This window comes from Halobacillus salinus (assembly GCF_004684905.1).
GTDB lineage: Bacteria > Bacillota > Bacilli > Bacillales > Halobacillaceae > Halobacillus > Halobacillus salinus.
On sequence record NZ_SRJC01000009.1, the window covers coordinates 1 to 55,753 of the forward strand.

Sequence of the window (55,753 nt, forward strand, 5' to 3'; positions counted from 1 at the left end):
AGGGGATCAGCTCGCTTCCTGCGCTCGACTTGCATGTATTAGGCACGCCGCCAGCGTTCGTCCTGAGCCAGGATCAAACTCTCCATAAAAGTTAAGTTTGACTTGCTCATTTGCACACCGAATGTGCGTTGTTGTCTTTTCTTCACTAAGAAGAAAAAATATTGACGTACTGGTTGGTTCGTTCAGTTTTCAAAGATCAAATTGTGTCTGCTGCGTTAACAGCGACTTTAACATCTTAACATGTTGCCGTTTTTGTTGTCAACAACTTTTTTTAAAATGTTTTTTGTTTTTCGTTGCCGTCGTTTTGGCGACAAGAATAACTTTATCATCGTTCAAACAATAAGTCAACACTTTTTTTGGAGTGTTTTTTCTTTTGTTTTTTGTTGTCTTTGCTTTCCCGACAACGATTAATAATATAGCATATTATAAAAACAGAACGCAATAGTTTTCTCGTATTTTTTATAAATTCTCAGTTCATATAGAAGAAATAACACGTTAACACGCGATTGCATTCCCTTTTATTACAACAGTTAGCGTCCCAACTCTCCCTTCATAATAAAAGGAAAGTCCTGAGCAGATGGACTTTCCTCGGGTTCAGTTATATCTTTTTCTAGCGGGCATATACTGCAAACACTCTTCCCTCGTCGCAAACCTACGGAAAATGTGGTACAACACAACATACCTTTCTTCCATCGCCCGCTTCATCCCTACGTCTATTCTTTGGTCCCCTAAATCGAATGTGATCTCTTCCATTTCTCTTTTCAATAAGTATTGAACTTCCTGTCTTTCCTGGTCATTTATCATAAACCCATACATCACCTAAACCTCCCTCAAGTCCTCACTCTTTATTTTTACCCTTTTTCTATGGTTTTTAGCATAGGTTGTCCTCTTTTTCATATGTATAGAACATATTGGTAGGAAGGAGAGGGCTGTGGTGTTCTATTCTTTGAAGGCTGATCGTTGGAAACGCTATGGTGTTGTAGTTGTTTTATCTCTATTTTGTGCACTCTTTTTATGGATTGGCCGCTTCAACCAACAACCTGTATTCCAAAACAACGGAGAACTTCGGGCATTAAGTCAAGGTAGTGAAGATTTATCATTCGTCGCATTGACCTTTAATATCAGTTGGGGTAGTGATAAGGTCCAGGAGATCTTAAAGCAGCTGGAGGCTCATCAAGTTCAAGCGACCTTTTTCTTAAGTGGTTCTTGGGCGGAGCGTCACCCTGACATAGTGAAAGATATTCATGAAGGGAAACATGAGATCGGGATGATGGGATATGATTATGAAAGTTACTTGGAGATGAAACCTGAGCATGTTAGTCAAGACTTGAACAAAGCAAAGGAAGCATTCGAGAAGCTCGGATTTGAAGACGTCAAATGGATTCGACCTCCACATGGTCATATAGACAAAGAAGTGTTGAAGAGAATTGATGAAGCAGGTCTTCAGGCAGTGCAATGGAGTATCAACCCTAGGGATTGGGAAAACCCGGGAACAAACCAAATCATTGATCAAGTTATGAACAAAGGTTCCAAAGGGGATATTATCCTCATGCATGCTTCCGATTCGGTCAAGCAGACGCCTAAAGCATTGAAAGTAATCCTGCCAGGACTGAAACAGAAAGGACTTGAGTTTGTCAGTATTTCTGAGTTGGTCAGTGGAAGCGAGACGAAAACGACACAAGTAAATTAAAAAACAGGAGGCGATTCCCCTCCTGTTTTTACGCTTCTTGCTTATTAAGACGATGTAACAACAGTAATTGATACGCATTACACGCAAATAATGAAATTACCATTAACCATACGTAATCACTGCTGTCTGCACGCAATGCAGGCACCCATTCCACCGTTGTGACAACGACCATGAAAAACAGGGCAGGCACAAAGGCTTGTGGCTTGGTTTCTTTTGCTTTTACGTAAGCCACGATAAGCGAGAGGCCGAGTAACACGAGAGCCGTCAATATAAACGGCCAAATCGATGCATCGTCCGCTGCCTGGTACCGGAAGTAAATCAAATCAAAAATGGTGAATGCGATGAGAAACCATTGCACAGGAGTCCACAACGAACGGAACATCCCTTTACCGAACTGGTTTACTGTCAAATAAGCAAAGAACCCCATCTGACTGATCACACTGAAAATAAAACCCATTCCTGAGAAAAAAAGAATCAGACCAATTAATTCAACGAATTGAAAAGGCTGAAGAACATCAGCATAGGATTGCTGTTTGAAAACAAAACTAAGAACAAGTGTTAATCCACCACCGATTAACAGAGTGGATAAAAATAACCTCACCCATTTACGACTATTCACGAATGTTCCCCCCTAATAAAAAAACTTCACCATGGTATTTTATCATGAACCCTTGCTTTTTTCCCGCTTCCGCATAATATTTGTCGCCTACGCACATAGTAACGATAAGGAGAATGAAAGAAAGGGGACATGTGTTATGTCCAATTGGCTACGCATCATGTGCCTCCTCCTGTTCATTACCTTATTGACCGCTTGTAGCGGTGGATCAAGTTCAGGAGAGCAATCTGATTATGACGAAACAAAGAAAATGGTTGTCGATATATTAAAGACCGATGATGGTAAAAAAGCGATTACGGAAGTGCTTTCGAATGAAGAAATGCAACAGTCCATGGCTTTAGAGTCGGAGGTCGTTTCTCAGACAGTAAGTGATACCATCGTTTCTGATAAAGGGAAAGAATTTTGGACAAAGCTATTCTCCGATCCAAAATTCGTCCAAGGGTTCAATAAAGTTCTTCAAGATCAACAAAAAGAGTTAATGAAAGGACTTATGAAGGACGCTGAATATCAGAAGCTGATGATTGATTTGTATAGCAATCCAGAAATGATGGAACAAATGGTTACCGTCATGGAAGGACAAAAATTCCGCAAGTATTTAGAAACCACCATAAATGAGACCTTAAACAGTCCCGTATTCGAAGCGAAAATGACAGACACCTTGCTTAAAGCAGCCGAGAAAATGGGGCAAGAAGGAGGATCCAAATCCTCTGGTGAAGGTGGAAGTAGTGGCCAAAGTCAGAGTGGTGGAGGCAGTGGCAGCCAGGACTCTGAACAACAAGGCGGAGGTTCAGGTCAATAAATGTGAAAACGCGCCCCCATCAAATGGGGACGCGTTTTTCTTTTAATATTTATCGATTACTTTCGCCGCCATGTTGCGATAGATGACACCCGTTGGATGATCCGATTGATAAACAGAGGGTGCAAAGATCTCTTCTTCTTCGTATGGTTGTTCTAGAGGAATGTGTCCTAGCACATCCGTCTTCAACGTTTCAGCAAGCTTCACGCCACCGCCTCGGCCAAAGACGAACTCTTTGTTACCCGTTTCTTTACTCTGGAAGTATGCCATATTCTCGACTACACCAAGGATTTCATGTTCCGTCTTCAGTGCCATTTGCCCTGCACGAGACGCAACGAATGCAGCAGTCGGGTGTGGTGTCGTAACGATGATCTCTTTAGATGCAGGGAGCATCGAATGGACATCAAGTGCCACGTCCCCTGTTCCAGGTGGTAAGTCTAATAGTAGGTAGTCCAAGTCGCCCCACTCTACTTCTTTGAAGAAGCTCGTCAACATCTTCCCAAGCATTGGACCACGCCAGATGATTGGAGAGTTATCTTCCACGAAGAAGCCCATGGATACAACTTTTACACCAAAGCGTTCGACAGGAATGATTTTCTCCCCGCGGACTACAGGACGCTCTTCAACACCCATCATATCCGGAACACTGAAACCATAAATGTCTGCATCAATAATGCCGACTTTCTTCCCTAAGCGCGTGAGAGCTACAGCCAAGTTTACGGTTACGGTAGATTTTCCTACGCCACCTTTACCACTGGCAACGGAAATGAATTTGGTTCCTGAATTTCCGCTCAACAATGATTGATCTTGTTGCTCTTCAGCTGGTTGGAACTTCTGAACCACGTCGTCTGATAATTGATCGAAACGCAGTCCAACCGTCGCAGCACCTGCACTCTTCAGTGCGTTCACAATCGTTTGCTGCAATTCCATTTGCTCAGCTGTATTCGTTTTGGAAATGAGAATCTTAACACTTACGTGATTCTTCTCTTCTTTAATCTTTATCTCTTCAACCCCACCGGTCTCTTCTAGCGTTTTATGTAAAAACGGATCTTGGATTCCGTGCAGGATTTCTAGTACTTGTTCTTGTGTAAGCAAGCTAGGTCACCATCCTTAGAAATTGTTTCAACACGGCTAGTATAACATATATGAAACGCTTTCTAAGTGATTTGCTCAGGATCAATTACTGGAAGGATGTTCTCGCTCTGTCACATACCGTAAAACCCCTTGATAAATCGAAGCTGCCATTTTCCGTTGATAATCATCTGATTTCAATAATTCCCTCTCCTCACCGTTCGATAAGAAACCCGCTTCCACTAAAGCGCCAGGTGCATCTACATTTTTCAAAATATAAATATTCGTTAAGCCGAGTGCTTCTCTCGTGGTATTCTCTAAGTTAGATTTGATCTCGGATTGAATGAATTTCGCGAGGTTTTTACTTTCTTCCACATCCGGATTGTAAAACGTTTGTGCTCCTCTCCACTTGTCTGATGGGATCGCATTTAAATGAATACTTAAATAAAAGTCCGCTTCCTTTTCTTTAATGTACTGGACCCGGTTTCTGATATCTTCCGACTTGCGTCTAGACAAACTACCCGCATCTTCGGAGGAAAGGTCGGTATCTTCGTATCGGGTCAAGTAGACAAGTGCTCCCGCTTCTTGGAGATAGTCCTGCAAATAACGAGACATCTGCAACGTAATTTCTTTTTCCTGTGTTCCATCCGTTCCTTCCGCTCCACCATCGGGGCCTCCGTGACCTGGGTCTAGCACAATGACTTTACCTGATAGTGGGGACGACCATTCCGTCCAGGCATCCTTTGCTTCTTGAAGCGGATAAGACACTAGACATACGAGCACGACTACTCCCACTAACCACAAGAACGTTTTCATCTTACGAATCATGTCTCCACACTCCCTTATACTCCCTATAACACTCTATGGGACAAGGTGCGTAGATATGAATCGAAACAAAAAAAGACTCCCAACCGAAGTTGAGAGTCTTTGTATAAAGCGATAATTAACGCTTAGAGAATTGTGGTGCACGACGAGCACCTTTAAGACCGTATTTCTTACGTTCTTTCATACGTGCGTCACGAGTTAGGAGACCAGCACGCTTAAGTGGTGTGCGGTATTCAGGATCTGCTTGTAGAAGCGCACGAGCGATTCCGTGACGGATCGCACCTGCTTGTCCTGTGAATCCTCCACCATGAACGTTTACATGAACGTCATAGTTACCTTCTGTTTCTGTTACAGCAAGAGGCTGCTTCAGAATCATACGAAGAGTTTCATATGGGAAAAAGTCTTCAGCATCACGTTTGTTAATTACGACACGGCCTGTTCCAGGAACAAGACGTACACGAGCTGTTGAGCTCTTACGACGACCAGTGCCGATGTATTGTACTTGTGCCACTCTTAATTACCTCCTTTAATTATCCGCGAAGTTCGTAAACTTCTGGTTGTTGTGCTTCATGCTTGTGTTCAGATCCAGCGTAAACATGAAGTTTCTTGCCCATCTTACGTCCAAGACTTCCTTTTGGAAGCATACCTTTAACAGCAAGTTCTAGCATTTGCTCAGGGTATTTCGTACGCATTTCGTTCGCTGTACGAGACTTCAGTCCACCTACGTGGCTGGAGTGACGATAATAGATCTTATCGTTGATTTTGTTACCAGTTAGTTCGATTTCGCTTGCGTTGATGATAATTACGTGATCACCAGTGTCAACATGTGGTGTGTACGTTGGTTTATTTTTACCGCGAAGGATGGCAGCAACTTCGCTTGCTAAACGGCCAAGTGTCTGTCCTGCAGCGTCGACAACATACCATTTACGTTCCACGTTGTTTTCATTTGCCATGAAAGTTGTGCGCATGTCGGTTTCCCTCCTGAATTGTTAGTTTCTCAAAGCTTCGTTTCAATACTTTATCTCAATACGATTAGTTTCCGGGGCTAATCGTGGTATAGAAATAAAATGCCATAGAATATAATATAACACTCTCAGTCCTGGTGTCAAGAGTATGCACACCAGGAATCGTTGTTTTTTCTACTTTTTATATATAAAAGGCGCTACTCGCCTCGTTCTTCATAGTGAACTTTCCATAAAAACAGCCCGTGTGGGGGAGCTGTCCTGCCTGCGGCTTCGCGATCCACTGCTTCGATTATCGACGGGACTTCCCGGGGGCTTCTATCTCCTCTACCGACCTCTAATAAAGTGCCGACAAGGATACGTACCATGTTGTATAAAAAACCCGATCCTCGGAAGACAAAAGTGATCTCCTGACCATCTTCTGAAATTTCCGCCCGGTAGATCGTACGAACTTTGTCCCCTTTGATATCCGTTTTCGGTGAACAGAAAGAAGTGAAGTCATGCTCTCCTTCAATATAAGAGCAAGCTTCCCTCATCGCCTCGATATCCAGCTCCCCTCTCACATGGTGACGGTACAGCCGCTTAAAAATATCGGGTTCCTTCGCATTCCAAACGAAATAGCGGTACTCTTTACCTGTTGTATCATATCGTGCATGAAAATCAGAAGGGACAGATTCTACACTCTCTACCATGATATCGGCTGGCAACAGTGAAGAAAGGGCACGGCGCCAATTCGATAAAGGAATGGTAAGGTCCGTGTCAAAATGGATTACTTGTCCCTTAGCATGGACACCAGAATCTGTCCTACCTGAAGCAACGACCTTCACTCTCTGCCCTTTGTGCATTTTTCTCAACGCCTTTTCAAGTTCAGCTTGGACCGTGTTTCCATTAGGCTGAATTTGATAGCCGGCATAATGAGTGCCATCATATTGAATTACGCATCGCAAACGCTCCATCCGACTCTCTCCCTGATTAACTTCTTGTTAAAAACAAACCGATAACGACTAAAAGGAATAGAGCGTAGATCATAAAGTCTACTTTCCCTACTTTTAGTTCTCTTAATTTCGTGCGTCCCTCTCCTCCACGGTAACCACGTGCTTCCATGGCCATAGCCAGTTCCTCAGCCCTTTTGAAGGCACTGACGAACAACGGCACTAAGAGAGGCACAATTGCCTTCAGCCGGTCTTTAAATGACCCTGTGCGGAAATCCACACCTCTCGAAGCTTGGGCTTTTGAGATTTTCTCCGTTTCCTGCATCAATGTCGGGATAAACCGAAGCGAGATCGACATCATCAATGCAAGTTCATGAACGGGGAAGCGAATCTTCTTAAGTGGACCGAGCAATTCTTCAATAGCATCTGTAATTTCAATCGGCGTCGTCGTCAACGTCAGCAAAGAGGTTACGAGAATGAGTAAGAAGAAGCGGAGGGAAATAGCTGCCCCTTGTACGACCCCTTCTTCATATATCTTCCATCCTAATAGATTATAAAGGACATCTCCCTCTTTCGTTACGATGAGGTGCAAGAGGAAGGTGAAAATGATAAGGAACCATACAGGCGTAAGTCCCTTCATAATAAAACGGAGGGGGACCTTTGAGCTAGCAGCTGCTGTCACACCAAAAACGGTGAGCAGGCCATAACTCATAACAGAATTAGCAAAAAATACGATCAGAACAAAGAAAAATATGATGGCAATTTTAGACCTTGGATCCATTTTGTGAATAACGGATTCAGCCGGCACATATTGGCCAATGATCATCGAGTTATTCAAGATCGCGGCCCCCTTTCACCATACGGGCCAAGTCCTTTGCTAACTCTGCTACACTCTGCCCTTCATAAGGAAGTCTGATATTCATCTTCTCTTCCACTTTTGCTAAGAATTCTATAACCTCCGGTACGTCTAGCTGCACAGCCTCTAGTGCTTCTTTCTGCTTGAATATTTCAAGAGGCGTGCCTTCCCGGTACATTTCTCCATTGTTCAGGATAATAATGTGGTCGGCATACTTCAGCGCATCTTCCATGCTGTGCGTCACTAGCACGGTTGTGAGTTGTTTCTCTTTATGCAAGTTATGGAACATATCCATAATCTCACGCTGCCCGCTAGGATCAAGACCTGCTGTCGGCTCATCAAGCACTAATACCTCAGGATTCATCGCGAGGACTCCTGAAATGGCCACTCGGCGCATCTGCCCTCCACTCAAATCAAAAGGAGATCGTTCCAACAACTCTTCGCTTAGTCCCGTCGCCCTCACGGCCTCAGTTATTCTTGTTTGAATCTCCTGCTCCTCTACACCGAAATTCTCAGGACCGAAAGCGATATCCTTTGATACGGTCTCTTCGAATAGTTGGTGCTCTGGATATTGGAATACGACTCCGACTTTTTCACGGAGCTCACGAAGACGTTTATTCTTCTTTCCTGCTTCCATATCGTAAGGGCCAACACTCACTCTTCCGCTGGTTGGTTGCATAAGGCCATTCAAATGCTGCAGTAAGGTTGATTTCCCTGATCCTGTATGACCTATAATAGCAACAAATGACCCGGATTGTATCGAGAACGATATATCTTGGAGTGCGCGATGTTCGAATGGACTGCCAGGTTGATATACGTAACTTACTTGGTCGAATGTAATGTCCATAATTCCTCCAACAACTCCTGGTGATTCAATGGCTCACGGGAAATGGTTAAACCAGCATTCATCAATTCATCTGCCAGCTTACTAATAAACGGAGTATCCAAGCCAATATCGATTAACCGATCCTTTTCAGAGAAAATGTCTCTAGGGGTACCTTCCATCCACACTTCTCCATTATTCATGACAATGACTCGGTCTGCCTGTGTCACTTCTTGAAGATCGTGCGTAATGGTAATCAAAGATAGGTTCCTGGCCCCCTGCACGTCACGGATCGTCTGCATGATTTCTTTACGACCTTTCGGGTCAAGCATAGCGGTCGCTTCATCTAAGATGATGTATTTAGGTGAGACGGCCAGCACACTAGCAATCGCTACCCTCTGCTTCTGTCCACCAGATAGCCGGTGAGGCTCTTGGCGTTCATAGTCTGTCATCGATACTGCCTGTAAGCTCTCTCGAATTCGTTCGACCATCAATTCACGAGGCATACCATGGTTCTCCATTCCGAAGGCAACATCGTCTCGTACTGTTGTTCCAACAAACTGATTGTCCGGATTTTGAAAGACCATTCCAACTTGCTTTCGCACATCCCATATAGTATCAGGCTCTACTTTCTGTCCAGATACCAAGATCTCTCCCTCTTGAGGAAATAACAAACCGTTCATCAGTTTTGCGATGGTTGATTTCCCTGAACCGTTATGTCCGATAATCGCCACCCATTCATCAGCGTCGATTTTGAAGCTGACATCTCTCAACACCCAAGGGGCTTCATCATGGTATCGGAAGGAAACATTTCGGAATTCAATTTGGTTCTTTTCCAATTCTTCTCCCCCTCTGCTCAGCTGACTATTTCCCGGGAAATGCGACACCATTTCCCTCTCTCTATCTTATCTATCTACTCAATAACTGACAAAAGAAACCTTATGTTGCATCAAACGTCGAATCTCTATATTTTCATCAGGTATGAAGGGGCTGGCGCCTGGAATCAACCATTCCAAGCGCCCCCGTCTAGTGAGGATAAAATCATAAAAAAAAGGGCTGGATTCAACCTCTAAGAGAGATTCAGTCCTGCCCTTTTCCATCAATGGTATTCATTAAACTAATTCAATGATTGCCATTTTAGCTCCATCACCTTTACGCTCGCCTAGCTTAAGCACGCGAGTGTAACCACCTTGACGGTCTTCATAGCGTGGGCCGATGTCAGAGAATAGCTTTTGCAAAGCTGTCTGATTACCTTCCTCATCAGCGCTTGCGCTGTAAAGGAATGACTCAGCTTGACGACGAGCATGTAGGTCGCCGCGCTTACCAAGTGTGATCATTTTCTCTACAACAGAACGAAGCTCTTTTGCTTTAGCTTCTGTTGTTTCTAAACGTTCATGGATGATCAAGTCTGTCGCTAAGTTACGAAGTAGCGCCATACGCTGATCAGTTGTACGTCCTAGTTTTCTAGCCATTGATAATCCCTCCCTTTTCAGAAACTCTTAGATGTTATCTATCAATTAATCGTCTTTTCTTAAACCTAGTCCAAGTTCATCAAGCTTGTGCTTCACTTCTTCTAGAGACTTACGACCAAGGTTACGGACCTTCATCATGTCCTCTTCTGATTTGTTTGCAAGCTCTTGGACTGTGTTAATCCCCGCACGTTTTAAGCAATTATAAGAACGAACAGAAAGATCAAGCTCTTCGATCGTCATCTCAAGAACTTTTTCTTTTTGGTCCTCTTCTTTTTCGACCATGATTTCTGCTTTTTGAGCTTCATCTGTAAGGCCGACAAAGATGTTGAGGTGTTCCATATAAACTTTTGCTCCAAGAGAGATTGCTTCCTCGGGACGGATACTTCCGTCTGTCCAAACATCTAAAGTGAGTTTATCAAAGTTAGATGTTTGTCCGATTCTAGTGTTCTCGACTTGGTACGTTACACGAGATACAGGCGTAAAGATAGAATCCACTGGAATCACGCCGATTGGTAAATCTTCGTGGTTGTTTCCTTCTGCTGGACGATATCCTCTGCCACGCTCTGCAGTAATACGCATGCGTAAGTTAGCATTGCTATCTAGTGTAGCAATGTGAAGATCCGGATTTAGAACTTCTACATCACTATCGTGCGTAATGTCTGCTGCTGTTACTTTCCCTTGACCCTGAACATCGATTTCCAAAGTCTTTTCTTCTTCGGAGTAAACCTTCAAAGCTAGTTTCTTCAGGTTCAACACGACTGTCGTTACGTCCTCGACTACACCTTCGATGGTTGAGAACTCGTGTAGGACACCGTCGATTTGAACTGATGTTACAGCAGCGCCAGGAAGTGAGGATAAAAGGATACGACGCAAGGAGTTACCTAGAGTTGTACCATACCCACGCTCAAGCGGTTCTACGACGAACTTACCAAAAGTAGAATCATCGTTGATCTCAACCGTCTCAATTTTTGGCTTTTCAATTTCGATCATTACACTAAACCCTCCTTCAAAACGTCGAAACCCCGGTTAGACTCACATGTCTAACCGAAATTCCTCAGGTAGGCAGTTCCGATTAGAGACAACTGCACGTTTTCTCTGTCTAATGCGGTGCTGTTTGAATGCTATCATAACCCATTATAGACAGGGTGACAAATTCTATTCAGAACAATTATACGCGACGACGTTTTGGCGGACGGCAACCGTTGTGTGGTACTGGAGTTACGTCTACGATAGCAGTGATATCAAGACCAGCTGCTTGTAGAGAACGGATTGCTGCTTCACGACCAGCACCAGGGCCTTTTACAGTAACCTCTAGTGACTTCATGCCGTTGTCCATTGCATCTTTGGCAGCAGCTTCAGAGCACATTTGTGCGGCGAATGGAGTAGACTTACGAGAGCCTTTGAAACCAAGTGCACCAGCACTGCTCCAGCTGATTACGTTACCTTGTACATCGGTGATCGTTACGATCGTGTTGTTGAAAGTAGAACGGATGTGAGCCACACCAGTTTCTATATTCTTTTTCACGCGACGCTTACGACTGCGAGTGTTTCCTTTACGTGCCATAGATTAGCTTACCTCCTTTATTGTTTGATTATTTACGTTTGTTTGCAACCGTACGACGTGGTCCTTTACGTGTACGAGAGTTGTTTTTCGTCTTTTGACCGCGAAGTGGAAGACCACGACGGTGACGGATTCCACGGTAGGAACCAATTTCGATTAGACGTTTGATGTTAAGAGAGTTTTCACGGCGAAGGTCACCTTCAACGTTCAACTCGTTTACTACGCTACGGATCTTACCAAGTTCGTCTTCTGTAAGGTCGCGAACGCGAGTATTTCCAGAAACTCCAGCTTCTTCAAGAATATCAGCAGCTAGTGATTTTCCGATACCATATACATAAGTTAGAGAGATCACAACGCGCTTATCGCGTGGGATATCTACACCTGCTATACGTGCCATTGGGTTGCACCTCCTTCAGTTTAGCCTTGTTTTTGTTTATGCTTAGGGTTTTCACAGATAACCATGACTTTACCTTTACGTTTGATGACTTTGCATTTTTCGCAAATTGGTTTTACAGAAGGCCTTACCTTCATCATCCATACCTCCTTTGAGTCGGAGTTTTATTTGTAACGGTACGTAATACGACCCTTAGTTAAATCATAAGGAGAAAGTTCTACCGTTACTTTGTCTCCTGGCAAGATTCGAATAAAGTGCATACGAATTTTACCTGAAACGTGAGCTAAAACGGTATGACCGTTCTCGAGTTCTACCTTAAACTGTGCGTTCGGTAAGGTTTCAACGATCGTTCCTTCTACTTCAATTACATCGTCTTTCGCCATCGAGTTGATCTCCCTTCTTCAAATCAGTCACTAGTTCATTGACATATTTCGAAACAGCAAAGCGTAGTTTGCCGTTTGTGACTCGACCAGTTTCCAGAAGGCTGTTCTGGACCTCCGGAGAGATGAAGTCCATGAGCTCAACATGCTGCATGTTCTTTTTCTTTGGTCGATCATACTTCCTTTTCTCTCCGTCGGCAAGCAGCACAAAGCGGCCATCCAGCACATCGATTACTACAGCGTACTGTCCTGCCTCACGCCCCTGCACAATACGAACAATTTGACCTATTCGCGGACTCGACTCAGATTCGTTCAAATACGATCACCTTCATTTAGGATTTTGTTAATATCTCGTAACCCTCTTCCGTAATCGCAATGGTGTGTTCGAAATGCGCACACATTTTACCATCTCTCGTGACTACAGTCCAATCATCCCCCAGCGTCTTCACATGACGAGACCCTGCGTTCACCATTGGCTCAATAGCCAGAACCATACCGGGCTTCAAACGAGGACCTTTGTTCGGTGGACCATAATGAGGAATCTGAGGGGCCTCATGAAGTTCCTGACCTACGCCGTGTCCTACATACTCACGGACGATCGAATAACCTTCCGATTCAGCATATACTTGAATGGCATGGGATATATTTGAAAGGCGCTCACCAGGCTTTGCTTCATCAAGTCCTTTGAATAAGGAAGTCTCGGTGACTTTCAGCAAATCCATAGTTTCATCATCAACGTCCCCCACTGGATACGTCCAAGCGGAGTCCCCGTGATAGCCTTTATATTTAGCACCAATATCGATGCTTATAATATCTCCATCATTTAACACCCGGTCTCCCGGTATTCCATGGACAAGCTCTTCGTTAACAGAAGCGCAAATACTACCACGGAATCCATTATAACCTTTGAAAGATGGGATTGCATCCATACTGCGTATGAATTCATCAGCAATCTTATCCAATTCTCCAGTAGTTATACCTGGTCGAATCGCTTTCTCTAGTTTTTGGTGCGTTAAGGCCACGATGCGGCCAGCTTCACGCATTATTTCTAATTCCCGTGGTGTCTTACAAATAATCATTCTGATAACTCTCCGAGCTTTTTGTCGATGTCGTTAAATACATCATTGATATCTTTGTCACCTTCGAAAGATGCTAAATAGCCTTTTTCACGGTAGAAGTCTAGTAGAGGCTGAGCCTGTTCTACGTTGACTTCCAGTCGAGTTCTTACGGTTTCCGGCTGATCGTCTTCTCGTTGAATCAACTCAGCACCGTCATGGTCGCATTTCCCTTCTTCTTTAGGAGGGTTGAATACGACATGATAAGTTGCACCGCATGTTGGGCAAATGCGTCGTCCAGTCAGGCGCTCCACGAGTTTATCTTTTGGAACATCGATATGAAGGACATAATCTATTGATTCGTCCATATCTCCAAGAAGATTCTCTAGAGCCTCTGCTTGAGCGATTGTTCTCGGGAAACCATCAAGCAAGAAGCCTTTCTCAGTGTCTGGCTTACTTAGACGCTCTCGAACGATTCCGATCGTTACTTCGTCCGGAACCAATTCGCCTTTGTCCATATAAGATTTGGCCTCTTTGCCAAGTGCTGTTCCTTCTTTGATTGCTAGACGGAACATATCTCCAGTTGAGATATGAGGGATGTCGTATTTTTCGACTATCTTCTCTGCCTGAGTACCTTTCCCGGCACCAGGAAGACCCATCAGAATTAAATTCAATGCGTTCCCCTCGCTCTCATGTCATTAGTTTTCACTAATTATTTGATAAAGCCTTTGTAGTGGCGTTTTACTAACTGACTTTCCAGCTGTTTCATCATTTCAAGGGCAACCCCCACCACGATGAGTAAGCTCGTTCCTCCGATTTGAACGGAAGGTGGCAATCCAGCCACATTACCAAGGATCAATGGAAGAATTGCTACAGCTGCCAAGAATAGGGACCCTACGAACGTCAAACGATACATAACACGAGTTAGATACGTTTCTGTGTTCGCTCCTGGACGAATTCCAGGAATGTAGCCGCCTTGCTTCTTCAAGTTCTCTGCCATTTGCTCTGGATTAACCTGAACAAATGTATAGAAATACGTGAAGGCAATAATAAGAGCCACATAGATCACCATTCCAGGCCAGTTTTGATAGTTAAAGATATATTCAATAACAGAGGCTACTGGGCCTTCAAAGAATCCAGCTACAGTTCTCGGTGCGATAATGAATGAAATCGCAAAGATGACTGGAATAACCCCTGCTGCGTTCACTTTAAGCGGTAAGTGAGTAGAGTGCCCACCTACAGGCGAGCGGTTCACTAAACGCTTCGCATACTGGATAGGAATCTTACGAAGGGCTTGTTGGATGAAGATGACACCCACAACAACCGCAACGATTACAAGCAAGATCAGACCAATGATAACTAAGTTGATGAATAGTTGGTCTCCGGCGTCGGAGATATACTGATCATACAACTGGTTCACACCGTTCGGGATCGCTGCTACGATTCCTGCGAAAATGAGAATAGAAATTCCATTTCCGACACCGTGTGCAGTGATTTGCTCACCAAGCCACATTAGGAATGCTGTTCCACCCGTTAAGACAAGCGCAATAGCGGCGAACTTGGCAACGCCAGGGTTCTGGATCAATTGACCTTGCGCCATAGCGTTAAAACCAATGGACATTCCGATCGCTTGGATAAGAGCTAAAACAATCGTTCCATAGCGGGTAAACTGAGCTAATTTTCGACGGCCCACTTCCCCTTGCTTCTTCCATTCCGCAAACTTAGGAACTACATCCATCTGTAACAATTGCATGATGATGGAGGCAGTAATGTAGGGCATGATCCCCATAGCAAAGATGGAGAAGTTCTGTAATGCCCCGCCTCCAAACGTATTCAAGAAACCGAACGCATTCTGTTCATTCATGAATGTGATCGCATCTCGGTTTGTAAAGGGTACAGGGATAAATGTTCCTAAACGGAAAACGACAAGCATCAAAAGAGTGAAGATGATTTTCCGTCGAATATCACCCACGCGCATAAAATTGGAGATTGTCCGGAACATTAAATCACCTCAGTTTGACCGCCCGCTGCTTCGATTGCTTCTTTAGCTGAAGCAGAGAACTTGTGAGCTTTCACTGTAAGTTTCTTTTCGACAGAACCTTTAGCTAGTACTTTGATGCCAGCTTTCTCTTTGCTTACAACACCAGTTTCAAGTAGTAGCTCAGGTGTAACCTCAGTACCCTCTTCGAAACGGTTGAGAGCGTCAAGGTTAACAATCGCAAATTCCTTACGGTGAACGTTAGTGAAACCACGCTTCGGAAGGCGTTGGAATAGTGGCATTTGGCCACCCTCAAAACCTGGACGAGTCTTGCTGCCAGAACGTTGTCCTTGACCTTTGTGACCACGGCCAGATGTCTTACCGTTACCAGTAGCCATACCACGACCTACGCGATTACGCTCTTTACGAGTACCTTTAGCAGGTTTAAGTTCATGCAGTTTCATGCGAGCACCTCCTTATTTGTAATCTTAACTTATACTTCCTTAACCGATACAAGGTGAGATACCTTTTCAGCCATACCTCGGATCGCTGGGTTATCTTCAAGTACGACAGTTTGACGGATCTTCTTCAGACCTAGCGCCTTGACAGTAGAGCGCTGATCTTGCGGTCTACCAATAACACTGCGCGTGAGGGTAATTTCTAACTTTTTAGCCATTGTATTTCCCTCCTTATTTTACAGTTCTTCGACAGTCTTCCCACGAAGTTTTGCAACGTCTTCAGCGCGCTTAAGCTCGCTAAGTCCAGTTAGTGTCGCACGTACCATGTTAATTGGTGTGTTTGAACCAAGTGACTTAGATAGAATGTCTTGAACACCTGCAAGCTCAAGTACCGCACGGACAGGTCCACCTGCGATAACTCCAGTACCTTCAGCAGCTGGTTTCATCAGGATGTTACCCGCACCGAAACGACCGTTGATTTCGTGTGGGATCGTCGTACCTTTAACAGGTACTGTGATTAGATTTTTCTTCGCATCATCAATAGCCTTTTTGATAGCTTCTGGGACCTCTTGGGCTTTCCCTGTACCGAAGCCAACATGACCATTTTTATCTCCTACTACAACCAATGCAGCAAAACGGAAACGACGTCCACCTTTAACTACTTTTGCAACACGGTTGATCGTAACTACGCGTTCTTCAAGATCTAGTTTGTTAGGGTCGATGTTTGTATTCATTTATGTCCCTCCTTTAACGATTAAAATTCCAGGCCGGCTTCGCGAGCCGCTTCTGCTAGGGCTTCTACACGTCCATGATACAAGTAACCACCGCGGTCGAATACAACAACTTTATATCCGTTGTCGATTGCACGCTTAGCTACCATCTCACCGACTTTTTGAGCTGCTTCAACGTTACCAGTTACATCAAGATCGAAACCGTTGTCGACTGTAGATGCGCTAGCCACTGTTACTTGGCTTTCATCATCGATAAGTTGAGCGTAAATGTGTTTGTTAGAGCGATATACGTTCAAACGTGGACGTTCAGCTGTGCCGAAGACGTTTTTACGAACACGTGCATGACGCTTTTTACGCACGACATTTTTATCTGCCTTACTAATCATTCGGGTCACTCCTTTCTTATACATTACCTAAGCCTTACTTAGCTGTTTTACCTTCTTTTCTGCGTACATGTTCGTTCTCGTAACGAATTCCTTTACCTTTATAAGGCTCTGGAGGACGAATCGCGCGAATGTTAGCAGCTACTGCGCCAACAAGCTCTTTATCGATTCCTTTAACCGTTACTTTTGTTTGGGTAGGAACTTCGATTTCGATACCTTCGCGTTTTTCTACCTCTACAGGGTGGGAGTAACCAGCGTTGATGACAACTTGGTCTCCTTGTTTTTGAGCACGGTAACCTACACCGATGATTTCAAGGCTCTTCTCATAACCTTTAGTAACACCTTCAACCATGTTACCGATCAGGCTGCGGGTAGTACCATGAAGAGCACGGTGTTCTTTATGGTCACTAGGGCGAGCGACGGAAAGAACGTTGTCTTCAATTGTCACCGTAATGTCCTGGTGGAACTCACGAGTAAGTTCACCTTTAGGACCTTTTACTGTGATTGTATTGTTATCCTGAACGATTTCAACACCTTCAGGAATTTCAAGTGATTTTAATCCTACGCGAGACATATTGTTGCACCTCCTGTCTTATCTGTTTTATTACCAGATGTAAGCTAGAACTTCGCCACCGATGGCTTGTTCGCGAGCTTCTTTATCTGTTAGTACACCTTTTGATGTGGATACGACTGCTACACCAAGACCGTTAAGAACTTTAGGAAGTTCTTCAGCTTTAGCGTAAACACGTAGACCAGGCTTACTGATACGTTTCACACCAGTGATTACACGCTCGTTGCTTTGTCCGTACTTAAGGAAGATGCGAAGGACACCTTGTTTGCTGTCTTCAACAAATTCATAATCACGTACAAAACCTTCACGCTTAAGGATATCAGCGATTTCTTTCTTTACGTTGGAAGCTGGAAGCTCAAGCTTCTCGTGACGCACCATGTTAGCGTTACGAATACGCGTTAGCATATCTGCAATTGGATCTGTCATTGTCATAACTCATTTACCTCCTTCCCTAAATCGGGTTTACCAGCTGGCTTTTTTGACACCAGGGATTTGTCCTTTATATGCAAGTTCACGGAAACAAATACGGCAAAGCTTAAACTTACGAAGTACAGAGTGTGGACGTCCGCAACGTTCACAGCGTGTATATTCACGTACTTGGTACTTCTGTTTACGCTTCTGTTTCGCGACCATTGATTTTTTAGCCACTATTTTCCCTCCTTATCGTTAGCTCATTATTTTTGGAACGGCATACCGAATTGAGCTAATAGTTCACGGGATTCTTCGTCAGAGTCAGCAGTAGTAACGATGACGATATCCATACCACGTACTTTATTTACTTTATCGTAATCAATCTCTGGGAAAATCAATTGTTCTTTTACACCTAGCGTGTAGTTTCCACGGCCATCAAAAGCTTTCTTAGAGATACCACGGAAGTCGCGTACACGCGGAAGGGATACAGCGATCAGTTTCTGGAAGAATTCGTACATGCGCTCACCACGAAGGGTAACCTTCGCACCGATTGGCATGCCTTCACGTAGACGGAAACCTGCGATAGATTTCTTCGCTTTCGTGATCATTGGCTTCTGACCAGTAATCATTGTTAGTTCTTCTACTGCTGTGTCTAGTGCTTTCGCGTTTTGAACAGCGTCACCTACACCCATGTTGACAACGATTTTCTCAACTTTAGGTGTTTGCATGATTGAATCATAGTTGAATTTGTTCATCAAAGAAGGAACAATTTCTTCTTGATATTGTTTCTTTAGTTCGTTCATCGTGTGGCCCTCCTTTCATCTATGGGTTATTTGTCTAGTGCTTCACCAGATTTTTTCGCGATACGAACTTTCTTGTCGCCCTCAACTTTGTACCCAACACGTGTTGGTTCACCAGTTTTCGGGTCAATTGGCATTACGTTAGAAACGTGAATCGCAGCTTCTTGTGTTAGGATTCCACCTTGTGGGTTCTCCTGAGAAGGTTTCGAGTGCTTTTTCACTTCGTTGACACCTTCAACAAGAACACGATCGTTCTTTGGATAAGCTTCAAGGACTGTTCCTTGTTTGCCTTTATCCTTACCAGTAATAACCATTACTTTGTCACCTTTTTTTACGTGCATTCTTCGCGCACCTCCTTGACAAGGCATTTTCAATTCGAAATTACAATACTTCTGGAGCTAGAGAAACGATCTTCATGAACTTAGCTTCACGAAGTTCACGAGCTACCGGTCCAAAGATACGAGTACCGCGTGGTCCTTTATCATCACGGATGATTACGGCTGCGTTCTCATCAAAACGGATATAAGAACCATCTTTGCGGCGCATACCGCTCTTAGAACGTACGATAACGGCTTTTACTACTTCACCTTTTTTAACAACGCCCCCTGGTGTTGCCTGTTTCACTGTCGCAGTGATGACATCACCAATGTTCGCAGTCTTACGGCCTGATCCACCCAAGACTTTGATCGTTTGGATTTCACGGGCACCAGAGTTATCTGCAACTTTCAGACGACTTTCCTGTTGAATCATACCATGTAACCTCCCTTCGGAATCAATCCGAGCGAACTTGAATTAGATAATAACAGACTCTTCAACAACTTCGATAAGACGGAAACGTTTAGACGCTGATAGCGGACGAGTTTCCATGATGCTTACGATGTCACCATTTTTAGCTTGGTTGTTTTCGTCATGTGCTTTGAACTTTTTAGAGTACTTTACACGCTTGCCGTAAAGCTTGTGGAACTTATAAGTTTCTACTAAAACGGTAATTGTTTTGTCCATTTTGTCGGATACAACGCGTCCAGTATAAACCTTACGATTATTACGTTCAGTCATGTGAGGGTGACCTCCTCTCATCTATTAGTTATTTACACCTAGCTCACGTTCACGAGCAACAGTTTTCATACGTGCGATAGACTTGCGAACTTCGCGAATACGCGCTGTGTTCTCAAGTTGACCTGTTGCCAGTTGGAAACGTAGGTTAAAAAGCTCTTCTTTAAGAGATTTTACTTTTTGTTCAATTTCGGCAGTGGTTAATTCACGGATTTCATTAGCCTTCATTGATTTCACCACCAATTTCTTCACGTTTTACGAATTTCGTACGGATCGGCAGTTTGTGAGAAGCAAGACGCAATGCTTCGCGCGCAACCTCTTCAGATACACCTGCGATCTCGAACATGATTTTCCCTGGTTTCACAACAGCTACGAAACCTTCTGGAGCACCTTTACCGGAACCCATACGTACTTCTAGGGGCTTAGCAGTATAAGGCTTGTCAGGGAAGATTTTAATCCAGACTTTACCGCCACGTTTCATATAACGAGTCATCGCGATACGCGCTGCCTCGATTTGACGGGCTGTAATCCATGCTGGGTCGATTGCTTGCAATCCATACTCACCGAAAGCTACTTCAGTGCCGCCTTTAGCGCGACCTTTTAAGCTAGTACGGTGTTGACGACGATACTTAACACGTTTTGGCATTAACATAATGCTGTTCCCCCTTCCTTACTTGTTTGTTTTAGTTGGAAGGACTTCACCACGGTAGATCCACACTTTGACACCAAGCTTACCGTAAGTTGTGTCTGCTTCTGCAGTTCCGTAGTCGATGTCTGCACGAAGTGTGTGAAGTGGTACAGTTCCTTCACTATAAGATTCTGCACGAGCGATGTCCGCGCCACCTAGACGACCAGATACTTGTGTTTTAATACCTTTCGCCCCTGCGCGCATTGCACGTTGGATTGTTTGTTTCTGAGCACGACGGAAAGATACACGGTTTTCCAATTGACGTGCGATATTGTCAGCTACAAGTGTAGCATCTAGATCTGGCTTCTTCACTTCAACGATGTTGATGTGAACTCGTTTACCAGTGAGTTGGTTTAGATTTTTGCGAAGTGCTTCCACTTCAGAACCGCCTTTACCGATAACCATTCCAGGCTTAGCAGTATGCACTGTAATGTTTACGCGGTTCGCTGCGCGTTCGATTTCAACAGTAGAAAGAGCAGCGTCTTTTAGGCGAGTTTCAACATATTCACGAATCTCAATGTCTTCATGTAACAAGTCTGCGTAGTCTTTGCCAGCGTACCACTTGGATTCCCAATCGCGGATGACGCCGATACGAAGACCTACTGGATTAATTTTTTGACCCACTGATTATCCCTCCTTTTTTTCTGATACGACCACTGTGATGTGGCTTGTGCGTTTGTTGATTTGGCTTGCGCGGCCCATTGCACGAGGGCGGAAACGTTTAAGTGTTACCCCTTCGTTTACAAACGCTTCGGAAACGTATAGGTTTTCCGGGTCCATTTCATAATTGTGTTCTGCGTTAGCAATCGCAGAGTTAAGAACTTTCTCAACTACTGGAGATGCGCCACGGTTTTTAAGACGTAACGTCGCTAGCGCTTCACCTACATCTTTTCCTCGAATCAAATCAATAACTAGACGAGCTTTACGAGGAGCGATACGAACGGTTTTAGCAACTGCTTTAGCTTGCATTAGAGTGCCTCCTCTCTAGATTAGCGTTTTGTTTTCTTGTCGTCGCCAGAGTGTCCCTTGAACGTACGGGATGGCGCGAATTCACCTAGTTTATGACCAACCATGTCTTCAGTGACATATACTGGTACGTGTTTACGTCCGTCATAAACAGCGATTGTGTGTCCAACAAAGTTTGGGAAGATTGTAGAACGACGAGACCAAGTTTTCACAACCTGATGCTTATTGTCTTCGTTCAGCTTCTCAACTTTTTTCATTAAATGATCATCTACAAAAGGTCCCTTTTTTAGGCTGCGGCCCATGAATAAACCTCCCTTCGCGATTGAGAGACGGGTAATAACGCCCGTCTTACAACCCCGTTATTTTTTACCGCGACGTCGTACGATATATTTATCAGACGGCTTGTTGCGTTTTCTTGTCTTGTAACCAAGTGTTGGTTTACCCCATGGAGATACTGGAGAAGGCATACCGATTGGCGCGCGTCCTTCACCACCACCGTGTGGGTGATCGCTAGGGTTCATTACAGAACCACGTACTGTTGGGCGCTTACCTTGCCAACGAGAACGTCCAGCTTTACCTACGCTGATTAGTTCGTGCTGAAGGTTACCGACTTGACCGATTGTCGCACGGCAAGTGCTTAGTACTAGACGAACTTCACCAGATGTAAGGCGTACTAGAGTGTATTTTTCTTCACGACCAAGGATTTGTGCAGATGCACCAGCGGAACGTACTAGCTGTCCACCGCGCCCTGGTTTTAATTCAACGTTGTGTACAGTTGTACCAACTGGGATGTCTTTAAGTGCAAGTGCGTTACCTGGTTTGATATCTGCACCTTCACCAGAAATGATTTCTGTGCCAACCTTAACACCTTTCGGAGCTAGGATGTAGCGTTTTTCACCATCAACATAGTTGATTAGTGCAATGTTAGCGGTACGGTTTGGATCGTATTCGATCGTAGCAACGCGTCCTGGTATACCATCTTTGTCACGCTTGAAGTCGATGATACGGTATTTGCGCTTGTGACCGCCGCCCTGATGACGAACCGTAAGTTTACCTTGGTTGTTACGTCCACCGCGTTTGTGTAGTGGAGCGACCAGGGAACTTTCCGGCTTATCAGTAGTGATTTCAGCAAAATCAGATACTGTCATGTGTCGACGACCGTTTGTAATAGGTCGAAACTTTTTAATCGCCATCTCAATTTCCCTCCTTCTTGAATAAGTGGTTTATTTTATACTTCGAAGAATTCTAGTTCTTCACTGTCTTCTGTAAGCTTAACAATTGCTTTCTTACGATCAGAACGGTAGCCGCCGTAACGACCCATACGCTTGAATTTACCTTTAAGGTTCATCGTGTTAACAGACTCAACGCTTACGCCGAAGATTTCTTCAACAGCATTTTTGATTTCTGTTTTGTTAGCTTTAGGGCTAACTTCAAACGTATATTTCTTTTCTCCCATAAGATCAGCAGAATGTTCAGTAATGACAGGGCGCTTTACGATATCGCGTGGTTCTTTCATTATGAGAGCACCTCCCCTGCTTTTTCAGCTGCTTCCTTCGTTAGGATCAGCTTGTCATGCGTTAGTAAATCTAACACACTAACTTCTTCTACAGATAGTGCTTTAACTGTAGGGATGTTGTTAGATGAAAGAGTTACATTCTCATCTTTATCAGCTGTTACGATCAATGCCTTTTCGTTGACATCTAACGCGCTTAGCATGCTTACAACTTCTTTTGTTTTTGGTGCATCAAGAGAAAGATCTTCAAGAACGATGATGTTCTCTTCTTTCACTTTAGAAGAATAAGCAGACTGAAGTGCTAGACGACGTACCTTCTTAGGCATTGAGTAGCTGTAGCTGCGTGGTGTTGGACCGAATACAGTTCCACCGCCAACCCATTGAGGTGAACGGATGGACCCTTGACGTGCACGGCCAGTACCTTTTTGGCGCCATGGCTTGCGTCCACCGCCACTAACTTCAGAACGTCCTTTTACTTTGTGTGTGCCTTGGCGAAGATTCGCGCGTTGCATCACAACTGTTTCGTGTAGTACATGAGTATTAGGTTCGATACCAAAAACGGCTTCGTTCAATTCGATATCACCGACATTAGAGCCGCTTTGGTTTAATAGTGCTACTTTAGGCATGACATATCCTCCCTTCCTTTATTTATTTGCTAGCCTTAACTGCACTAGTGATTTTAACGTAAGACTTTTTCGCGCCTGGTACGTTACCTTTGATCAATAGCAAGTTGCGCTCAGCGTCCACTTTAACTACCTCAAGGTTTTGAAGAGTTACTGTGTCGCCACCCATTTGTCCGGCAAGTTTCTTACCTTTGTGAACTTTAGCTGGGTCGGCACCTTGTCCCATTGAACCAGAACGACGTTGGAAACGAGAACCGTGAGTTTTAGGTCCAGTTGATTGGTTGTGGCGCTTGATAGCACCCTGGAATCCTTTACCCTTAGAAGTTCCTGTTACGTCGATTGTTTCACCAGCTTCAAAAATATCTACTTTAACCTCTTGACCTAGTTCGTAGTCGTCAAGGTTAGTAGTACGGAATTCACGAATGTAGCGCTTAGGTGAAGTGCTTGCTTTTTCAGCGTGACCTTTTTCAGGTTTGTTTTGACGGTTTGGCTTCTGATCAGCGAATCCAAGTTGAAGGGCAGCGTAACCATCGTTTTCTTCTGTTTTCTTCTGAAGAACAACGTTCGGTTCAGCTTCTACAACTGTTACTGGAATCAATTCTCCGTTTTCAGAGAAGATCTGAGTCATACCGATTTTACGTCCTAAGATTCCTTTCGTCATCCGTTACACCTCCTATTATTGTACATTTAGATTTATAGTTTAATTTCGATATCCACACCAGATGGTAGATCCAAACGCATTAGTGAATCAACAGTCTGTGGTGTTGGATTAACAATGTCGATAAGACGTTTGTGTGTGCGCATTTCGAACTGCTCACGAGCATCTTTATACTTGTGAGTTGCACGAAGTACTGTGTAGATGGAACGTTCTGTCGGAAGTGGGATTGGACCACTTACGTTAGCTCCAGAGCGTTTCGCTGTGTCTACGATTTTCTCAGCGGACTGATCAAGTACTCTGTGATCATACGCTTTTAAACGAATACGAATTTTTTCTTTTGCCATTATTTTCCCTCCTTCTTCGCCCATTTTAGAAATAGACATTCTCCGCGAAAAAACTTGACTCACTAGCCATGGCAAAGGGGCCGGGTGTGTCAACAACCTTTCGCTTCATCGCCTTTTATGACCAACATTATTCATTATATAGAAGAAAGTCGGTCAATGCAAGGATTTATCCATAAAAATTTGTTTTATGAACACATCGATTTATTATACTAGTTTTTCTTTCGAATTTCAATGTTTCCTTGCTTTTCTTTTCTAATTCCGACGCTTTGTTCACTTTTCCTATTGAAACAAATATGCTCGTTCTTTTCAACAGGTACAGCACATAAAATGTGCTAAAGTATAACATCTGCGATCTGTTACTTCTATATACAAATAAAAAAGGCAGCAGGATGACCTGCTGCCTTTCGTGTTATTAACTGAAATTACTTAGTGATTTCAGAAACAACACCAGAACCTACTGTACGTCCACCTTCACGGATAGAGAAACGAGTTCCGTCCTCGATCGCGATTGGGGAAATAAGTTCAACTGTCATTTCAACGTTATCTCCAGGCATAACCATTTCTACGCCTTCTGGAAGTTGAATAACACCAGTTACGTCCGTAGTACGGAAGTAGAACTGTGGGCGGTAGTTAGAGAAGAATGGAGTGTGACGTCCACCTTCGTCTTTAGATAGTACATAAACTTCTGATTTGAAGTTAGTGTGTGGTGTGATTGAACCAGGCTTAGCTAGTACTTGACCACGGTTGATGTCTTCACGGTTAACACCACGAAGAAGTGCACCAATGTTGTCACCAGCTTCAGCGTAATCTAGAAGCTTACGGAACATTTCAACACCAGTTACTGTAGTCTTGAATGCGTCTTCGTTAAGACCGATGATTTCGATTTCGTCACCGACTTTAACTTGTCCACGCTCAACACGACCAGTTGCAACAGTACCACGGCCAGTGATAGAGAATACGTCCTCTACTGGCATCATGAATGGCTTGTCAGTGTCACGGTCTGGAGTTGGGATGTGGTTGTCAACTTGCTCCATAAGATCGAAGATAGCTTGCTCGTACTTCTCTTCACCTTCAAGAGCTTTAAGAGCAGAACCAGATACTACTGGAGTTTCGTCACCATCGAAGTCGTACTCAGAAAGAAGGTCACGTACTTCCATTTCAACTAGTTCAAGTAGCTCTTCGTCGTCTACCATGTCAACTTTGTTCAAGAATACAACGATAGCTGGAACACCTACGTTTTTAGAAAGTAGGATGTGCTCACGAGTTTGTGGCATTGGACCGTCAGCTGCAGATACAACTAGGATCGCGCCGTCCATTTGAGCAGCACCAGTGATCATGTTCTTAACGTAGTCAGCGTGACCTGGGCAGTCAACGTGTGCATAGTGACGAGTTTCTGTTTCGTACTCAACGTGTGCAGTGGAGATTGTGATTCCACGCTCACGCTCTTCTGGAGCACCGTCGATCATGTCGTATGCCATTGCTTCACCAGAACCAGATTTCTTGTGAAGAACTGTAGTGATAGCTGCAGTTAGAGTTGTTTTACCGTGGTCAACGTGGCCGATTGTACCAATGTTGACGTGGGACTTGGACCGGTCAAATTTTTCTTTTGCCATTGTATATTTCCTCCTTTAAATGAGTAGCTTTTTATAGTTATTTATTTGCAGCTTAGAAGTAAGAAACTTACTCCTAAGCTTACAATACAAGTTATACGTTAACTCGTGAAAAAAATCAATTATTCACCAGCATTTTTCTTGATGATTTCTTCAGAAATGCTCTTCGGTACTTCTTCGTAGTGATCGAAGTGCATAGTGTACGTTCCGCGACCTTGTGTGTTAGAACGTAGGGCTGTTGCGTAACCGAACATTTCTGCAAGTGGAACAAATGCTTTAACAACCTGAGCATTACCACGAGTTTCCATACCTTCAACACGTCCACGACGGGAAGTTACGTCACCCATGATGTCACCCATGTATTCTTCTGGAATGACTACTTCAACTTTCATCATTGGCTCAAGAAGAACTGGTTTACATTTGTTTTTCGCCTCTTTAAGTGCCATAGAAGCAGCTACTTTAAAGGCCATTTCGTTGGAGTCGACATCGTGGTAAGAACCATCGTAAAGTGTAGCTTTAATGTCTACCATAGGGTAGCCAGCAAGTACACCGTTCTCAAGTGATTCTTTAATACCCTGCTCTACAGAAGGGATATATTCACGTGGTACAACACCACCAACGATTTTGTTTACGAATTCGAATCCAGCACCTTCGTCGTTTGGCTCGAACTCAACCCAAACGTGACCGAATTGTCCACGACCACCAGATTGACGTACGAACTTACCTTCAACTTGTGCACTAGCACGGAAAGTCTCACGGTAAGAAACTTGTGGAGCACCGATATTCGCTTCAACTTTAAACTCACGACGCAGGCGGTCAACGATGATGTCTAGGTGAAGCTCACCCATACCAGCGATGATTGTTTGACCTGTTTCAACGTTTGTTTCAGTTTGGAATGTCGGATCTTCTTCAGCAAGTTTACCAAGTGCGATAGACATCTTGTCTTGGTCCGCTTTGGACTTCGGCTCGATGGCTACGGAGATAACTGGCTCAGGGAATTCCATAGACTCAAGGATAACAAGGCTCTTCTCGTCACACAATGTGTCACCAGTACCAGTGTCCTTAAGACCTACAGCACCTGCGATGTCACCCGCATATACAGTGGAGATCTCTTCACGAGAGTTAGCGTGCATCTGTAGGATACGACCTACACGCTCACGCTTGTCTTTCGTAGAGTTTCTCACGTAAGAACCAGCGGATAGTGTACCAGAGTAAACACGGAAGAATGTTAGTTTACCAACATAAGGGTCTGTAGCAACTTTAAATGCCAATGCAGAGAATGGCTCGTTGTCATCAGCCTTACGAACAACTTCTTCATCCGTTTGTGGTACGTGACCTTCAATTGGTGGTACATCTAGTGGAGATGGAAGATAATCAATAACTCCATCAATTAGAAGTTGTACACCTTTGTTCTTGAAGGCAGAACCACAGAATACTGGATAGAAATCAACGCCTAGTGTAGCTGTACGAATTGCAGCTTTCAACTGATCGTTTGTGATTTCTTCTCCTTCAAGGTACTGCATCATCAAGTCTTCATCAAGTTCCGCTACAGCTTCAACAAGCTTACCGCGGTACTCTTCGGCTTGATCTTTGTAATCATCAGGAATAGGGCGTGCTTCAGCACGTGTACCCAAGTCATCCATGTAGTAGTAAGCTTCCATTGTTACAAGATCGATGATTCCTTCGAAATCATCTTCTGCACCAATAGGAAGTTGAACAGCGGCTGCATTTGCACCTAGACGCTCTTTAAGAGTGCCAAGAGAGTAAATGAAGTTTGCGCCGATTTTGTCCATCTTGTTTACGAAAACAATACGTGGTACACCGTATGTTGTAGCTTGGCGCCAAACTGTTTCAGTTTGAGGCTCAACACCAGACTGTGCGTCTAGTACAGCTACTGAACCGTCAAGTACACGCAGAGAACGTTCAACCTCTACTGTGAAGTCTACGTGTCCTGGTGTATCAATGATGTTGATACGGTGACCTTTCCATTGAGCAGTTGTCGCAGCGGAAGTGATTGTGATTCCGCGCTCTTGTTCCTGCTCCATCCAGTCCATTTGGGAAGCTCCTTCGTGAGTTTCGCCAATTTTGTGGATACGACCTGTATAGAAAAGAATACGCTCTGTTGCTGTTGTTTTACCAGCATCAATGTGAGCCATAATCCCGATATTCCGGGTCTTTTCCAAGGTGAACTCTCTAGCCATGGAATTTGCTCCTTCCTGATTGAAGTTATATTTAATGAGTGATTACCAACGATAGTGAGCGAATGCTTTGTTCGCTTCCGCCATCTTGTGCATTTCCTCACGGCGCTTAACAGACGCACCTGTGTTGTTTGCTGCATCTAGAATTTCGTTAGCTAGACGCTCTTCCATTGTTTTCTCACCGCGAAGACGCGCGTAGTTAACAATGAAACGCAAACCTAGAGCCTGGCGACGTTCTGGACGAACCTCAACAGGTACCTGATAGTTGGAACCACCTACACGGCGTGCGCGTACCTCCAAAACAGGCATTACGTTTTTCATAGCTTGATCAAATGATTCCATAGCGTCGTTTCCGCTACGCTCTTGAACAAGTTCAAACGCTTTATAAAGAATCTTCTGAGCTTTACCGCGCTGACCATCAATCATGATTTGGTTGATCAAACGAGTAACAAGCTTAGAGTTATACATCGGATCTGGTAATACATCACGTTTTGCTACTGGACCTTTACGTGGCATTGGATAGCCTCCCTTCGTCTCTTGTTGTATTTAATCGATAGAAAGTCTATCGTTTATTTTTTAGCTTTTGGCTTTTTAGTACCGTATTTAGAACGGCCTTGCATACGTCCTTCTACGCTAGCTGTATCAAGCGCACCACGAACTACTGTGTAACGTACACCTGGTAAGTCTTTAACCTTACCACCACGGATTAGTACAACACTGTGCTCTTGAAGGTTGTGGCCAATACCAGGGATATAAGCGTTAACCTCAAGTTGGTTCGTCAAACGAACACGAGCATATTTACGAAGAGCGGAGTTAGGCTTCTTCGGAGTCATTGTACCAACACGAGTACAAACACCACGTTTTTGTGGAGAGTTCTCGTTAGTCATACGTTTCTTGTAACTGTTGTAACCTTTGTTCAACGCTGGAGCCGTAGCCTTTCTAGACTTGGCAACACGTCCTTTACGAACTAATTGGTTAATAGTAGGCATGTTTGTGTCCTCCCTTCCATCATTTCTTAATACCACACATCCAGGTGGTTCATAAAAAGGCAAAAAACAAAGCTTTCGCGATAAACGCCAAAACTTTATTGCTTTATAGCTACTGTAGCAGCGCCAACATCGATACCGCAGGCTTGACCCAGCTCCTCCATCGAAGGAACTTTTGTATGCGGTATGTTCAATCGCTCGGCTAACTGAACTACCTTTGCCGTCATCGACTGATCTGCATCGTCAGCCGTTATGACCTCATTCACTTCACCATTTTTCATGGCTTTTAGTGTTTGTTTGGTCCCGATTACTATCTCTGATTTAGCCTGTGCTACTTTTTCATAAGACATCTTTCGTATCCTCCAAAGTAACAAGGATAAATGGAAGCACCTTGATTATATTATCACTACCCAAAATGCATGTCAACTGCATTTTGGGTAGATTTATGATTTTCTATCAAGCTTTCTTCGCTAGTAGCAAAGTGGTTCTGCTTCTTGAACGTTTACCCATTGTTAAAACTGAAATCTGTACTGCTTATGGTTGTGTGACTTCTTCTGGCTGTTCGCCAACCGTTTGGTTCGCTTCTGATTGAGCCTGAATCTTACGATATCGGGTCATACCAGTACCAGCCGGAACAAGTTTACCAATAATAACGTTCTCTTTCAAGCCGAGTAGCTCATCGCGCTTACCTTTAATTGCAGCATCTGTAAGGACACGAGTTGTTTCCTGGAAGGATGCAGCGGATAGGAAGCTGTCTGTTTCAAGAGACGCTTTCGTAATACCAAGGATGACTGGACGTCCAACTGCTGGTTGTCCACCTTCCATAAGTGCTTTTTGGTTCGCTTCTTTGAATTGGTGAATTTCAAGAAGGGATCCTGGTAGTACATCAGTATCACCAGAGTCAAGCACACGGATCTTACGAAGCATTTGACGAACCATGACTTCGACGTGTTTATCTGAAATTTCAACACCTTGCATACGATATACTTTCTGTACTTCTTTAAGAAGGTACTCTTGTACACCGTCGAGACCTTGAATTGTCAGTAGTTCTTTCGGATCGATTGAACCTTCTGTCAATGGATCACCGGCATTCACTTTATCACCGATGGCAGCTTTCATACGAGCGCCATATGGTGCTGTGTAAGAACGGGATTCGACAGAACCTTGAACGACAATTTCAAGTTTCTCTTTCACTTCATTGACTTCTTCTACAACACCGTCAATTTCCGTGATGACCGCTTGTCCTTTAGGGTTACGGGCTTCTACGATCTCTTGGATACGTGGAAGACCTTGCGTGATATCGTCTCCGGCTACCCCGCCTGTGTGGAAGGTACGCATAGTAAGCTGTGTACCTGGCTCACCGATGGATTGCGCGGCGATGATTCCAACTGCTTCCCCAACTTCGACTTCTTCACCTGTTGCAAGGTTACGTCCATAACACTTCTTACATACACCGTGCTTGGTGTTACAAGTGAAGGCAGAACGGATTGTGACTCTTTCAACGCCAGCTTCAACAATTTGTCTAGCTGCGTCTTCTGAAATCACTTCATTGCGGGATGCAAGAAGTTCGCCAGTCTCTGGATGTGTCACTTTCTGGTAAGCTGTACGACCAATCAGACGGTCGAATAGAGGTTCGATAACCTCGCTACCTTCTGTGATGGAATGAACAGTGAGACCTCGGTCGGTTCCACAGTCATCTTCACGTACGATCACATCTTGAGCTACGTCTACTAGACGACGAGTCAAGTAACCAGAGTCGGCTGTCTTAAGGGCTGTATCGGCAAGACCTTTACGAGCACCGTGAGTCGAGATGAAGTATTCAAGTACCGTTAGACCTTCACGGAAGCTTGACTTGATCGGTAGTTCAATGATTCGTCCAGCCGGGTTGGCCATCAGACCACGCATACCAGCTAACTGTGTAAAGTTAGATGCGTTACCACGGGCACCGGAATCACTCATCATGAAGATTGGGTTAGTCGGGTCTAAGGATTTCATCAGACGGTTCTGAATGTCGTCTTTAGCCGTTGACCAAATTTCAATAACGCGATCATAGCGTTCTTCATCTGTAATCAAACCACGACGGAACTGCTTAAGGACTTTGTCGACTTTCGTCTGAGCTTCATCAAGGATTTCCTGCTTCTCAGGAAGTACGACGACGTCAGATACACCGACAGTAATACCCGCCTTAGTTGAATAAGCAAATCCTAGGTCCTTCATACGGTCTAGCATTTTAGACGTTTCACTAATGGAGAAGCGTTTGAACACTTCAGCGATAATGTCGCCTAAGATGCCTTTCTTGAATGGTGATACTTCCTCGCGCTTGGTAATTTCCTCGCGGATATTTGTTCCATTCGGTACAAAGTAATGATCCGGCGTTTTGACTTCAAGGTTCTCTTGAGTCGGTTCGTTAATATATGGGAACGAATTAGGCAGCATCTCATTGAAGATAAGCTTCCCTACTGTTGTAAGAAGTAGCTGCTGCTTCTGTTCTTCTGTAAATGTTTCATTGTTCAGGGAACTAGCTTGTACAGCTACACGAGTGTGCAAGTGTACGTAACCATTCTGATAAGCCATAAGTGCCTCGTTCAAGTCTTTGAAGGACATTCCTTCTCCGACAGCTCCGGTACGTTCTAGCGTCAAGTAATAGTTACCTAGTACCATATCCTGTGATGGCGTAACAACTGGTTTACCATCTTTAGGGTTCAAGATGTTTTGAGCGGCAAGCATAAGAATGCGAGCTTCTGCTTGTGCTTCAGAAGACAATGGTACGTGTACGGCCATTTGGTCACCGTCAAAGTCGGCGTTGTATGCAGTACATACTAGCGGGTGCAGACGGATTGCACGACCTTCTACCAATGTCGGTTCGAACGCCTGGATACCTAAACGGTGCAGTGTTGGTGCACGGTTAAGAAGTACAGGGTGTTCTTTGATAACGTCCTCAAGAACGTCCCACACTTCATCGTGTACGCGTTCGATCTTACGTTTAGCGGACTTGATGTTGTGCGCTAGTCCACGGGATACAAGTTCCTTCATAACGAATGGCTTGAACAACTCAAGTGCCATTTCTTTCGGTAATCCGCATTGGTACATCTTCAAGGATGGACCAACAACGATAACGGAACGACCGGAATAGTCGACACGCTTACCTAGAAGGTTCTGACGGAAACGTCCTTGCTTACCTTTCAGCATGTGAGAAAGGGACTTCAACGGACGGTTTCCTGGTCCTGTTACAGGGCGGCCACGACGACCGTTGTCAATTAGGGCATCTACAGCTTCTTGAAGCATACGCTTCTCGTTTTGAACGATGATCGTAGGTGCACCAAGGTCCAACAATCGCTTCAAGCGGTTGTTACGGTTGATGACACGACGGTAAAGGTCGTTCAAATCGGAAGTTGCAAAACGTCCACCATCCAGCTGCACCATTGGGCGAAGTTCTGGAGGAATGACAGGTAGCACATCAAGAATCATCCAAGAAGGGTCGTTTCCAGAGTTACGGAAGGACTCTAGAACTTCAAGGCGCTTGATTGCACGAGTACGACGCTGACCTTGCGCTGTTTTCAATTCTTCTTTAAGTGTATCAACCTCACCATCGAGGTCGATATCAAATAGCAACTTACGGATTGCCTCAGCACCCATTGCTGCTTGGAAGCCTTGACCGAATTTCTCACGGTAAGAGCGGTATTCTTTCTCAGAAAGAAGCTGCTTCTTCTCAAGCGCTGTTTCGCCTGGGTCTGTAACAATGTACGCTGCAAAATAAATGACTTCTTCCAAGGCACGCGGAGACATGTCAAGAACAAGACCCATACGGCTTGGAATGCCTTTGAAGTACCAGATGTGAGAGACAGGGGCAGCTAGTTCTAAGTGCCCCATACGCTCACGACGGACTTTCGCCTTCGTTACTTCAACACCACAACGGTCACAAACGACGCCCTTATAACGGACGCGTTTGTATTTACCACAGTGACATTCCCAGTCCTTTTGAGGACCGAAAATACGTTCACAGAATAAGCCATCTTTTTCTGGTTTAAGAGTACGATAGTTGATCGTTTCCGGCTTTTTGACCTCACCATAAGACCAAGAGCGAATCTTGTCCGGTGAAGCTAAACCAATTTTCATATACTCAAAATTATTTACATCTAGCAAGGGGCCTACCTCCCTTTCAGTATCCGGGTTTTACCCTAAGCTCCGAACTAAAAAGATCGTTCGACAGTTCTTTAGATTAGTCGTCTAGGTTCAGATTCTCTGATTCTTTCGTTTGATCTTCTTCGATATCGCGCATTTCGATTTCTTCTTCATCGCCAGACAGAATCTTCACGTCCATTCCAAGACTTTGAAGTTCTTTGATAAGAACTTTGAAGGATTCCGGTACGCCTGGCTCAGGGACGTTGTCGCCTTTAACGATCGCTTCATACGTCTTCACACGACCTACAACGTCATCTGATTTAACCGTAAGAATCTCTTGAAGTGTATAAGCGGCACCATATGCTTCAAGTGCCCATACCTCCATCTCACCGAAACGCTGTCCACCGAATTGTGCTTTACCACCAAGCGGCTGTTGCGTTACTAGAGAATATGGTCCAGTAGAACGGGCGTGCAGCTTATCGTCAACCATGTGCGCCAGTTTAATCATATACATGACTCCGACTGATACACGGTTGTCGAACGGCTCGCCTGTACGACCATCGTAAAGAATTGTCTTCGCATCACGGGCCATGCCTGCTTCTTCTAGTGTCTCCCATACGTCTTCCTCACGAGCTCCATCGAATACTGGTGTCGCTACGCGTTCGCCAAGAAGGCGGGCAGCCATACCCAAGTGCAATTCGAGCACTTGTCCGATGTTCATACGTGATGGTACACCTAGTGGGTTCAACATGATATCAACAGGTGTTCCGTCTGGTAAGAATGGCATATCTTCTTCTGGAAGGATCTTCGAGATTACACCTTTGTTACCGTGACGTCCGGCCATCTTATCCCCTTCAGAAATCTTACGCTTCTGAACGATATAGACGCGGATCAACTGGTTTACTCCCGGTGGTAACTCGTCGCCATCTTCTCTATTGAAAATCTTCACATCAAGGACAATTCCGCCTGCACCGTGAGGTACTCGCAAGGACGTGTCACGCACTTCACGAGCTTTCTCACCGAAGATGGCGTGTAGTAGACGCTCTTCAGCAGAAAGTTCCGTAACGCCCTTAGGTGTTACTTTCCCTACTAGAAGGTCGCCATCACTCACTTCAGCACCTACACGGATGATGCCGCGGTCATCAAGGTCGCGTAATGCATCTTCTCCGACGTTTGGAATGTCTCTAGTGATTTCTTCTGGTCCTAACTTCGTATCACGAGCTTCAGATTCATATTCTTCAATATGAATAGATGTGTACACATCGTCTTTCACAAGACGTTCGCTCATGATGATCGCATCCTCGTAGTTATAACCATCCCATGTCATGAAGGCAACTAACGGGTTCTGTCCTAGAGCTAGTTCTCCCATATCCATAGAAGGACCATCAGCAAGGATTTCACCTTTCGTTACACGGTCGCCTTTTGCTACGATCGGGCGTTGGTTATAGCAGCTTCCTTGGTTGGAACGGATGAATTTCTGTAGACGATAACGATCAAGGTCGCCTTCTACTTCGCGTCCGTCTACTTCGGAAATGCGACGTACAAGAACTTCCTTCGCTTCTACACGCTCTACAATACCTTCGTGACGGCAAATGACAGCTGCACCTGAGTCTTTACCAGATACATACTCCATACCTGTTCCTACAAGTGGAGCGTCTGGTTTAAGCAAAGGTACTGCTTGACGCTGCATGTTCGCACCCATCAGGGAGCGGTTGGAGTCATCGTTTTCCAAGAACGGGATACATGCTGTCGCAGCAGATACAACCTGCTTTGGTGATACATCCATGTAATCAATGCGTTCACGTGGTACAGCAGTGTTTTCGCCTCGGAAACGTGCGATAACTTCTTCGTCACGGAAGCTTCCGTCTTCCTCAAGCTTCGCGTTGGCCTGTGCCACAACGTAGTTATCTTCTTCGTCCGCAGTCAAGTAATCAATATACTCCGTAACGTTGTTCGTATCTTGGTCGACACGACGGTAAGGTGTTTCGATGAAACCGAACTCATTGACCTTCGCATAAGAAGACAAGGAGTTGATTAGACCGATGTTCGGACCTTCCGGTGTTTCGATCGGACACATACGACCATAGTGGGAGTAGTGTACGTCACGAACTTCGAAACCGGCACGCTCACGAGTCAAACCACCTGGTCCAAGGGCAGATAGACGACGTTTATGCGTCAATTCTGCTAATGGGTTAGTTTGGTCCATGAACTGTGATAATTGAGAGCTTCCGAAGAACTCTTTGATGGAGGCAATCACTGGTCTGATGTTGATCAGCTGTTGCGGTGTGATCGATGACGTGTCCTGAATAGACATACGTTCACGAACTACACGCTCCATACGAGATAGGCCAATACGGAATTGGTTCTGCAATAGTTCACCTACTGAACGAAGACGACGGTTACCTAAGTGGTCGATGTCATCTGTTCCGCCTACATTATGCAGCAAGTTAAAGAAGTAGCTGATAGATGATAGGATGTCAGCTGGTGTAATGTTCTTCACGTCACGGTCAATGTTTGCATTACCGATAACATTGATAGAACGTTCACCTTCTGGATCTGTAGGATCTACAATTTTCACAGACTGTACTTGGATATCATCTTCAAGTACACCTTCTACAGGATCTAAAGTTCTTTCGCTAAGCTGATTCTCTTGATCATCGAAATGAGGAATCAATTTATTCAGCAAGCGACGATCGATTTTGTCCCCTTTTTCCGCAAGCACTTCACCTGTTTCTTCATCAACAAGTGTTTCTGCAAGCGTCTGGTTGAACAAACGATCTTTAATGTTTAGCTTTTTGTTCATCTTATATCGACCAACGCGCGCTAGGTCATAACGCTTCGGATCGAAGAAACGAGATACAAGCAAGCTCTTCGCGTTTTCTACTGTTGGTGGCTCACCAGGGCGTAGACGCTCATAGATTTCAAGCAAAGCTTTCTCGCTATTTTCAGTGTTGTCTTTCTCTAACGTGTTCTTCAGGTATTCGTTATCACCGATAAGGTCGATGATTTCTTGGTCTGTACCGAATCCTAGAGCACGTAGTAGAACCGTAATAGGCAACTTACGAGTACGGTCGATACGAACGTGTACTACGTCTTTCGCATCTGTTTCGAATTCCAACCATGCACCACGGTTAGGAATTACCGTTGCTGTATAGCCGCGTTTTCCGTTCTTATCAATCTTCTTATTGAAATATACACTTGGAGAGCGAACAAGCTGAGAAACGATAACACGCTCAGCACCATTAATGATAAAGGTACCTGTGTCCGTCATGAGTGGGAAGTCTCCCATGAAAACTTCTTGCTCTTTCACTTCGCCGGTTTCATTGTTTAATAAACGAACTTTCACACGAAGTGGTGCGTTGTATGTTACATCGCGATCCTTTGACTCATCTACTGGATACTTTGGCTCGCCAAGGCTGTAGTCTACAAATTCTAGTGATAGGTTACCTGTGAAATCTTCGATAGGAGATATATCCTGGAACATTTCCTTCAAACCTTCTTTTAAGAACCAATCGTACGAAGCGGTTTGGATCTCAATAAGGTTTGGTAACTCTAATACCTCACTGATACGTGCATAACTTCTGCGCTGGCGGTGTCGTCCATACTGAACTAGTTGACCTGTCAACTGATTCACCCCTCAAATCAAGCATTTTAATAACGTAAAAAGGTTCGGCAAACATGCCGAACAGGCTTGCGGTTGATCTTGCCACAAGCACTATTTAAACATTCGCCTTATAGCAAATGGTGATTCTTCATTTCTCTCTAACGTTAGACAAAAAAGAAAAAGGGTTTTCATCAACAAAAACCTCATTTACTTTACGTGTTCGGTTTTTCACCATGCTAACCATCTATCAACTTTTTTATACATTGTTCAAAAAAAGACTTGACAGACTACGGTCGTATTGGCATTTTCCAATACTAGCACAATTCATAGAAGTAGTCAAACCTTTACACTCTTTAAAATATAGTAGCCTTTTTGTTTAATAACTACTTCAACATTCCCAAATAACTCTTCCATCTTCTTCTTAGCGGAAGGGGCACCCTGTTTCTTTTGGATTACAACCCATAACTCTCCTTTTTGATGGAGAACTTGTTCTGATTCCTCAAACATGGCATGTACTACACTTTTGCCAGCTCGGATTGGGGGATTCGTTAAAATCGCCGCAAACTTCTTATCGCTGACTGATTGTAGACGGTCGCTTTCAAGAATGCTTACATTTTCAATATGATTCTGTTCTGCATTTTTCTTTGCCAATTCTAACGCTCTTTCGTTCACATCAACCATTACTAGCTGACGATCCGGAAAAGCTTTTGCCAACGATAACCCGACTGGGCCGTAGCCACAACCTAGGTCTAGTACATCTCCCTGAACATCAGGAACAGTGAATGAATCGATTAACAGACGAGAGCCGAAATCTACTTCTTTCTTCGAAAATACAGCATTGTCCGTCGTAAACGTGAATGGATACCCTCTCAAATGGAAGGACCAAGACTTTTCTTCACTTTTGGTTGTTGTTTTTTTAGAGTAGTAATGCTCTGACACCTTACGCACACCTTCTTTTCATGCGCCTCGTTATCATTGTGAATTTCTTTCCTTATAGGAGATGACTATGAGAGAGGCTATATAGTAGAAGAAAAAGAAAGCCCGCCGATAATCAGCGAGCTTTACTTTCAAGGTTCAATAATTACTTAAGTTCTACTGTAGCGCCAGCTTCTTCAAGCTGAGACTTAAGTTCTTCTGCATCTTCTTTAGAAAGACCTTCTTTAACAGCTTTAGGAGCGTTGTCAACAACTTCCTTCGCTTCTTTAAGGCCAAGACCAGTTGCTTCACGTACTGCTTTAACAACTTTGATCTTAGAAGAACCAGCAGATTCAAGTACTACGTCGAATTCAGTTTGCTCAGCTTCAGCTTCGCCGCCTGCAGCTGCACCACCGACTGCAACTGGAGCTGCAGCAGATACACCAAATTCTTCTTCAATTGCTTTTACTAGATCGTTAAGTTCAAGAACAGACATTTCTTTGATCGCTTCAATGATTTGTTCGTTAGACATGAAAAATTTCCTCCTTATTGGTTTTAATAAAATTGTTTGAGACGAGTGCTAGCTTACGCACTTTCTTCTTCTTTTTGGTCCGCAATAGCTTGTGTAGCGTATGCGAAGTTTCTGATCGGTGCTTGTAGTACGCTTAGGAACATAGATACAAGACCTTCGTAGTTTGGAAGTTCTGCGAGCTCTTTGATTTGATCAAGAGAAGCTACTTGACCTTCTACTACGCCACCTTTGATTTCAAGGTTTTCGTGATCTTTAGCAAAGTTGTTAAGAACTTTCGCTGGTGCAACAGCGTCGTCTTCATGGAACGCTAGTGCAGTTGGACCTACAAGAACGTCGTTAAGCTCAGAAAGCTCAACTTCTTCAACAGCGCGGCGAGTCATTGTGTTTTTGTACACTTTGAAATCGACGCCAGCTTCACGAAGTTGTGAACGAAGCTCTGTAACTTCTGCAACGTCAAGACCGCGGTAATCTACTAGTACAGCAGATTTACTATTACGGAACTTGTCAGCTAGTTCAGCTACAACTTGCTTTTTCTGTTCGATAATGTTGCTCATCGTTCCACCTCCTATTGACTTATCATCATACCGTTTGAAGGCTTAATAAAAGGACCCCCATGTAGACATGGAGGCCCGTATGAACAGTTCAGGGCTTTACGCGCTGTCCTGTATATTCACACACCTCGGCAGGAAGATTAAGTGGTTAACCACACCTACTGTCTACGGTATAACGTATTCATTTATACAACGTTTCTAATTATAATCAACTAGAAACGGAAAGTCAACAATAAATTAATTACTTAGTGTAATTGGAAACGTCAACTTTGATTCCAGGTCCCATTGTAGAAGAAACCGCAGCGTTACGCACGTAAGTTCCTTTAGAAGCTTGTGGCTTCGCTTTTACAAGAGCATCTGTGATTGCTTCGAAGTTTTCGATAAGTTTTTCTTGATCGAAAGAAGCCTTACCGATTGGAACGTGAATGTTAGCTGCTTTATCAACGCGGTATTCAACTTTACCAGCTTTGATTTCGTTAACAGCTTTTTCAACTTCGAACGTTACCGTACCAGTTTTAGGGTTCGGCATAAGTCCTTTTGGTCCCAATACGCGACCTAGCTTACCAACTTCAGCCATCATGTCTGGAGTTGCAACTACTACGTCAAAATCGAACCAACCTTGGTTGATTTGATTGATTAGGTCTTGTTCACCTACGTAGTCTGCACCAGCAGCTTCTGCTTCTTTCGCTTTATCACCTTTAGCGAAAACAAGCACACGCTGAGATTTACCTGTACCGTGTGGAAGAACCATCGCACCGCGGATTTGTTGGTCCGCTTTCTTAGGATCTACCCCAAGACGGAATGCTGCTTCAACAGTTTCATCAAAGTTTGCTTTTGCTGTTTCTTTTACAAGTCCAATTGCTTCTTGGACGTCATAAGCTTTTGTACGATCAACAAGCTTTAGAAGCTCTTGTTGTTTTTTCGTTTTCTTAGCCATTTCAATTTCCTCCTCGTTGTGGTTTTAACGGATTGTCCTCCCACGAATAAAGGTTGCGAAAAGGGACAAAACCTCCAATTCCGCAACCTTTTCCTATCTTCACATGACGCTGTGGGATTAGTCTTCGATCGTGATACCCATGCTGCGCGCTGTACCTTCAACCATGCGCATTGCAGCTTCAACGTCAGCAGCGTTCAAGTCAGGCATTTTCGTTTCTGCGATTTCGCGTACTTGGTCGCGTTTAACAGAAGCTACTTTGTTACGGTTTGGTTCACCAGAACCTGACTCAACTCCAGCAGCTTTCTTAAGAAGAACAGCAGCAGGTGGAGTTTTCGTTACGAATGTAAATGAACGGTCTTCAAATACCGTAATTTCAACTGGGATAATCATACCCGCTTGATCTTGCGTACGAGCGTTGAATTCCTTACAGAATCCCATGATGTTAATACCAGCTTGACCTAGTGCAGGACCTACTGGTGGAGCTGGGTTAGCTTTCCCTGCAGGAATCTGTAGTTTTACAACATTAATAACTTTTTTAGCCACGAGACACACCTCCTTAAAGTCCGTGATGTGGTAATAGGGATTTGCCCCTCCCACTCTTTGCGATATGCATTAACGCCTCTTATTCGAGGCACATAAAGAACATAAGAATTTTAGCATTTATTTGCGTTCAACGCAAGGGGGAAGGATTTATTTTTTTCGAGTGATAGGATTAGCCTAGCTTCTCGATTTGAGAGAAGTCCAGTTCTACCGGAGTCTCTCTTCCGAACATATTCACGTGAACTTTGACTTTCTGCTTGTCCAAGTCAATATATTCAATGGTACCTGTGAAGTTCGCGAAAGGTCCATCTGTCACTTTAACACTTTCCTTCACTTCGAAGTCAACCTCTGTTTTCGGCTGTTCTTTCATACCCATTCGCTTAAGGACCGTTTCCGCTTCTTCTGGAAGGAGAGGGATCGGTTTCGAACCAGAACCAGTAGAACCTACGAATCCTGTCACCCCTGGGGTGTTACGTACGACATACCAAGAGTCATCTGTCATGACCATTTCCGCCAGTACATAACCAGGGAATACTTTCTTTTTCGCGACTTTGCGCTTTCCGTTCTTAATTTCTGTTTCTTCATCTTCCGGGACAAGAACACGGAAAATCTTATCTTCCATGCCCATTGATTCAACGCGTTTCTCAAGGTTCGTTTTCACTTTGTTTTCATAACCTGAATAGGTGTGAACCACATACCATCTTTTTTCCATTCGCACAGGACAGTATCTGCCCTTCCCTCCCTTATTTCATAATTAAATATAAGATAACAAACTGATTAGAGACGACCCTACCAGTTATACTCTCAAATCATAATGAGAGGCACTCTGCAAGAGCCCCTAGCCGCTTCTTGGATTCCTCATCAATAGATAAATCCATTCAAATCGGTCAACTTTATATCTTTTTAACCAATGAAAAAACCCGCTAAACGGGTTTTTGTTAAGTCTATCTTCTATTATAGCATAAAACGAATACTACTATTCTTAAGAAATTAGTTCAAGTATCTGAGAAATGCCAAGGTCAACAATTGCAAAGAAAACAGCCACAAATGCAACCGTAGCAAGAACGGTAATCGTGTAACGAGTCAGTTCCTGCCGTTTCGGCCAGCTTACTTTCTTCATTTCTCGAGAAACGTTTTGAAAGAACTTAAACATTTTCGCATACCCCCAGTATTACGTCTTGATCGTTTATTTCGTCTCACGGTGCAGGGTATGTTTCCCGCAACGCTTGCAAAACTTTCGAACCTCTAGACGTTCGGATTGATTCGCACGGTTTTTATATGAACTGTAATTGCGACTTTGACATTCCGTACAGGCTAAAACTACTTTATTCCGCATACTTATCCCCTCATTCTCGAGGTTTTCACACTTCGTATAATGTAGCATGCTTGACAAAGCCTGTCAATCTCACATCTAGAGGGTGATTTCACTCACTTCTAAATACTTCTCAAGTTTCCGCTTCACGCGTTGCAGGGCGTTATCGATCGACTTCACATGACGGTTCAACTCTTCTGAGATTTCCTGATACGAACGCCCGTCCAAATATAGAGCGAGCACCTTCTTCTCCAAATCACTTAAGAGTTCAGAAATCTTCTCTTCCATGTCAAAGAACTTCTCTTTGTTCACAATCAGTTCCTGCGGATCGATAGCTTTCGACCCGGCAATGACGTCTAACAATGTGCGGTCTGATTCTTCGTCGTAAATCGGCTTGTCTAATGATACGTAGGAGTTCAACGGGATGTGCTTTTGTCTAGTGGCAGTTTTAATAGCGGTAATAATTTGACGGGTAACGCATAATTCTGCGAATGCTTTGAAGGAAGATAGCTTTCCTTCTTTGTAATCTCGAATCGCTTTGTAAAGACCAATCATACCTTCTTGTACAATATCTTCTCGATCTGCACCAATAAGAAAGTAAGTCCGGGCTTTCGCACGAACAAAATTCTTGTACTTATTGATTAAATAATCGAGCGCTTGGACCTGACCTTGATTAATCCGTTCGATAATTGCTTCATCATCAAGCTTACTCAAATCCACTTCACTGATGTCTGTCTTCGTTTGAATGATGCTCACACAGGATCCCCCCGACCGTGCTACCTCAATATAGCAATATTATACAGGAAGGGGCTGAAAAGCGTCAATGAGTTGTCAGAATTATTTATCTCCTCTTCTCCACTTCTCGAATAGATCCCGGACCTCTTTATCCATTTGAATTTTAGGCTGGTACTGGACCTGGTTATGGCTTTCGACATCTTTCTCAATTTCTTTTTCGATGTTCTTCACTTCGATATAAAGCTCTCTGGCAGACTTCCGGAATGCTCCTTGGCCAAAAATCGTCCGTTGTTCTGCATAGTCTGAGGTTGCCACATACACTTGAGTTCTGACGTCATTCAGCTCACCTGCAAGTCGCTCGATCCGTTCGTCAGCCGTTTCATTTTCTTTAGTGAAGATGACTTCTACTTTGAAGTTGTTTTGTTTCTTGGCAAGTCCTCTTACATGATAAGCATCAAAAACAATGATGATTCGGTCTTCTGTGTAAGATTGGTATTCCGCCATCATTTCTATCAGCAGGTCTCTTGCCTGTCCTAAATCCTTCTCCTTCAACCGCTTCAGTTCAGGCCAGGCTCCGATCATGTTATAACCATCGACAATGAGAACGTTCATAGTCTACTCCCCAATGGGATGACGCTTTCTATAAACTTCATACATCAACAACGACGCTGCTACAGATGCATTTAGAGAGGTGACTTTGCCAGCCATCGGAAGACTGACGGTCCAGTCACATTTGTCTTTCGTCAAACGACTCATGCCCCGACCTTCACTGCCGATGACAAGTGCAATCGCCATGTTTCCGTCTAGTTGACGATAATCCTCTGTCCCGTCGGCATCTGTACCTACAACCCAGACAAACCGCTCTTTCAATTCGTCTATTGTTCTTGCTAAATTCGTTACTCGAGTGACCGGGATGTATTCAATCGCACCTGTTGATGTTTTCGCAACGGTCGCTGTGAGTGACACGGAACGACGTTTTGGAATGATTACACCATGCGCACCGGCCGCATCCGCCGTCCGCAAAATCGAGCCTAAGTTGTGAGGGTCTTCGATTTCATCACAGATAATGAAAAAAGGAGCCTCCCCTTTTTCTTCTGCCTTAGCAAACAAGTCCTCTAAGTCGCTGTATTCATATGCCGCAACAGACGCTACAACCCCCTGGTGGTTCCCATCGACCAATTGATCGATCTTTTTCTTCGGCACACGCTGGACATTGACACCGTTCTCTTTCGCTAATTGTTCCAACTTCTTTACAGCTTGAAATTGAAGTTGATCACTGACCCACACTTTGTTGATCGCTCGTCCAGAACGCAAGGCCTCTTGTACGGGATTCTTTCCAATAATCCATTCATCCTTCATGTTGGTCCACTCCTTTCTCTACGTAATCAATTGCTTGTCCGATTAACTCTTCCAACCGTTCTGTTTGACCATCCAAATACAGAAAACCGAGCACCGCTTCAAAGCCTGTCGAATAACGGTAGGTTTGCACGCTTGTATTTTTAGGGACGGATCCAGATTTGGCGTTCCGTCCGCGACGGAGCACCCCTTCTTCTTCCTCTGTTAAAAGCTCATGCTCACTCCAGTAGGAAACAACGGTTGCTTGAGCATTTGCAGATACGAATTTGACGGCTGCTTGGTGTAATTGTTGTGGCATCACTTCTCCTTGGTCGAGAAGGTGATGCCGAACGTACAATTCATACACCGAATCCCCCATGTAAGCGAGGGCAAGGCTTTTCATTTGTTTCACGTTCTTCATAGCCATGTGTATTACCCTCGCTTCCAACGAATTCCCTGTGACGTATCTTCAAGGATGATGTTCCGTTCTTTCAACTCGTCACGAATTTGATCTGCACGCTCGAAGTTACGGTCCTTCCTCGCTTGTTTACGTTCTTCAATCAAGGCTTCGACTTCTTCATCAAGCAGTTCCTCTACTTTTTCAATCTCTAGCCCTAATACTCCCATCAATTCCTTCATCGTCTCTTCATAAGCCGTGAGGACTCTAGAGTGGGTTTGACTTTCTTGCAAGTAAAGGTTGGCGGACTTCGCTAAGTCGAATAGAACAGAGATGGCATTTGCTGTATTGAAGTCATCATCCATCTCTTCCACAAACCGCTGTTTATGCGATTCGATCTCTTGAAGCCATTTATCATTGTTTTCAGTTAGATCAAGGCTTGAATCCTTGCGGTGCTTAACGTTCTCAAAGGCATTCCTTAGACGCTCAAAGCTGCTCTTCGCACCCTTAAGCAATTCATCGCTGAAGTTGATTGGGTGACGATACTGCACACTCAACATAAAGAAACGGATGACTTGTGGGTCGTGTTGTTTCACAAGGTCATGTGCCAGAATGAAGTTTCCTAATGACTTCGACATTTTCTCATTCTCGATATTAATATACCCGTTATGCATCCAGTAGCGTGCAAAAGATTTGTCGTTATGCGCTTCAGACTGGGCAATTTCATTTTCGTGGTGAGGGAAAGTCAAATCCTGACCTCCGGCGTGAATATCAATGGTATCCCCTAGATACTTCTTCGCCATCGCGGAGCATTCGATATGCCAGCCTGGGCGTCCTGTTCCCCACGGGCTTTCCCAAGTGATTTCACCAGGCTTCGCTTCCTTCCAAAGGGTGAAGTCTAATGGGTCTTCCTTTTTGTCTCCCACTTCGATACGAGCACCAGATCGAAGTTCGTCGATGGACTGATGCGACAGCTTCCCGTAAGAGTCGAACGAACGAGTACGGAAATAGACATCCCCATCAGATGCATAGGCGAACCCTTTGTCGATCAAACCTTGGATGAAAGAAATGATTTCATCCATGTTCTCGGTTACACGCGGATGATCGACAGCTTCTTTCACTCCAAGTGCCCCTACATCCTCTTTATAAGCTTGAATGAAACGGTTCGCAATTTCTGTCACACCTTCTCCCATTTCATTTGCAGCTTTTATCAATTTATCGTCTACATCTGTGAAGTTCAGGACGTAATGGACATCATAACCTCGATACTCGAAATAACGACGGACTGTATCAAAAACAATTGCCGGACGTGCATTTCCAATATGGATGTAGTTATAGACAGTCGGGCCGCACACATACATTTTGACCTTACCCTCATCTATCGGTTGAAATGATTCTTTTTGACGCGTCAATGTGTTGTATAAACGAATAGCCACGTTACTTCACTCCTTTGGATTCTTTGAGTTCTTCTCTTAGTGTTTCCAATTCTCTTTCAAGTTGATTTAAGCGGTCATATACTGGATCAGGAAGCTTGTGGTGGTCCAAGTCTTTCTTACGTACTTTCTTCCCGTTCTGCACGACGACACGGCCAGGAATTCCTACTGCTGTTGAATTATCAGGGACATCATTCAGCACCACAGAGCCCGCTCCAACCTTCGAATTCTTGCCGATCGTGATCGAGCCGAGCACTTTCGCTCCAGTAGCAACAAGGGAGTTATCCAATAAAGTCGGATGGCGCTTCCCTTTTTCCTTACCTGTACCTCCGAGCGTGACTCCTTGGAAGATCGTCACGTTGTCCCCAATTTCACATGTCTCCCCAATCACGACGCCCATCCCGTGGTCTATGAAGAACTTACGGCCTATCTTCGCGCCTGGGTGGATCTCAATTCCTGTAAGGAAGCGGCTGATTTGAGAGATCACACGAGCAAGAAAGAAGAACTTCCTCTTAAAACAAGCATGAGCCACCCGATGTCCCCAAATGGCATGCAAGCCTGAATACGTTAAAATCACTTCAAGATAAGAACGAGCGGCAGGGTCCTGTTCGAACACGACATCAACATCTTCCTTGAACATCTTGAATAGCCCCATACTTGCTCTCCTCCTTTTATAGCTCAAAATAAAAACGCGCCCCTGTGCATTGAAGCACAGAGACGCGCAAACGTGGTTCCACTCTGTTTGGGAAATCCGAGGATTCCCCACTCATCCTGGTAACGGCAGGTGACCGCTTTTAGCCTACTCAGGTTCGGTAAAAGACTCAGAGGGGCATTTCAAAAGACCGGACTAAAAACCACTTTCAGCCAAGGTGGTTCTCTCTGTGGAAGTCTCAGGCCTTTTTACTTCTCCTCATCAACGTTCCTTATTGATACCTTTACTATATGACAAATCAAAACGTTTGTGAACAGATTAGCCTTGAAGTTTCGCTAAGACATCGTTCAGTCTTACTGTTACTGTATCTAGGCCAAGAAGGTGAATCGCATTTGGTAGCTCTGGTCCATGAGTCTGTCCCGTAGTAGCTACGCGGATTGGCATGAACAACTTCTTCCCTTTGTGTCCTGTTTCTTTTTGAACGGCTTTGATTTGCTTCTTGATATTCTCAGGAGTGAACTCGTCCAGCTCTTGAAGGTTCTTCTTGAACGTTTCCAAGACCTCCGGCACTTGTTCGCCCTCTAGTACATTCATCGCCTCATCATCGTACTCGATCTCCTGCTTGAAGAACAATTCCGTCAGTTCGACGATTTCAGCACCATAGCTAAGTTGCTCGTGATAAAGAGAAATCAACTCACGTGTCCACTCGCGGTCGCTGTCGCTCATGTTTTCAGAAACACGGCCCGCTTCCACCAGGTGAGGCATCGCTAACTCTTCTACTTTATCAAGGTCAGCTGCTTTGATGTATTGGTTGTTCATCCACTTCAATTTCGCCGCATCGAAAACGGCCGGAGACGTAGACAAGCGCTCTGGATCGAAGATTTCAATCAGTTTTTCCTGAGTGAAGATCTCTTCCTCTCCAACTGGAGACCAACCTAGAAGCGTGATGAAGTTGAACAAAGCTTCTGGAAGGTAGCCAAGGTTTTTGTACTGCTCAATGAACTGCAGGATGTGCTGATCACGTTTGCTCAATTTCTTACGCTCTTCGTTTAAAATCAGCGTCATGTGACCAAACTTCGGAGGTTCCCAACCGAACGCATTATATACCATCATCTGCTTCGGTGTATTGGAAATGTGCTCTTCTCCACGAAGGACGTGTGAAATTTCCATTAAGTGATCGTCGATTGCTACGGCGAAGTTGTACGTAGGCGTACCGTTCTTCTTCACAATGACCCAGTCCCCGAAGTCGCTGGATTCAAATGTGATGTCACCGCGCACGATATCGTTGAACGTATAAGTCGTATTTTCCGGAACACGGATACGGATACTCGGCTCGCGTCCTTCCGCTTCAAATTGTTTAACCTGCTCTTCCGTAAGGTCGCGGTGAGCACCAGAATATTTCGGGGCTTCTCCACGAGCCATTTGTGCTTCGCGCTCTGCCTCAAGCTCTTCAGCCGTCATGTAGCATTTATAAGCAAGGCCACGCTCCATCAAATCGTCTACGTATTTCTTGTAGAGATCTAGTCTTTCCATTTGGCGGTATGGGCCATACTCTCCGCCTTTATCCGGGCTCTCTTCCCATTCTACTCCGAGCCAGTTCAAGTAGTTCAACTGACTGCGCTCTCCACCTTCTACATTTCGCTTCTCATCTGTATCTTCAATTCGGACCACCATTGTGCCACCTAGGTGTTTCGCATATAGATAGTTGAATAGGGCTGTTCTCGCATTTCCGATGTGGAGGTGCCCTGTCGGACTTGGTGCGTAACGCACGCGTACTTGATTCGACATAATTATTCTCCCTTCGTCATTCCGAGCTTTACTTTGTCTTATTTTATCACTTTATTTTACGATTGTTGATTATTTTGCAAAAGAACTACAGCTTGAGCGGCAATTCCTTCTTTTCGCCCCGTAAATCCGAGCTTCTCTGTCGTAGTAGCTTTCACATTGATCCGGCTTATATCCGTGCTCAGTAAATGAGCGATAGAAAGACGGATCTCCTCGATATAAGGAGCCATCTTAGGCGCTTGTGCAATGACTGTACAATCGATATTGCCTAATTCATACCCTCTATCCGTCACAATAGACCAGACGTGCTGGAGCAGTTTGCCGGAGTCAGCATCCTTAAACTCAGGATCCGTATCCGGGAAATGCTTCCCGATATCCCCTTCTCCAATTGCACCTAAACAAGCATCAGCGATTGTATGAAGCAAGACATCCGCATCTGAATGGCCAAGCAAACCTTTTTCATGAGGGATCTCAACCCCACCAATGATACAAGGGCGTCCTTCGGTCAATTGATGTACATCAAAACCTTGTCCAATTCGAAACATCGGTGTACTCATCTCCTTCCCTTTTCTCAGATTCCTCACATAAGATTCAGCCTTATGTAGATCTTCAGGGGTCGTCAGTTTAATATTGTCGTAGCTTCCTTCGACAATCTCAACCTCTATATTCATCTTCTCCACTAAGGAAGCATCATCTGTTCCGTAGTATCCACTATCAACCGCTTGTTGATGCGCCTTAACAATTAAGTCGTAATCAAATGCCTGCGGCGTCTGGGCTGCCCATAGTGTATTACGATCAAGTGTCGACAACTGGTTACCTGTCTTCTGTTTGATCGTATCGGTCACTTTCACCGCAAGAAGCGCGGCCCCTTTCTCCGCTGTCGTTTCTGCGAGGCGATGAAGAGAATCCCTATTAACGAAGGGACGTGCCCCGTCGTGAATAAAAACGGGAATCTGTGTATTTTGAATAGCGTTCAGTCCAGCAAGGACACTGTCCTGCCGCTCTGCCCCACCATCAACAAAACGAACGCCTTCTGTCACGTCGTGCGTCAGAAGGAGCTCTTCCATTGATTCGCGTTCCTTCGAGTTCGTCACTAGGACAATCTCCGCGCACCAGGGATCCTCCTGAAACACAGTTAAGGTATGTATGATTAACGGTATTTGATCAATTCGTAAAAATTGTTTGTTGCGGCCTGCAAGCATCCGTTTCCCTTGCCCGGCTGCCAGAATGACCGCTGAATAGTTTATCATGGTATCCATCCTTTAAAGCCTATAGACACAACAAAAGCGATAACACCATGGTTATCACTTTTGTTCATCTCTATTTGTTTATACCTTTTTTATAAGGCTTTTTCAAGTGATTTTGGCTTTGCAAAAATCATTCGACCGGCAGACGTTTGAAGAACACTAGTCACAACGACGTCAATCGTCTTACCAATATAGTTCTTCCCTTCCTCAACAACAATCATCGTACCATCGTCAAGGTAAGCGACGCCTTGATTCTGTTCTTTACCATCTTTGATGACTTGGATCTTCATCTCTTCTCCTGGCAGAACAACCGGCTTGACCGCATTAGCCAAATCATTGATATTCAAGACTTGTACATTTTGAAACTCACATACTTTGTTTAGGTTAAAGTCATTCGTTACGACGATTCCGTCCATAACTTTTGCGAGTTTAACAAGCTTACTGTCGACTTCCTGGATTTCTTCAAAGTCGCCCTCGTAGATTTCCACATTGACTGGGAGATCTTTCTGCAGGCGGTTCAAAATATCCAAGCCCCTTCGACCACGATTACGCTTCAATCCATCTGATGAATCGGCGATATGCTGCAATTCTTCAAGTACGAACTGTGGAATGACAATCGTTCCTTCGAGGAAATGGGTCTCGCAAATATCTGCGATACGCCCATCGATGATAACACTCGTATCCAGAATTTTCTCTTTAGGAATCAATGATTCATCAACAGAAGAAACTTCTTTCGTTCCATCTGCTTCGTCCCCTTTTTTGTCTTTTCGTGTAACCATGCCGAGAAATTCATCTTTTCGTTTGAATCCGACTTGGAAACCGAAATAACCTAAGAAGAACGTAATAATGATTGGCGCGACTTGGTTCACAATCGGAATCTCGAATTGTTGAACCGGAATATTGATTAGATAAGCAATAATGAGACCAACGATCAGTCCTAAACTACCGAATAATAAATCAGCAGCAGGCGCCCGAACGAGGGTGTCCTCCACCCATCTGAGAAAATCAACAATATAATCTACAAACCAAAACATTAATAAATATAAAATAAGTGCTCCTAAAACAGCGCCCAAGGATGCTTGGACCAACATCGGCCATGTCATACCCATTAACTCAAACAAATCAGGCAAATAGACGTAACCAATTGTCCCACCAGTAATGACGATGAACAACTGCACAATACGTTTAAGCACTTCTCCTCACCTCCTTCTACACAGTATGACCAAAGTGCTTTCTCATTAATCGTAGAATATTGGAATGATGAGTACTAAATTATCACAGTTTCCATTTTAAGTCAAAGGATAACTAAACATAATACCATGATTCATCAAATTAAGTCAATATCCCTATATATGACGATCGACAAATAATTGCTCTTGAATACGCTCTAAACCATCTCGAATTTTCGTGGCACGGATCTCGCCGACTCCATCCACTTCGACCAATTCCTTCGTTGAGGCTTGTATCAATGCTTCTAATGTCCCGAATCGACCAACCAGGTGCTCGATAATCAAAGGAGGCAGCCTCGGAATTCGATGCAGAATCCGGTACCCTCTCGGGTGGATGGCGTCTTCCATCTTAGTGTTTGGGGAATAGCCAAGCAGTTTCAGTATCTGTTCATCGGAAAGAAGGTCCGTGTTCGTAACTTCTTGCATCTTCCTAAGAATATAATACGGCTCATAATCAGGTCGCTTACTGTAATCTTTCAACAGCAATGCCGCTTCTTCCTCGATATTCGAAACGAGTTCGGTCATCTGAAGTTGAATCAGACGTCCTTCTGTCCCTAACTCATTAACATAGTTGATAATTTCGGTTTTTGTTCGTAAAACCATCTCGATACGGTGCACAACCTGGACGACCTCTGCAAACGAGACCATATTCTCAAATTCCATCGCCCCAAGGTTCGTTACACTTTGATTCAGCACATTTTTGTACTTTTCAAGCGTTTGTATCGCTTGGTTGGCTTTTGTCAAAATAACACCAATATCCTTCAACGAGTAACGTAACGACCCTTTGTAAAGGGTAATCACATTCCGGCGTTGTGATATGGCAACGACAAGAGTGCCCGTCTGCTTGGCAACACGTTCTGCCGTACGGTGACGCATGCCGGTCTCTGTAGACAAAATGTCAGGGTCCGGCATCAACTGTGCATTGGCATACAATATCTTCGAGCCTTCCCCGTTCAAGATGAGCGCACCATCCATTTTGGCTAACTCATAAAGATGGGCAGGTGTGAAGTCAGACTGAATGTGAAAACCACCGTCGACTAATTCACGCACCCCATCATCGTAGCCAAGGACAATTAATCCACCCGTATTAGCTCGCAGTACATTTTCGATCCCATCGCGAAGAGGGGTACCAGGAGCTACAAACTTCAGTATTTCTCCGATTCCATGATCTTTCATTTCATGCCATTCCATCTAAGCATCTCCTAACGTAACCTTCATGGCCTCTTGTACAGAGCTTACGCCAATCACTTCGATGTCGGAAGGTGGCGTCCAGCCATCCATGTTTTTCTTTGGAATAATGACACGCTTGAAGCCAAGCTTCGCCGCTTCTTGAACACGTTGTTCAATTCTAGCAACACGACGCACTTCCCCTGTAAGCCCTACTTCACCAACTACTACATCATCAGGCCTTGAGGAGCGGTCACGGAAACTTGAAGCAACACTTAACGCTACCGCTAAGTCAATGGCCGGTTCGTCTAATTTCACACCACCCGCCACCTTGACGTAGGCGTCTTGGTTCTGAAGCAGAAGGCCTGCCCTTTTTTCTAAAACAGCCATCAGTAGCGGGACACGGCTATTATCTATCCCAGTAGCCATTCGTCTCGGATTTCCGAATGCTGTTGGGGAGATCAGCGCCTGAATCTCGACAAGTACCGGACGGGACCCTTCCATGGAAGCAACGACGATAGAGCCTGCCGCTCCCTGAGACCGTTCTTCGAGGAAGATTTCCGAAGGATTCAACACTTCCCGAAGTCCTTCCTCCTTCATCTCAAATATCCCCATTTCATGGGTGCTCCCAAACCGGTTTTTGACACTTCTCAAAATACGGAAGGTATGATGACGCTCACCTTCGAAGTAGAGAACGGCATCCACCATGTGTTCTAGCAACCTAGGACCTGCAATCGATCCCTCTTTTGTAACATGCCCGACAATGAAAATAGGAATACCTTTACTTTTAGCAATACGCATCAAATGACTGGTACATTCACGGACTTGCGAGACACTTCCAGGTGCTGACGTGACATCTTCTTTATATATAGTCTGAATCGAATCAATAACGACAAAATTCGGTTCAACGTTCTCAATATGAGTAATGACATCTTGTAAGTTCGTTTCAGATAAGACATACAGTTCATCAGACGTGATACCTAACCGTTCGGCACGCAGTTTCGTTTGTCTCGCTGATTCTTCACCTGATATATATAGAACTGGCATATTCTTATCAGCAATTTGGGCGGACACTTGGAGTAATAGTGTAGATTTTCCGATGCCCGGGTCACCACCGATCAATACAAGCGACCCTGCAACTATCCCTCCGCCTAATACACGGTTGAATTCTGGCATTTCAGTCGGGAGACGCGGCTCTTTCTGGGATTTTATTTGATTGATTTTCTCTGGCTTTGATGTTGCGGAAGTGGAATTTGTCTGGAATACATGGCGGGAATTCGTGCCGGCAGCACTGACTTCCTCGACCAACGTGTTCCATTGGTTACACCCTGGACATTTCCCCATCCATTTAGGTGTTTCATAGCCACATTCCTGGCAGACGAATTTTGTTTTTCTCTTTGCCAAGCTAATCGCTCCCCTATCTATATTTTATACGATATGGATTTTGAAGAAGTTTCATGATCATATCAATTGTATTAAGATTTTCTTACTAAAAGCAAATGGAACGATAGCTTGATTTCAAGGCATATGTATAAAAAATCGGAAGGTGTCGAACCTTCCGATTTTAGGGTGAAACTTTAATTTGTCGATTCTTGCTGGGTATGAACGACAAACTCTTTCTTGTCATCCAAATCGATTTTGACCTTCTGCCCTTTAGCAATGTTCTCTTTCAACAATTCTTCAGACAGTAGATCTTCTACGTTCTTCTGGAGAGAACGACGCAGTGGACGGGCTCCGTATTCTGGATCGAAACCTTGCTCTGCAATATACTCAATGGCTTTCTCAGATAATGTGAAGTCGATTTCTTGTTCCTGCAGACGTTGTCTCAACTGCTCTGCCATCAGCGTAACGATGTCCTTCATGTGTTTCTTCTCCAGGGAGTGGAACACAATGGTTTCATCAATACGGTTAAGGAATTCTGGGCGGAACGCTTTCTTCAGTTCCGCTGTTACTTTCGACTTCATGTCTTTATAATCTTGGTCGCCATCACCCATAGTGAAACCGACATATTTGTTAGATTTCAATTCTTGAGCACCTACGTTTGAAGTCATGATCAACACGGTATTACGGAAGTCCACGACGCGACCTTTAGAGTCTGTCAGACGGCCGTCCTCTAGGACTTGAAGTAGAATATTGAACACTTCAGGGTGCGCTTTTTCGATTTCGTCAAGAAGGACAACAGAGTATGGTTTGTTACGCACTTTCTCTGTCAGTTGTCCGCCTTCTTCATAACCTACATAACCTGGTGGTGAACCAACCAGTCGGGACGTGCTGTGTTTTTCCATATACTCTGACATGTCGATTCGGATCATTGCATCCTCTTCACCGAACATGCTCTCAGCAAGGGCACGCGCAAGCTCTGTCTTACCAACACCTGTTGGTCCTAAGAAAATGAAGGAACCGATTGGTCGTTTCGGATCTTTCAAGCCGGCACGGGCACGGCGGATTGCTTTCGAAATGGATCTTACAGCTTCGTCTTGACCGATGACCCGATTGTGGAGCGTATCCTCTAATGCAAGTAGGCGCTCACTCTCATCTTTTGTCATCTTAGAGACTGGGACTCCAGTCCATGTTGATACAACAGAGGCGATATCCTCTACTGTCACTTCTGAGTCTTCCTGGCCTTGCTTCTCTTTCCATTCATCTTTCGTTTGCTCTAGTTCATCTCTTAAACGTTGCTCACTATCTCTTAGAGAAGCGGCTTTTTCGAATTCTTGACTTTGTACCGCAGCATCTTTTTCTTTTCGTACCTCTTCTAACTTCTGTTCCAACTCCTTCAAGTTTGGCGGAGCTGTATAAGAGCGAAGACGAACTTTAGAAGCTGCCTCATCAATCAAGTCGATCGCTTTATCCGGAAGGAAGCGATCTGTTATATAACGGTCTGAGAACCGAACCGCAGAATCGATAGAATCATCCGGAATCGTAACACGGTGGTGTGCTTCATAACGATCACGCAATCCTTTTAAAATCTGTACAGATTCATCAAGATTTGGTTCATCTACTTGGATAGGTTGGAAACGACGCTCAAGTGCTGCATCTTTTTCAATATACTTGCGATACTCATCCAACGTAGTTGCACCGATACATTGGAGCTCTCCACGAGCAAGAGATGGTTTCAGAATGTTCGAAGCGTCAATAGCGCCTTCTGCTCCACCTGCACCAATCAATGTGTGCAATTCGTCAATGAATAGAATGATATTTCCGGCTTGGCGAATTTCTTCCATCACTTTTTTCAGACGGTCTTCAAATTCACCACGATATTTCGTTCCTGCTACGACTGTTCCCATATCTAGAGTCATTACCCGCTTATCACGCAAGATCTCAGGAACTTCATTATTCATAATCTGCTGTGCTAGACCTTCTGCAATAGCCGTTTTACCAACACCAGGTTCTCCGACAAGAACTGGGTTGTTCTTCGTACGACGGCTCAACACTTGAATAACACGCTCAATCTCTTTACTTCGACCGATAACCGGGTCGATATTTCCTTCTTTTGCAATAGCTGTTAAGTCACGAGCCAAGGAATCGAGTGTCGGTGTGTTGGCATTTGCAGCTTGGCCGCCACCAGCCCCACCACGACGATTTTGACCTCCAGTAGACTCATTGTTCCCGAGCAGCTGTAAAACTTGCTGACGGGCTTTATTTAGGCTTACACCGAGGTTGTTAAGAACACGTGCTGCAACACCTTCCCCTTCACGAATCAAACCGAGAAGAATGTGCTCTGTTCCCACATAAGAGTGACCTAGTTTACGAGCTTCGTCCATAGAAAGCTCAATTACTTTCTTAGCACGAGGAGTATAGTGAATCGTCTGAGACACTTTCTCCCCTTTTCCGATCAGCTTCTCCACTTCTTGTT

The 55,753-nt window shown here is 44.3% G+C and carries 70 protein-coding genes, 1 rRNA gene and 2 other annotated features (1 of these 73 cut by a window edge); of the genes, 2 read left to right on the top strand and 69 right to left on the bottom strand.

Annotated features, from left to right (window positions below; translation table 11 throughout):
- Positions 1-89: ribosomal RNA gene (locus E4663_RS18490) — 16S ribosomal RNA — on the bottom strand; the annotation flags it as partial.
- Positions 90-594: 505 nt separating this feature from the next.
- Positions 595-816 (bottom strand): hypothetical protein, encoded by a 222-nt coding sequence (locus E4663_RS18495; RefSeq protein ID WP_135328747.1) that lies wholly within the window; start codon positions 814-816, stop codon positions 595-597.
- Between the two features lie 118 nt (positions 817-934).
- On the opposite strand from E4663_RS18495, the gene pdaB reads away from it, so the two are divergent.
- Entirely contained in the window at positions 935-1,690 is a 756-nt protein-coding gene (pdaB, locus tag E4663_RS18500) for a polysaccharide deacetylase family sporulation protein PdaB (RefSeq protein WP_241657241.1), read from the top strand.
- A gap of 28 nt (positions 1,691-1,718) precedes the next feature.
- Here the strand turns inward: pdaB and E4663_RS18505 are convergent, their stop codons facing one another.
- On the bottom strand, positions 1,719-2,309 hold the full coding sequence (locus E4663_RS18505; RefSeq protein ID WP_135328749.1) for a KinB-signaling pathway activation protein: 591 nt from the start codon (positions 2,307-2,309) through the stop codon (positions 1,719-1,721).
- Between the two features lie 136 nt (positions 2,310-2,445).
- Here E4663_RS18505 and gerD point away from each other — a divergent pair, with 136 nt between their 5' ends.
- Positions 2,446-3,105 (top strand): spore germination lipoprotein GerD, encoded by a 660-nt coding sequence (gene gerD / locus E4663_RS18510; RefSeq protein WP_079477317.1) that lies wholly within the window; start codon positions 2,446-2,448, stop codon positions 3,103-3,105.
- Positions 3,106-3,147: 42 nt separating this feature from the next.
- Here the strand turns inward: gerD and E4663_RS18515 are convergent, their stop codons facing one another.
- From E4663_RS18515 to clpC, 66 genes are all read right to left on the bottom strand, one after another.
- Positions 3,148-4,197 (bottom strand): Mrp/NBP35 family ATP-binding protein, encoded by a 1,050-nt coding sequence (locus tag E4663_RS18515; RefSeq protein ID WP_135328750.1) that lies wholly within the window; start codon positions 4,195-4,197, stop codon positions 3,148-3,150.
- Positions 4,198-4,278: 81 nt separating this feature from the next.
- Entirely contained in the window at positions 4,279-5,001 is a 723-nt protein-coding gene (gene cwlD / locus E4663_RS18520; protein WP_079477319.1) for an N-acetylmuramoyl-L-alanine amidase CwlD, read from the bottom strand.
- A gap of 115 nt (positions 5,002-5,116) precedes the next feature.
- Positions 5,117-5,509 carry a 30S ribosomal protein S9 gene (gene rpsI / locus E4663_RS18525; RefSeq protein WP_079477320.1) on the bottom strand — a complete coding sequence of 131 codons (393 nt, stop codon included), beginning with the start codon at positions 5,507-5,509 and terminating at the stop codon, positions 5,117-5,119.
- 19 nt (positions 5,510-5,528) lie between these two features.
- Positions 5,529-5,966 carry a 50S ribosomal protein L13 gene (gene rplM / locus E4663_RS18530; protein WP_079477321.1) on the bottom strand — a complete coding sequence of 146 codons (438 nt, stop codon included), beginning with the start codon at positions 5,964-5,966 and terminating at the stop codon, positions 5,529-5,531.
- 194 nt (positions 5,967-6,160) lie between these two features.
- Entirely contained in the window at positions 6,161-6,916 is a 756-nt protein-coding gene (gene truA / locus E4663_RS18535; protein WP_079477322.1) for a tRNA pseudouridine(38-40) synthase TruA, read from the bottom strand.
- 16 nt (positions 6,917-6,932) lie between these two features.
- Positions 6,933-7,730 (bottom strand): energy-coupling factor transporter transmembrane component T family protein, encoded by a 798-nt coding sequence (locus E4663_RS18540; RefSeq protein ID WP_135328751.1) that lies wholly within the window; start codon positions 7,728-7,730, stop codon positions 6,933-6,935.
- Positions 7,723-8,595, bottom strand: a complete 873-nt coding sequence (locus tag E4663_RS18545) for an energy-coupling factor ABC transporter ATP-binding protein (RefSeq protein ID WP_135328752.1) — start codon at positions 8,593-8,595, stop codon at positions 7,723-7,725. Before E4663_RS18545 ends, E4663_RS18540 begins: the two co-directional genes overlap by 8 nt.
- Positions 8,571-9,410, bottom strand: a complete 840-nt coding sequence (locus tag E4663_RS18550; protein ID WP_135328753.1) for an energy-coupling factor ABC transporter ATP-binding protein — start codon at positions 9,408-9,410, stop codon at positions 8,571-8,573. The genes E4663_RS18545 and E4663_RS18550 overlap by 25 nt, the downstream gene beginning before the upstream one ends.
- 273 nt (positions 9,411-9,683) lie before the next feature.
- Complete coding sequence (gene rplQ, locus E4663_RS18555; protein WP_079477326.1) at positions 9,684-10,043, bottom strand: 50S ribosomal protein L17; 360 nt, start codon at positions 10,041-10,043, stop codon at positions 9,684-9,686.
- A gap of 45 nt (positions 10,044-10,088) precedes the next feature.
- The gene (locus tag E4663_RS18560; protein WP_079477327.1) at positions 10,089-11,033 is read right to left on the bottom strand and encodes a DNA-directed RNA polymerase subunit alpha; all 945 of its coding nucleotides are present in this window, start codon (positions 11,031-11,033) and stop codon (positions 10,089-10,091) included.
- Positions 11,034-11,211: 178 nt separating this feature from the next.
- Positions 11,212-11,607 (bottom strand): 30S ribosomal protein S11, encoded by a 396-nt coding sequence (gene rpsK / locus E4663_RS18565; protein ID WP_079477328.1) that lies wholly within the window; start codon positions 11,605-11,607, stop codon positions 11,212-11,214.
- Between the two features lie 28 nt (positions 11,608-11,635).
- Positions 11,636-12,001, bottom strand: a complete 366-nt coding sequence (rpsM, locus tag E4663_RS18570; RefSeq protein ID WP_079477329.1) for a 30S ribosomal protein S13 — start codon at positions 11,999-12,001, stop codon at positions 11,636-11,638.
- Between the two features lie 20 nt (positions 12,002-12,021).
- Positions 12,022-12,135, bottom strand: a complete 114-nt coding sequence (rpmJ, locus tag E4663_RS18575; protein WP_002509257.1) for a 50S ribosomal protein L36 — start codon at positions 12,133-12,135, stop codon at positions 12,022-12,024.
- A gap of 27 nt (positions 12,136-12,162) precedes the next feature.
- The gene (gene infA / locus E4663_RS18580; RefSeq protein WP_035543089.1) at positions 12,163-12,381 is read right to left on the bottom strand and encodes a translation initiation factor IF-1; all 219 of its coding nucleotides are present in this window, start codon (positions 12,379-12,381) and stop codon (positions 12,163-12,165) included.
- The gene (locus E4663_RS18585) at positions 12,359-12,694 is read right to left on the bottom strand and encodes a KOW domain-containing RNA-binding protein (RefSeq protein WP_079477330.1); all 336 of its coding nucleotides are present in this window, start codon (positions 12,692-12,694) and stop codon (positions 12,359-12,361) included. Before E4663_RS18585 ends, infA begins: the two co-directional genes overlap by 23 nt.
- A 16-nt stretch (positions 12,695-12,710) precedes the next feature.
- Complete coding sequence (gene map / locus E4663_RS18590; RefSeq protein WP_079477331.1) at positions 12,711-13,457, bottom strand: type I methionyl aminopeptidase; 747 nt, start codon at positions 13,455-13,457, stop codon at positions 12,711-12,713.
- Positions 13,454-14,107, bottom strand: coding sequence for an adenylate kinase (locus tag E4663_RS18595; RefSeq protein ID WP_135328754.1), 654 nt, complete (start codon positions 14,105-14,107; stop codon positions 13,454-13,456). The genes map and E4663_RS18595 overlap by 4 nt, the downstream gene beginning before the upstream one ends.
- 38 nt (positions 14,108-14,145) lie before the next feature.
- Positions 14,146-15,435 (bottom strand): preprotein translocase subunit SecY, encoded by a 1,290-nt coding sequence (gene secY, locus E4663_RS18600; protein WP_135328755.1) that lies wholly within the window; start codon positions 15,433-15,435, stop codon positions 14,146-14,148.
- Positions 15,435-15,875 (bottom strand): 50S ribosomal protein L15, encoded by a 441-nt coding sequence (rplO, locus tag E4663_RS18605; protein WP_079477334.1) that lies wholly within the window; start codon positions 15,873-15,875, stop codon positions 15,435-15,437. The genes secY and rplO overlap by 1 nt, the downstream gene beginning before the upstream one ends.
- Positions 15,876-15,904: 29 nt before the next feature.
- Complete coding sequence (gene rpmD, locus E4663_RS18610) at positions 15,905-16,087, bottom strand: 50S ribosomal protein L30 (protein ID WP_079477335.1); 183 nt, start codon at positions 16,085-16,087, stop codon at positions 15,905-15,907.
- A gap of 18 nt (positions 16,088-16,105) precedes the next feature.
- A complete protein-coding gene (gene rpsE, locus E4663_RS18615; protein WP_079477336.1) occupies positions 16,106-16,603 on the bottom strand; it encodes a 30S ribosomal protein S5 in 498 nt (165 codons plus the stop codon).
- Positions 16,604-16,623: 20 nt separating this feature from the next.
- Positions 16,624-16,986, bottom strand: a complete 363-nt coding sequence (gene rplR / locus E4663_RS18620; protein WP_079477337.1) for a 50S ribosomal protein L18 — start codon at positions 16,984-16,986, stop codon at positions 16,624-16,626.
- Between the two features lie 34 nt (positions 16,987-17,020).
- Complete coding sequence (gene rplF / locus E4663_RS18625) at positions 17,021-17,557, bottom strand: 50S ribosomal protein L6 (RefSeq protein ID WP_079477338.1); 537 nt, start codon at positions 17,555-17,557, stop codon at positions 17,021-17,023.
- Positions 17,558-17,587: 30 nt separating this feature from the next.
- Entirely contained in the window at positions 17,588-17,986 is a 399-nt protein-coding gene (gene rpsH / locus E4663_RS18630; protein WP_079477339.1) for a 30S ribosomal protein S8, read from the bottom strand.
- A gap of 30 nt (positions 17,987-18,016) precedes the next feature.
- On the bottom strand, positions 18,017-18,202 hold the full coding sequence (locus E4663_RS18635) for a type Z 30S ribosomal protein S14 (RefSeq protein WP_079477340.1): 186 nt from the start codon (positions 18,200-18,202) through the stop codon (positions 18,017-18,019).
- A gap of 26 nt (positions 18,203-18,228) precedes the next feature.
- On the bottom strand, positions 18,229-18,768 hold the full coding sequence (gene rplE, locus E4663_RS18640) for a 50S ribosomal protein L5 (RefSeq protein ID WP_079477341.1): 540 nt from the start codon (positions 18,766-18,768) through the stop codon (positions 18,229-18,231).
- A 26-nt stretch (positions 18,769-18,794) separates the two neighbouring features.
- A complete protein-coding gene (gene rplX / locus E4663_RS18645; RefSeq protein ID WP_079477342.1) occupies positions 18,795-19,106 on the bottom strand; it encodes a 50S ribosomal protein L24 in 312 nt (103 codons plus the stop codon).
- 40 nt (positions 19,107-19,146) lie between these two features.
- Positions 19,147-19,515, bottom strand: coding sequence for a 50S ribosomal protein L14 (rplN, locus tag E4663_RS18650; RefSeq protein WP_079477343.1), 369 nt, complete (start codon positions 19,513-19,515; stop codon positions 19,147-19,149).
- Between the two features lie 42 nt (positions 19,516-19,557).
- On the bottom strand, positions 19,558-19,821 hold the full coding sequence (rpsQ, locus tag E4663_RS18655) for a 30S ribosomal protein S17 (protein ID WP_079477344.1): 264 nt from the start codon (positions 19,819-19,821) through the stop codon (positions 19,558-19,560).
- Positions 19,822-19,845: 24 nt separating this feature from the next.
- A complete protein-coding gene (gene rpmC, locus E4663_RS18660) occupies positions 19,846-20,046 on the bottom strand; it encodes a 50S ribosomal protein L29 (RefSeq protein ID WP_008636054.1) in 201 nt (66 codons plus the stop codon).
- Positions 20,036-20,470: a 50S ribosomal protein L16 gene (rplP, locus tag E4663_RS18665; protein ID WP_027953416.1), complete on the bottom strand. Its 435-nt coding sequence runs from the start codon at positions 20,468-20,470 to the stop codon at positions 20,036-20,038. The genes rpmC and rplP overlap by 11 nt, the downstream gene beginning before the upstream one ends.
- Before the next feature lie 18 nt (positions 20,471-20,488).
- A complete protein-coding gene (rpsC, locus tag E4663_RS18670) occupies positions 20,489-21,130 on the bottom strand; it encodes a 30S ribosomal protein S3 (RefSeq protein ID WP_079477345.1) in 642 nt (213 codons plus the stop codon).
- Positions 21,131-21,133: 3 nt separating this feature from the next.
- On the bottom strand, positions 21,134-21,475 hold the full coding sequence (gene rplV / locus E4663_RS18675) for a 50S ribosomal protein L22 (RefSeq protein ID WP_079477346.1): 342 nt from the start codon (positions 21,473-21,475) through the stop codon (positions 21,134-21,136).
- A gap of 20 nt (positions 21,476-21,495) precedes the next feature.
- Positions 21,496-21,774, bottom strand: a complete 279-nt coding sequence (rpsS, locus tag E4663_RS18680) for a 30S ribosomal protein S19 (protein ID WP_079477347.1) — start codon at positions 21,772-21,774, stop codon at positions 21,496-21,498.
- Positions 21,775-21,831: 57 nt separating this feature from the next.
- Entirely contained in the window at positions 21,832-22,665 is an 834-nt protein-coding gene (gene rplB / locus E4663_RS18685; RefSeq protein WP_079477348.1) for a 50S ribosomal protein L2, read from the bottom strand.
- Positions 22,666-22,700: 35 nt separating this feature from the next.
- Positions 22,701-22,988, bottom strand: coding sequence for a 50S ribosomal protein L23 (gene rplW, locus E4663_RS18690; protein WP_079477349.1), 288 nt, complete (start codon positions 22,986-22,988; stop codon positions 22,701-22,703).
- Positions 22,988-23,611, bottom strand: coding sequence for a 50S ribosomal protein L4 (rplD, locus tag E4663_RS18695; RefSeq protein ID WP_135328756.1), 624 nt, complete (start codon positions 23,609-23,611; stop codon positions 22,988-22,990). The genes rplW and rplD overlap by 1 nt, the downstream gene beginning before the upstream one ends.
- Before the next feature lie 22 nt (positions 23,612-23,633).
- Positions 23,634-24,269 carry a 50S ribosomal protein L3 gene (rplC, locus tag E4663_RS18700; protein WP_079477351.1) on the bottom strand — a complete coding sequence of 212 codons (636 nt, stop codon included), beginning with the start codon at positions 24,267-24,269 and terminating at the stop codon, positions 23,634-23,636.
- A 32-nt stretch (positions 24,270-24,301) separates the two neighbouring features.
- On the bottom strand, positions 24,302-24,610 hold the full coding sequence (gene rpsJ, locus E4663_RS18705) for a 30S ribosomal protein S10 (protein ID WP_014641420.1): 309 nt from the start codon (positions 24,608-24,610) through the stop codon (positions 24,302-24,304).
- Positions 24,611-25,032: 422 nt separating this feature from the next.
- Complete coding sequence (gene tuf / locus E4663_RS18710; protein ID WP_079477353.1) at positions 25,033-26,223, bottom strand: elongation factor Tu; 1,191 nt, start codon at positions 26,221-26,223, stop codon at positions 25,033-25,035.
- A gap of 119 nt (positions 26,224-26,342) precedes the next feature.
- Positions 26,343-28,421, bottom strand: coding sequence for an elongation factor G (gene fusA / locus E4663_RS18715; RefSeq protein ID WP_079477354.1), 2,079 nt, complete (start codon positions 28,419-28,421; stop codon positions 26,343-26,345).
- Positions 28,422-28,463: 42 nt separating this feature from the next.
- A complete protein-coding gene (rpsG, locus tag E4663_RS18720) occupies positions 28,464-28,934 on the bottom strand; it encodes a 30S ribosomal protein S7 (RefSeq protein ID WP_079477355.1) in 471 nt (156 codons plus the stop codon).
- A gap of 53 nt (positions 28,935-28,987) precedes the next feature.
- On the bottom strand, positions 28,988-29,407 hold the full coding sequence (gene rpsL / locus E4663_RS18725) for a 30S ribosomal protein S12 (RefSeq protein WP_079477356.1): 420 nt from the start codon (positions 29,405-29,407) through the stop codon (positions 28,988-28,990).
- A gap of 95 nt (positions 29,408-29,502) precedes the next feature.
- Positions 29,503-29,754: a 50S ribosomal protein L7ae-like protein gene (locus E4663_RS18730; RefSeq protein WP_079477357.1), complete on the bottom strand. Its 252-nt coding sequence runs from the start codon at positions 29,752-29,754 to the stop codon at positions 29,503-29,505.
- Positions 29,755-29,938: 184 nt separating this feature from the next.
- Positions 29,939-33,547, bottom strand: coding sequence for a DNA-directed RNA polymerase subunit beta' (gene rpoC / locus E4663_RS18735; protein WP_135328757.1), 3,609 nt, complete (start codon positions 33,545-33,547; stop codon positions 29,939-29,941).
- A 76-nt stretch (positions 33,548-33,623) separates the two neighbouring features.
- Positions 33,624-37,151, bottom strand: coding sequence for a DNA-directed RNA polymerase subunit beta (gene rpoB, locus E4663_RS18740; protein ID WP_079477359.1), 3,528 nt, complete (start codon positions 37,149-37,151; stop codon positions 33,624-33,626).
- 315 nt (positions 37,152-37,466) lie between these two features.
- Positions 37,467-38,069 (bottom strand): class I SAM-dependent methyltransferase, encoded by a 603-nt coding sequence (locus tag E4663_RS18745; RefSeq protein WP_135328758.1) that lies wholly within the window; start codon positions 38,067-38,069, stop codon positions 37,467-37,469.
- A gap of 142 nt (positions 38,070-38,211) precedes the next feature.
- Positions 38,212-38,577, bottom strand: coding sequence for a 50S ribosomal protein L7/L12 (gene rplL / locus E4663_RS18750; protein WP_079477361.1), 366 nt, complete (start codon positions 38,575-38,577; stop codon positions 38,212-38,214).
- A 53-nt stretch (positions 38,578-38,630) separates the two neighbouring features.
- Positions 38,631-39,131 carry a 50S ribosomal protein L10 gene (gene rplJ / locus E4663_RS18755; RefSeq protein WP_079477362.1) on the bottom strand — a complete coding sequence of 167 codons (501 nt, stop codon included), beginning with the start codon at positions 39,129-39,131 and terminating at the stop codon, positions 38,631-38,633.
- 37 nt (positions 39,132-39,168) lie between these two features.
- Positions 39,169-39,317, bottom strand: a sequence feature (ribosomal protein L10 leader region).
- 52 nt (positions 39,318-39,369) lie between these two features.
- On the bottom strand, positions 39,370-40,065 hold the full coding sequence (gene rplA, locus E4663_RS18760; RefSeq protein WP_079477363.1) for a 50S ribosomal protein L1: 696 nt from the start codon (positions 40,063-40,065) through the stop codon (positions 39,370-39,372).
- A gap of 117 nt (positions 40,066-40,182) precedes the next feature.
- Positions 40,183-40,608, bottom strand: coding sequence for a 50S ribosomal protein L11 (gene rplK / locus E4663_RS18765; protein WP_079477364.1), 426 nt, complete (start codon positions 40,606-40,608; stop codon positions 40,183-40,185).
- A gap of 169 nt (positions 40,609-40,777) precedes the next feature.
- Positions 40,778-41,317: a transcription termination/antitermination protein NusG gene (gene nusG / locus E4663_RS18770; protein ID WP_079477365.1), complete on the bottom strand. Its 540-nt coding sequence runs from the start codon at positions 41,315-41,317 to the stop codon at positions 40,778-40,780.
- 270 nt (positions 41,318-41,587) lie between these two features.
- Complete coding sequence (gene secE, locus E4663_RS18775) at positions 41,588-41,758, bottom strand: preprotein translocase subunit SecE (RefSeq protein WP_079477366.1); 171 nt, start codon at positions 41,756-41,758, stop codon at positions 41,588-41,590.
- Positions 41,759-41,791: 33 nt separating this feature from the next.
- The gene (gene rpmG, locus E4663_RS18780; RefSeq protein WP_079477367.1) at positions 41,792-41,941 is read right to left on the bottom strand and encodes a 50S ribosomal protein L33; all 150 of its coding nucleotides are present in this window, start codon (positions 41,939-41,941) and stop codon (positions 41,792-41,794) included.
- Between the two features lie 75 nt (positions 41,942-42,016).
- Positions 42,017-42,673, bottom strand: coding sequence for an RNA polymerase sporulation sigma factor SigH (gene sigH / locus E4663_RS18785; protein WP_079477368.1), 657 nt, complete (start codon positions 42,671-42,673; stop codon positions 42,017-42,019).
- Positions 42,674-42,754: 81 nt separating this feature from the next.
- Positions 42,755-43,264 carry an NYN domain-containing protein gene (locus E4663_RS18790; protein WP_079477369.1) on the bottom strand — a complete coding sequence of 170 codons (510 nt, stop codon included), beginning with the start codon at positions 43,262-43,264 and terminating at the stop codon, positions 42,755-42,757.
- A gap of 3 nt (positions 43,265-43,267) precedes the next feature.
- Complete coding sequence (gene rlmB, locus E4663_RS18795) at positions 43,268-44,011, bottom strand: 23S rRNA (guanosine(2251)-2'-O)-methyltransferase RlmB (RefSeq protein ID WP_079477370.1); 744 nt, start codon at positions 44,009-44,011, stop codon at positions 43,268-43,270.
- Positions 44,001-44,414: a Mini-ribonuclease 3 gene (locus E4663_RS18800; protein WP_176140509.1), complete on the bottom strand. Its 414-nt coding sequence runs from the start codon at positions 44,412-44,414 to the stop codon at positions 44,001-44,003. The genes rlmB and E4663_RS18800 overlap by 11 nt, the downstream gene beginning before the upstream one ends.
- A gap of 5 nt (positions 44,415-44,419) precedes the next feature.
- On the bottom strand, positions 44,420-45,820 hold the full coding sequence (gene cysS / locus E4663_RS18805; RefSeq protein WP_079477371.1) for a cysteine--tRNA ligase: 1,401 nt from the start codon (positions 45,818-45,820) through the stop codon (positions 44,420-44,422).
- 1 nt (position 45,821) lies between these two features.
- The gene (gene epsC, locus E4663_RS18810; RefSeq protein ID WP_135328761.1) at positions 45,822-46,472 is read right to left on the bottom strand and encodes a serine O-acetyltransferase EpsC; all 651 of its coding nucleotides are present in this window, start codon (positions 46,470-46,472) and stop codon (positions 45,822-45,824) included.
- Between the two features lie 55 nt (positions 46,473-46,527).
- Positions 46,528-46,743: a binding site (T-box leader), on the bottom strand.
- A 44-nt stretch (positions 46,744-46,787) separates the two neighbouring features.
- Positions 46,788-48,257, bottom strand: coding sequence for a glutamate--tRNA ligase (gene gltX, locus E4663_RS18815; protein WP_079477373.1), 1,470 nt, complete (start codon positions 48,255-48,257; stop codon positions 46,788-46,790).
- 56 nt (positions 48,258-48,313) lie between these two features.
- A complete protein-coding gene (locus E4663_RS18820; protein WP_338323669.1) occupies positions 48,314-49,513 on the bottom strand; it encodes a bifunctional 2-C-methyl-D-erythritol 4-phosphate cytidylyltransferase/2-C-methyl-D-erythritol 2,4-cyclodiphosphate synthase in 1,200 nt (399 codons plus the stop codon).
- An 80-nt stretch (positions 49,514-49,593) separates the two neighbouring features.
- A complete protein-coding gene (locus tag E4663_RS18825) occupies positions 49,594-50,694 on the bottom strand; it encodes a PIN/TRAM domain-containing protein (protein ID WP_079477375.1) in 1,101 nt (366 codons plus the stop codon).
- Positions 50,695-50,847: 153 nt separating this feature from the next.
- Positions 50,848-51,921, bottom strand: coding sequence for a DNA integrity scanning diadenylate cyclase DisA (gene disA, locus E4663_RS18830; RefSeq protein ID WP_079477376.1), 1,074 nt, complete (start codon positions 51,919-51,921; stop codon positions 50,848-50,850).
- Entirely contained in the window at positions 51,922-53,301 is a 1,380-nt protein-coding gene (gene radA / locus E4663_RS18835; protein WP_079477377.1) for a DNA repair protein RadA, read from the bottom strand. It lies immediately after the preceding gene.
- Positions 53,302-53,474: 173 nt separating this feature from the next.
- On the bottom strand, positions 53,475-55,753 hold the 3' portion of the coding sequence (gene clpC / locus E4663_RS18840; protein WP_079477378.1) for an ATP-dependent protease ATP-binding subunit ClpC. 181 nt of this gene lie beyond the right edge of the window; the window shows 2,279 of its 2,460 coding nt (coding positions 182-2,460); its start codon lies off the right edge, out of view — the gene reads right to left on this strand; it ends in the stop codon at positions 53,475-53,477.

What these genes read in the sequence shown, in the direction of transcription:
- E4663_RS18495 (WP_135328747.1), bottom strand. Translation starts at nt 816, where the DNA reads ATGTATGGGTTTATGATAAATGACCAGGAAAGACAGGAAGTTCAATAC.
- gerD (WP_079477317.1), top strand. Translation starts at nt 2,446, where the DNA reads ATGTCCAATTGGCTACGCATCATGTGCCTCCTCCTGTTCATTACCTTA.
- cwlD (WP_079477319.1), bottom strand. Translation starts at nt 5,001, where the DNA reads ATGATTCGTAAGATGAAAACGTTCTTGTGGTTAGTGGGAGTAGTCGTG.
- rplM (WP_079477321.1), bottom strand. Translation starts at nt 5,966, where the DNA reads ATGCGCACAACTTTCATGGCAAATGAAAACAACGTGGAACGTAAATGG.
- truA (WP_079477322.1), bottom strand. Translation starts at nt 6,916, where the DNA reads ATGGAGCGTTTGCGATGCGTAATTCAATATGATGGCACTCATTATGCC.
- E4663_RS18545 (WP_135328752.1), bottom strand. Translation starts at nt 8,595, where the DNA reads ATGGACATTACATTCGACCAAGTAAGTTACGTATATCAACCTGGCAGT.
- rplQ (WP_079477326.1), bottom strand. Translation starts at nt 10,043, where the DNA reads ATGGCTAGAAAACTAGGACGTACAACTGATCAGCGTATGGCGCTACTT.
- E4663_RS18560 (WP_079477327.1), bottom strand. Translation starts at nt 11,033, where the DNA reads ATGATCGAAATTGAAAAGCCAAAAATTGAGACGGTTGAGATCAACGAT.
- rpsK (WP_079477328.1), bottom strand. Translation starts at nt 11,607, where the DNA reads ATGGCACGTAAAGGAAACACTCGCAGTCGTAAGCGTCGCGTGAAAAAG.
- rpsM (WP_079477329.1), bottom strand. Translation starts at nt 12,001, where the DNA reads ATGGCACGTATAGCAGGTGTAGATATCCCACGCGATAAGCGCGTTGTG.
- rpmJ (WP_002509257.1), bottom strand. Translation starts at nt 12,135, where the DNA reads ATGAAGGTAAGGCCTTCTGTAAAACCAATTTGCGAAAAATGCAAAGTC.
- infA (WP_035543089.1), bottom strand. Translation starts at nt 12,381, where the DNA reads ATGGCGAAAGACGATGTAATTGAAGTAGAAGGAACGATCGTTGAAACC.
- map (WP_079477331.1), bottom strand. Translation starts at nt 13,457, where the DNA reads ATGATTATTTGTAAGACACCACGGGAATTAGAAATAATGCGTGAAGCT.
- secY (WP_135328755.1), bottom strand. Translation starts at nt 15,435, where the DNA reads ATGTTCCGGACAATCTCCAATTTTATGCGCGTGGGTGATATTCGACGG.
- rplO (WP_079477334.1), bottom strand. Translation starts at nt 15,875, where the DNA reads ATGAAACTGCATGAACTTAAACCTGCTAAAGGTACTCGTAAAGAGCGT.
- rpmD (WP_079477335.1), bottom strand. Translation starts at nt 16,087, where the DNA reads ATGGCTAAAAAGTTAGAAATTACCCTCACGCGCAGTGTTATTGGTAGA.
- rpsE (WP_079477336.1), bottom strand. Translation starts at nt 16,603, where the DNA reads ATGAATACAAACATCGACCCTAACAAACTAGATCTTGAAGAACGCGTA.
- rplR (WP_079477337.1), bottom strand. Translation starts at nt 16,986, where the DNA reads ATGATTAGTAAGGCAGATAAAAATGTCGTGCGTAAAAAGCGTCATGCA.
- rplF (WP_079477338.1), bottom strand. Translation starts at nt 17,557, where the DNA reads ATGTCTCGCGTAGGATTAAAATCACTTGAAATTCCTGAAGGTGTTGAA.
- rpsH (WP_079477339.1), bottom strand. Translation starts at nt 17,986, where the DNA reads ATGACAATGACAGATCCAATTGCAGATATGCTAACGCGTATTCGTAAC.
- rplE (WP_079477341.1), bottom strand. Translation starts at nt 18,768, where the DNA reads ATGAACGAACTAAAGAAACAATATCAAGAAGAAATTGTTCCTTCTTTG.
- rplX (WP_079477342.1), bottom strand. Translation starts at nt 19,106, where the DNA reads ATGCACGTAAAAAAAGGTGACAAAGTAATGGTTATTACTGGTAAGGAT.
- rplN (WP_079477343.1), bottom strand. Translation starts at nt 19,515, where the DNA reads ATGATTCAACAGGAAAGTCGTCTGAAAGTTGCAGATAACTCTGGTGCC.
- rpsQ (WP_079477344.1), bottom strand. Translation starts at nt 19,821, where the DNA reads ATGACTGAACGTAATAATCGTAAGGTTTATACTGGACGCGTTGTATCC.
- rpmC (WP_008636054.1), bottom strand. Translation starts at nt 20,046, where the DNA reads ATGAAGGCTAATGAAATCCGTGAATTAACCACTGCCGAAATTGAACAA.
- rplP (WP_027953416.1), bottom strand. Translation starts at nt 20,470, where the DNA reads ATGTTAATGCCAAAACGTGTTAAGTATCGTCGTCAACACCGTACTAGC.
- rplV (WP_079477346.1), bottom strand. Translation starts at nt 21,475, where the DNA reads ATGCAAGCTAAAGCAGTTGCTAAAACCGTTCGTATCGCTCCTCGTAAA.
- rpsS (WP_079477347.1), bottom strand. Translation starts at nt 21,774, where the DNA reads ATGGGCCGCAGCCTAAAAAAGGGACCTTTTGTAGATGATCATTTAATG.
- rplB (WP_079477348.1), bottom strand. Translation starts at nt 22,665, where the DNA reads ATGGCGATTAAAAAGTTTCGACCTATTACAAACGGTCGTCGACACATG.
- rplW (WP_079477349.1), bottom strand. Translation starts at nt 22,988, where the DNA reads ATGAAAGAACCACGCGATATCGTAAAGCGCCCTGTCATTACTGAACAT.
- rplD (WP_135328756.1), bottom strand. Translation starts at nt 23,611, where the DNA reads ATGCCTAAAGTAGCACTATTAAACCAAAGCGGCTCTAATGTCGGTGAT.
- rplC (WP_079477351.1), bottom strand. Translation starts at nt 24,269, where the DNA reads ATGACGAAAGGAATCTTAGGACGTAAAATCGGTATGACTCAGATCTTC.
- rpsJ (WP_014641420.1), bottom strand. Translation starts at nt 24,610, where the DNA reads ATGGCAAAAGAAAAAATTCGTATTCGTTTAAAAGCGTATGATCACAGA.
- tuf (WP_079477353.1), bottom strand. Translation starts at nt 26,223, where the DNA reads ATGGCAAAAGAAAAATTTGACCGGTCCAAGTCCCACGTCAACATTGGT.
- fusA (WP_079477354.1), bottom strand. Translation starts at nt 28,421, where the DNA reads ATGGCTAGAGAGTTCACCTTGGAAAAGACCCGGAATATCGGGATTATG.
- rpsG (WP_079477355.1), bottom strand. Translation starts at nt 28,934, where the DNA reads ATGCCACGTAAAGGTCCAGTAGCAAAACGTGATGTATTACCAGATCCG.
- rpsL (WP_079477356.1), bottom strand. Translation starts at nt 29,407, where the DNA reads ATGCCTACTATTAACCAATTAGTTCGTAAAGGACGTGTTGCCAAGTCT.
- E4663_RS18730 (WP_079477357.1), bottom strand. Translation starts at nt 29,754, where the DNA reads ATGTCTTATGAAAAAGTAGCACAGGCTAAATCAGAGATAGTAATCGGG.
- rplL (WP_079477361.1), bottom strand. Translation starts at nt 38,577, where the DNA reads ATGTCTAACGAACAAATCATTGAAGCGATCAAAGAAATGTCTGTTCTT.
- rplJ (WP_079477362.1), bottom strand. Translation starts at nt 39,131, where the DNA reads ATGAGCAACATTATCGAACAGAAAAAGCAAGTTGTAGCTGAACTAGCT.
- rplA (WP_079477363.1), bottom strand. Translation starts at nt 40,065, where the DNA reads ATGGCTAAGAAAACGAAAAAACAACAAGAGCTTCTAAAGCTTGTTGAT.
- nusG (WP_079477365.1), bottom strand. Translation starts at nt 41,317, where the DNA reads ATGGAAAAAAGATGGTATGTGGTTCACACCTATTCAGGTTATGAAAAC.
- secE (WP_079477366.1), bottom strand. Translation starts at nt 41,758, where the DNA reads ATGTTTAAGTTCTTTCAAAACGTTTCTCGAGAAATGAAGAAAGTAAGC.
- rpmG (WP_079477367.1), bottom strand. Translation starts at nt 41,941, where the DNA reads ATGCGGAATAAAGTAGTTTTAGCCTGTACGGAATGTCAAAGTCGCAAT.
- E4663_RS18790 (WP_079477369.1), bottom strand. Translation starts at nt 43,264, where the DNA reads ATGAACGTTCTCATTGTCGATGGTTATAACATGATCGGAGCCTGGCCT.
- rlmB (WP_079477370.1), bottom strand. Translation starts at nt 44,011, where the DNA reads ATGAAGGATGAATGGATTATTGGAAAGAATCCCGTACAAGAGGCCTTG.
- E4663_RS18800 (WP_176140509.1), bottom strand. Translation starts at nt 44,414, where the DNA reads ATGGCTATGAAGAACGTGAAACAAATGAAAAGCCTTGCCCTCGCTTAC.
- epsC (WP_135328761.1), bottom strand. Translation starts at nt 46,472, where the DNA reads ATGGGGCTATTCAAGATGTTCAAGGAAGATGTTGATGTCGTGTTCGAA.
- gltX (WP_079477373.1), bottom strand. Translation starts at nt 48,257, where the DNA reads ATGTCGAATCAAGTACGCGTGCGTTACGCACCAAGTCCGACAGGGCAC.
- E4663_RS18820 (WP_338323669.1), bottom strand. Translation starts at nt 49,513, where the DNA reads ATGGATACCATGATAAACTATTCAGCGGTCATTCTGGCAGCCGGGCAA.
- disA (WP_079477376.1), bottom strand. Translation starts at nt 51,921, where the DNA reads ATGGAATGGCATGAAATGAAAGATCATGGAATCGGAGAAATACTGAAG.